General features: G+C 37.9%; 49 protein-coding genes and 1 other annotated feature (1 of these 50 running past the window's edge). Of the genes, 46 read left to right on the top strand and 3 right to left on the bottom strand.

Features of this window, described 5'->3' with window-relative positions; all coding sequences use genetic code 11:
- Positions 1–256: 256 nt before the first annotated feature.
- The 5 genes from BUB77_RS16440 (at position 257) to BUB77_RS16460 (ending at position 5,585) form a co-directional block, all read left to right on the top strand.
- Positions 257–973, top strand: coding sequence for a sugar phosphate isomerase/epimerase family protein (locus BUB77_RS16440; RefSeq protein ID WP_073277901.1), 717 nt, complete (start codon positions 257–259; stop codon positions 971–973).
- A gap of 420 nt (positions 974–1,393) precedes the next feature.
- Positions 1,394–1,774 (top strand): hypothetical protein, encoded by a 381-nt coding sequence (locus tag BUB77_RS16445; RefSeq protein ID WP_073277903.1) that lies wholly within the window; start codon positions 1,394–1,396, stop codon positions 1,772–1,774.
- A gap of 76 nt (positions 1,775–1,850) precedes the next feature.
- Positions 1,851–2,378: a cob(I)yrinic acid a,c-diamide adenosyltransferase gene (locus BUB77_RS16450; protein ID WP_073277905.1), complete on the top strand. Its 528-nt coding sequence runs from the start codon at positions 1,851–1,853 to the stop codon at positions 2,376–2,378.
- Between the two features lie 259 nt (positions 2,379–2,637).
- The gene (locus BUB77_RS16455; protein ID WP_073277907.1) at positions 2,638–3,999 is read left to right on the top strand and encodes an O-antigen ligase family protein; all 1,362 of its coding nucleotides are present in this window, start codon (positions 2,638–2,640) and stop codon (positions 3,997–3,999) included.
- A 63-nt stretch (positions 4,000–4,062) separates the two neighbouring features.
- Positions 4,063–4,299, top strand: a binding site (T-box leader).
- A gap of 68 nt (positions 4,300–4,367) precedes the next feature.
- On the top strand, positions 4,368–5,585 hold the full coding sequence (locus BUB77_RS16460) for a pyridoxal phosphate-dependent aminotransferase (protein WP_073277909.1): 1,218 nt from the start codon (positions 4,368–4,370) through the stop codon (positions 5,583–5,585).
- Positions 5,586–5,947: 362 nt separating this feature from the next.
- Here BUB77_RS16460 and BUB77_RS29970 read toward each other — a convergent pair whose 3' ends face one another.
- Positions 5,948–6,118 carry a hypothetical protein gene (locus BUB77_RS29970; RefSeq protein ID WP_170866675.1) on the bottom strand — a complete coding sequence of 57 codons (171 nt, stop codon included), beginning with the start codon at positions 6,116–6,118 and terminating at the stop codon, positions 5,948–5,950.
- A 115-nt stretch (positions 6,119–6,233) separates the two neighbouring features.
- Between BUB77_RS29970 and BUB77_RS16465 the strand changes: the two genes are divergently transcribed.
- Together BUB77_RS16465 and BUB77_RS16470 are read left to right on the top strand one after the other, a co-directional pair.
- Positions 6,234–7,160, top strand: coding sequence for an AEC family transporter (locus BUB77_RS16465; protein ID WP_073277911.1), 927 nt, complete (start codon positions 6,234–6,236; stop codon positions 7,158–7,160).
- Positions 7,161–7,303: 143 nt separating this feature from the next.
- Complete coding sequence (locus tag BUB77_RS16470) at positions 7,304–8,173, top strand: damage-control phosphatase ARMT1 family protein (RefSeq protein ID WP_073277913.1); 870 nt, start codon at positions 7,304–7,306, stop codon at positions 8,171–8,173.
- Positions 8,174–8,289: 116 nt separating this feature from the next.
- Here the strand turns inward: BUB77_RS16470 and nifJ are convergent, their stop codons facing one another.
- The gene (nifJ, locus tag BUB77_RS16475) at positions 8,290–11,826 is read right to left on the bottom strand and encodes a pyruvate:ferredoxin (flavodoxin) oxidoreductase (protein ID WP_073277915.1); all 3,537 of its coding nucleotides are present in this window, start codon (positions 11,824–11,826) and stop codon (positions 8,290–8,292) included.
- A gap of 559 nt (positions 11,827–12,385) precedes the next feature.
- Between nifJ and greA the strand changes: the two genes are divergently transcribed.
- The 33 genes from greA (at position 12,386) to BUB77_RS16635 (ending at position 49,687) form a co-directional block, all read left to right on the top strand.
- Positions 12,386–12,868: a transcription elongation factor GreA gene (gene greA / locus BUB77_RS16480; RefSeq protein ID WP_073277916.1), complete on the top strand. Its 483-nt coding sequence runs from the start codon at positions 12,386–12,388 to the stop codon at positions 12,866–12,868.
- Between the two features lie 25 nt (positions 12,869–12,893).
- Positions 12,894–14,402, top strand: coding sequence for a lysine--tRNA ligase (gene lysS / locus BUB77_RS16485; protein WP_073277918.1), 1,509 nt, complete (start codon positions 12,894–12,896; stop codon positions 14,400–14,402).
- A 269-nt stretch (positions 14,403–14,671) separates the two neighbouring features.
- Positions 14,672–14,821 carry a DUF6075 family protein gene (locus tag BUB77_RS29975; protein ID WP_170866676.1) on the top strand — a complete coding sequence of 50 codons (150 nt, stop codon included), beginning with the start codon at positions 14,672–14,674 and terminating at the stop codon, positions 14,819–14,821.
- A gap of 174 nt (positions 14,822–14,995) precedes the next feature.
- Positions 14,996–15,262 carry a ParA family protein gene (locus BUB77_RS30695; RefSeq protein WP_073277920.1) on the top strand — a complete coding sequence of 89 codons (267 nt, stop codon included), beginning with the start codon at positions 14,996–14,998 and terminating at the stop codon, positions 15,260–15,262.
- Positions 15,240–15,572, top strand: coding sequence for an AAA family ATPase (locus BUB77_RS30490; protein WP_242962533.1), 333 nt, complete (start codon positions 15,240–15,242; stop codon positions 15,570–15,572). The genes BUB77_RS30695 and BUB77_RS30490 overlap by 23 nt, the downstream gene beginning before the upstream one ends.
- A gap of 56 nt (positions 15,573–15,628) precedes the next feature.
- A complete protein-coding gene (locus tag BUB77_RS30495; protein WP_242962534.1) occupies positions 15,629–15,835 on the top strand; it encodes a hypothetical protein in 207 nt (68 codons plus the stop codon).
- Positions 15,835–18,228 carry an ABC transporter ATP-binding protein gene (locus tag BUB77_RS30500; RefSeq protein WP_242962535.1) on the top strand — a complete coding sequence of 798 codons (2,394 nt, stop codon included), beginning with the start codon at positions 15,835–15,837 and terminating at the stop codon, positions 18,226–18,228. Before BUB77_RS30495 ends, BUB77_RS30500 begins: the two co-directional genes overlap by 1 nt.
- Positions 18,229–18,518: 290 nt before the next feature.
- Positions 18,519–18,743: a hypothetical protein gene (locus BUB77_RS16510; protein ID WP_073277922.1), complete on the top strand. Its 225-nt coding sequence runs from the start codon at positions 18,519–18,521 to the stop codon at positions 18,741–18,743.
- Between the two features lie 5 nt (positions 18,744–18,748).
- Complete coding sequence (locus BUB77_RS16515; protein ID WP_073277924.1) at positions 18,749–20,659, top strand: hypothetical protein; 1,911 nt, start codon at positions 18,749–18,751, stop codon at positions 20,657–20,659.
- Positions 20,646–21,530 carry a hypothetical protein gene (locus tag BUB77_RS16520; protein WP_073277926.1) on the top strand — a complete coding sequence of 295 codons (885 nt, stop codon included), beginning with the start codon at positions 20,646–20,648 and terminating at the stop codon, positions 21,528–21,530. The genes BUB77_RS16515 and BUB77_RS16520 overlap by 14 nt, the downstream gene beginning before the upstream one ends.
- A 1-nt stretch (position 21,531) precedes the next feature.
- Positions 21,532–22,572 (top strand): DUF6339 family protein, encoded by a 1,041-nt coding sequence (locus BUB77_RS16525; protein WP_073277928.1) that lies wholly within the window; start codon positions 21,532–21,534, stop codon positions 22,570–22,572.
- Positions 22,573–23,031: 459 nt separating this feature from the next.
- Entirely contained in the window at positions 23,032–23,253 is a 222-nt protein-coding gene (locus BUB77_RS29480) for a hypothetical protein (RefSeq protein WP_139241212.1), read from the top strand.
- 12 nt (positions 23,254–23,265) lie between these two features.
- Positions 23,266–23,703 (top strand): hypothetical protein, encoded by a 438-nt coding sequence (locus BUB77_RS16535; protein WP_073277932.1) that lies wholly within the window; start codon positions 23,266–23,268, stop codon positions 23,701–23,703.
- A gap of 20 nt (positions 23,704–23,723) precedes the next feature.
- The gene (locus BUB77_RS16540) at positions 23,724–24,389 is read left to right on the top strand and encodes a PoNe immunity protein domain-containing protein (RefSeq protein ID WP_073277934.1); all 666 of its coding nucleotides are present in this window, start codon (positions 23,724–23,726) and stop codon (positions 24,387–24,389) included.
- A gap of 398 nt (positions 24,390–24,787) precedes the next feature.
- Complete coding sequence (locus BUB77_RS16545; protein WP_073277936.1) at positions 24,788–24,985, top strand: MerR family transcriptional regulator; 198 nt, start codon at positions 24,788–24,790, stop codon at positions 24,983–24,985.
- Positions 24,986–24,993: 8 nt separating this feature from the next.
- Positions 24,994–26,265, top strand: coding sequence for a helix-turn-helix transcriptional regulator (locus BUB77_RS16550; RefSeq protein ID WP_073277938.1), 1,272 nt, complete (start codon positions 24,994–24,996; stop codon positions 26,263–26,265).
- Positions 26,252–27,223 carry a WYL domain-containing protein gene (locus BUB77_RS16555; RefSeq protein WP_073277940.1) on the top strand — a complete coding sequence of 324 codons (972 nt, stop codon included), beginning with the start codon at positions 26,252–26,254 and terminating at the stop codon, positions 27,221–27,223. The genes BUB77_RS16550 and BUB77_RS16555 overlap by 14 nt, the downstream gene beginning before the upstream one ends.
- A gap of 355 nt (positions 27,224–27,578) precedes the next feature.
- A complete protein-coding gene (locus BUB77_RS16560) occupies positions 27,579–28,277 on the top strand; it encodes a vWA domain-containing protein (protein ID WP_073277942.1) in 699 nt (232 codons plus the stop codon).
- Positions 28,274–29,002 carry a protein phosphatase 2C domain-containing protein gene (locus tag BUB77_RS16565; protein ID WP_073277943.1) on the top strand — a complete coding sequence of 243 codons (729 nt, stop codon included), beginning with the start codon at positions 28,274–28,276 and terminating at the stop codon, positions 29,000–29,002. Before BUB77_RS16560 ends, BUB77_RS16565 begins: the two co-directional genes overlap by 4 nt.
- Positions 28,999–30,435 carry a protein kinase domain-containing protein gene (locus BUB77_RS16570; protein WP_170866677.1) on the top strand — a complete coding sequence of 479 codons (1,437 nt, stop codon included), beginning with the start codon at positions 28,999–29,001 and terminating at the stop codon, positions 30,433–30,435. Before BUB77_RS16565 ends, BUB77_RS16570 begins: the two co-directional genes overlap by 4 nt.
- Positions 30,436–30,446: 11 nt before the next feature.
- Positions 30,447–33,590, top strand: coding sequence for a DEAD/DEAH box helicase (locus BUB77_RS16575; RefSeq protein WP_073277947.1), 3,144 nt, complete (start codon positions 30,447–30,449; stop codon positions 33,588–33,590).
- On the top strand, positions 33,577–35,169 hold the full coding sequence (locus tag BUB77_RS16580) for a hypothetical protein (protein ID WP_073277949.1): 1,593 nt from the start codon (positions 33,577–33,579) through the stop codon (positions 35,167–35,169). The genes BUB77_RS16575 and BUB77_RS16580 overlap by 14 nt, the downstream gene beginning before the upstream one ends.
- Before the next feature lie 12 nt (positions 35,170–35,181).
- On the top strand, positions 35,182–37,635 hold the full coding sequence (locus tag BUB77_RS16585) for a hypothetical protein (protein WP_073277951.1): 2,454 nt from the start codon (positions 35,182–35,184) through the stop codon (positions 37,633–37,635).
- A 3-nt stretch (positions 37,636–37,638) separates the two neighbouring features.
- A complete protein-coding gene (locus BUB77_RS16590) occupies positions 37,639–39,798 on the top strand; it encodes a hypothetical protein (RefSeq protein WP_073277953.1) in 2,160 nt (719 codons plus the stop codon).
- Positions 39,799–39,922: 124 nt separating this feature from the next.
- The gene (locus BUB77_RS16595; protein ID WP_073277955.1) at positions 39,923–40,165 is read left to right on the top strand and encodes a hypothetical protein; all 243 of its coding nucleotides are present in this window, start codon (positions 39,923–39,925) and stop codon (positions 40,163–40,165) included.
- Positions 40,166–40,337: 172 nt separating this feature from the next.
- Positions 40,338–40,637, top strand: coding sequence for a DUF6462 family protein (locus tag BUB77_RS16600; RefSeq protein WP_073277957.1), 300 nt, complete (start codon positions 40,338–40,340; stop codon positions 40,635–40,637).
- 67 nt (positions 40,638–40,704) lie between these two features.
- Positions 40,705–40,893, top strand: coding sequence for a hypothetical protein (locus BUB77_RS16605; protein ID WP_073277959.1), 189 nt, complete (start codon positions 40,705–40,707; stop codon positions 40,891–40,893).
- A 37-nt stretch (positions 40,894–40,930) separates the two neighbouring features.
- Complete coding sequence (locus tag BUB77_RS16610) at positions 40,931–42,172, top strand: tyrosine-type recombinase/integrase (protein WP_073277961.1); 1,242 nt, start codon at positions 40,931–40,933, stop codon at positions 42,170–42,172.
- Positions 42,173–42,763: 591 nt separating this feature from the next.
- Positions 42,764–43,750 carry a MerR family transcriptional regulator gene (locus tag BUB77_RS16615; RefSeq protein WP_073277963.1) on the top strand — a complete coding sequence of 329 codons (987 nt, stop codon included), beginning with the start codon at positions 42,764–42,766 and terminating at the stop codon, positions 43,748–43,750.
- A 229-nt stretch (positions 43,751–43,979) separates the two neighbouring features.
- Positions 43,980–46,412: a glycoside hydrolase family 95 protein gene (locus tag BUB77_RS16620; RefSeq protein ID WP_073277965.1), complete on the top strand. Its 2,433-nt coding sequence runs from the start codon at positions 43,980–43,982 to the stop codon at positions 46,410–46,412.
- Positions 46,413–46,477: 65 nt separating this feature from the next.
- Complete coding sequence (locus tag BUB77_RS16625; RefSeq protein ID WP_073277967.1) at positions 46,478–47,797, top strand: ABC transporter substrate-binding protein; 1,320 nt, start codon at positions 46,478–46,480, stop codon at positions 47,795–47,797.
- Positions 47,798–47,888: 91 nt separating this feature from the next.
- The gene (locus tag BUB77_RS16630; protein WP_073277969.1) at positions 47,889–48,803 is read left to right on the top strand and encodes a carbohydrate ABC transporter permease; all 915 of its coding nucleotides are present in this window, start codon (positions 47,889–47,891) and stop codon (positions 48,801–48,803) included.
- Positions 48,804–48,829: 26 nt separating this feature from the next.
- Complete coding sequence (locus BUB77_RS16635; protein ID WP_073277971.1) at positions 48,830–49,687, top strand: carbohydrate ABC transporter permease; 858 nt, start codon at positions 48,830–48,832, stop codon at positions 49,685–49,687.
- Positions 49,688–49,711: 24 nt separating this feature from the next.
- Here the strand turns inward: BUB77_RS16635 and BUB77_RS16640 are convergent, their stop codons facing one another.
- A complete protein-coding gene (locus BUB77_RS16640; RefSeq protein ID WP_073277973.1) occupies positions 49,712–51,004 on the bottom strand; it encodes an ABC transporter substrate-binding protein in 1,293 nt (430 codons plus the stop codon).
- A gap of 230 nt (positions 51,005–51,234) precedes the next feature.
- Here BUB77_RS16640 and BUB77_RS16645 point away from each other — a divergent pair, with 230 nt between their 5' ends.
- The 6 genes from BUB77_RS16645 to BUB77_RS16670 form a co-directional block, all read left to right on the top strand.
- Positions 51,235–52,566 (top strand): glycoside hydrolase family 5 protein, encoded by a 1,332-nt coding sequence (locus tag BUB77_RS16645; RefSeq protein ID WP_073277975.1) that lies wholly within the window; start codon positions 51,235–51,237, stop codon positions 52,564–52,566.
- 252 nt (positions 52,567–52,818) lie between these two features.
- Complete coding sequence (locus BUB77_RS16650) at positions 52,819–54,327, top strand: sensor histidine kinase (protein ID WP_073277977.1); 1,509 nt, start codon at positions 52,819–52,821, stop codon at positions 54,325–54,327.
- Between the two features lie 47 nt (positions 54,328–54,374).
- A complete protein-coding gene (locus tag BUB77_RS16655) occupies positions 54,375–55,070 on the top strand; it encodes a response regulator transcription factor (RefSeq protein WP_073277979.1) in 696 nt (231 codons plus the stop codon).
- Positions 55,071–55,329: 259 nt separating this feature from the next.
- Positions 55,330–56,292 carry a S8 family serine peptidase gene (locus tag BUB77_RS16660; protein ID WP_073277981.1) on the top strand — a complete coding sequence of 321 codons (963 nt, stop codon included), beginning with the start codon at positions 55,330–55,332 and terminating at the stop codon, positions 56,290–56,292.
- Between the two features lie 393 nt (positions 56,293–56,685).
- Complete coding sequence (locus BUB77_RS16665; RefSeq protein WP_073277983.1) at positions 56,686–57,099, top strand: hypothetical protein; 414 nt, start codon at positions 56,686–56,688, stop codon at positions 57,097–57,099.
- A gap of 4 nt (positions 57,100–57,103) precedes the next feature.
- Positions 57,104–57,671, top strand: the 5' portion of a protein-coding gene (locus BUB77_RS16670) for a hypothetical protein (protein ID WP_073277985.1). It continues 431 nt past the right edge of the window; only the first 568 of its 999 coding nucleotides appear in the window; it begins with the start codon at positions 57,104–57,106; its stop codon lies off the right edge, out of view.

Raw genomic sequence — 57,671 nt, forward strand, 5'->3', positions numbered from 1 at the left:
AAATAATATTAAATATTAAAATGGCATCAGGCAGTAAAATAATATTAAATATTAAAATGGCATCAGGCAGTAAAATAATATTAAATATTAAAATGACGTCAGTCAGCAAAATAATTAAAATTAAAATAGCATCAGCAGTAAAATAATATCAGGAAGCGAAATAATAATAAATTAAAGAATATAAGCTTAAATAATAACAAGCAATAAAAATAATAACAGACAGTGAAAACAGCAGAAAGGATGGTAGAAAGCAGCGATGGAAATATCAATACAGCTTTACTCCGTTCACACGGAAACAGAAAAGGATTTTAAGACAGCGGTAGCAAGAACAGCAGATATCGGCTTCCAGGGAGTAGAATTCGCAGGCTACGGCGGATTGTCCGCGGAGGAGATGGGTGCCTTTTTAAAGGAGAAAAACCTGTATTCGGTGGGAGCTCATGTAGGCGTTGAAAGCTTTAAGAATAATTTTTTAGAGGAGCTTGCCTATCATAAAGCAATTGGCTCAAAGTATATAATCTGCCCTTATGCCAGTATGGAGACGGCAGAAGAAGTAAAAGAAATGGCAGAGGTCTTAAATAATGCAGCCAAGCTGGCAGAAGGAAGCGGCATTAAAGTAGGCTATCACAATCATGCCCATGAGTTCAGGAGGCTTGACGGAAAATATGCCCTGGACCTGTTAGCTGAACTGACCAGAGAAGACGTTATTCTGGAGCTGGATGTATTCTGGGCAGCCTATGCTAATGTGGAGCCGGTATCTTATATTGAGAAGTCCGGAAAGAAAATTGAACTGATTCATATGAAGCAGATAAATAAAGCAAAAGAAAATGTGGATATGCCAGAAGGCAGCATTGATATGAAGGCAGTTCAGGAGGCAGCAAAATTTGCTGCATATTTTGTGCTGGAGCATGAGGATTACGATAAGCCCATATGGGACAGCATACGGAATGACTATGAATTCTTAAAAGAATTATAAATAAGATAGGTTTCGTAAGTAGCGAAAGGCATGGTTGTGCTATTAAATGAATCAATTAAATATATGGGTTTTTCAAAACTCATAAACCAGGCCCTAAATGTTAATCCTGTATAAAAGGAGTTTAATTTCTCTTTTATACAGGATTATTTTATTTTATTTTTTCTACTCTTACAAATGTTTTTTATAAAATAAACATGCTTTTTTGTGCAAAACATCCAAAAAAATTCGGTATTTAAATGCAAAGTAACCACATTATGCCAGCACAAGACTTGCGCTGTAAAGTACTGCGTTAAAATAAAGCAGGATTATATCATAAATACATTGTTATATATGATAGATTATGCTAAAATTAATTCTGAAGGACTAAAAGTTACCGGATGTAAACGAAGATATAGCTTACTCTAAGGAAGGAGCAAGAATATGGTAAGAAAAATCAATAAGTACGTGGATATTTTAAGAATCGAATTAAATGACCTTATGAATGAAATCAACGAACATGTCGAAACCTCTCACAGAGAGCATAGTGACAGGGTTATAAAGAATTTTACCTACCATGGGAATCTTACTATTTACGAAAAGCAGCTTGAAGGTATCAAACAGACAATTAAATTACTGGAAGAAATGAATTTTACTGACTATAAATCTATTAATGACCTGGTGGATGACCTCACAGAGCGTATGAAGATTTATTTTACGACCAGAGGTATATTAGAAGGCGGGTATCATTTGACCCTGGGGAGAGTAGAAGGGGTAAGAGATTACGTACTGCGTACGGAAAGAAATACCAGGTACTCTGCTTAAGGGTGAAAATGAAAAAGCAATTATCGCATTGTATTCAGGCAGTTTCATTAGGAAACTCCGATGCATGGAGGATAGCATGAACAAAGGACTGACACACGTATATTGCGGCGACGGAAAAGGGAAGACTACCGCTGCAGCTGGCCTTAGCATAAGGGCAGCAGGCAGCGGAATGAAAGTAGTATTCCTTCAGTTTTTGAAGGCAACGGAATCCGGTGAGATAGAAATATTAAGAAGTTTGGATAATATCACCGTAATCCGAAATGAGAAGAATTATGGATTCTTTAACCGGATGACAGAAGAGGATAAGCTTGCCATCACAAAACTTCATAATGATAATCTTAAATCTGCATGGGAACTGGTAGAAAGAGAGCATTATGACATGCTGGTTCTTGACGAAGTGTGTGCAGCCTACAATTATAATCTGATTGACAGACAGTTGGTAGAGAAACTGATTAAGGAGAAAAGGGATAATCTGGAACTGGTATTAACAGGAAGGGACCCGGCTCCTGTATTTTTAGAATATGCGGATTATGTATCTGAAATTAAGAAAATAAAGCATCCTTATGACAGAAAAATTATTGCCAGAAAAGGGATTGAATATTGATAATGCCGCATATTACCTTAGGACACTTGAATCAAAATTAAATTTTAAAGAAAGGAATACTGGATATATTTGGATAAATTCTTAATAAATCTTCATAATTTAGCTGTAAAAATTAAGAAAATCATAATGAAGATTAAGGATATACCAAATTGATAATTAAATTTATTTATGATAAAATTCCTCTTTGTGATAGACAGAAACGGGTTTAACTTCAGACTTCTAATAGGGAGAAGTTCTTCCTTAACAGGGAAGCACTCAGTTGGAAAAGAGGCGGGTTATCATAAAAGAGAATACAGTTATCAGAAAAATAGAAAACGCACAATTTCATATAAAATCCAGTATTCAGAAAAAAGAAATTACAAAAGCAGTGGAAAATATATTAACGGATAACAATCTGGTTATGGCGGCAGCCGCATCCATATTCTTACCTTATATGGTATCTGGCATAATATTAGTATCCATTGCTATTTATATAGCCATAAATAAGCAAACAAGAGAAGTATGCCTGGTACATAAGGAATTTAAAGGAATCTTGATCTTCCAGTTGTTCTTCCAGCTGGTGTCCCTGTTTTATGGAAACTGGATGGGAGTATTGGGGGGCTTTGCTTTTACCCTTGCTGCAATATTGGGAATATTCGAGTATCATGTTATGACGGCGGAGCTATACGAAAAAAGCCTGAGTATTATGTGTGTATTCAGTTGCTTTTCAACCGTTTATGCATTGGTTGAACAAGCCATGATTTCGGGTGGTTACCTCAATTATCAGCGGGTATGCAGCTTGTTCTTTTATCCAAACTACTTTGCTACCATATCGGCAACGGTTATTTTAATCTGTGCCTACAAGCTTCTTACAGGACAGGGCAACAAGTATATATTCTGTACGGCTATCCTGATGAACCTTATAAATATCTATTTAAGCCAGAGTATGTTCGGCTGGGTGGAAGTACTGGCGGGAATCTCCGTAATGCTGTTTTTACTCCGTTATTACCGTTTGCTTGCTTCCTTTGTAGGAGTTGCTGTTATAGGAATCGCACTGATATTATTTATTAACCCGGATGTTATTCCGAGAATATCCCAGGCAAACCTTACCCTTAGTATGCGGTTTCAGATTTGGAAAAATGCAATTTTCTATATCAAAGAAGCACCTCTCTTTGGCAAAGGAACTTTAACTTATGCATACAGCACCCTCCAGACCGGTAAAATCGTGGCCCATTCCCATAGCATCTTACTGGAATCCATTTTGAACTATGGAATCCTTGGAAGCGCTGTCTTAGCCTGGGCGGTTGGAAAATACCTGTTAAGCATTATAAAAAGATGCTACTACCAGGGAGATGTAAAAATTACTTCCCTTATACTTGGCATAATGGGAGCGGCTTTCGTACATGGGGTTACGGACATTACCCTTATGTGGGTTCAGACCTTCCCACTGTTCATATTCCTGTTAGCAGGTGCAGGAACCTTTAAGAAGAATGTGGCAGAAGATAACAGCATCTATGCAAAGCTGCCTGGCTATATGGTTCAAAAGGTTGCTCCTGTAATTGTTTATTGTAAAATGTCCTGTGATAAATCCAAAAAGCTGCTGATTAAGAAGGATAATATCAAAGAGAGAATGAGCGCTTAAGGCAGTCAGTAAAAATATAGATTGACAGAAGGAAACATTCGTGTTAATATTCCTTCAATATCAATAAATGCTGTGACAAGAAGGAGTACCTGTTTTTGATATCCCAGAGAGAAGACGGTTGGTGTGAGTCTTTATAAAAGGAGCAGGGAAGCAGTCTTTGAGCTTTGAACCGAACAGGAAATATCTTTAGTAGGCTTCAACGGCTTTCCCCGTTACCGGAAAGAGATATGATAGTATCTTATGAGAGCAGAGAGTATTCTGAATTTAGGTGGTACCACGGATTGTATATCCGCCCTAAGTTAACATTTGTTAACTTAGGGCTTTTTTTATATCAATTTTTAAACAAGAAGAGAGAGGAAGAGATGACTATGAAGACTTATTGCAAATCTGCGAAACTGGATAATGTATGCTATGACATTAGAGGACCTGTACTGGAAGAGGCTGACAAAATGATTGCAAGAGGAGAGAAAATACTAAAATTGAACATTGGGAATCCGGCCCCTTTTCATTTTAATGCACCTCAGGAAATCATCAATGATATGATATACAATCTCCATGATTCGGAAGGTTATTCTGATTCCAGGGGGATATTCTCTGCCAGAAAGGCAATTATGCAGTACTGTCAGCTCAAAGGTATCAAGAATGTGGATATCAACGATATTTATACCGGAAATGGTGTCAGTGAGCTGATTGTGATGTGTATGCAGGGGCTATTAAATAATGGGGATGAAATACTGGTGCCTGCACCGGATTATCCCCTTTGGACAGCATCTATTACATTGGCAGGTGGAAATGCCGTCCACTACCAATGTGACGAACAGTCGGAATGGTATCCCGATATCAATGATATCAAGAAGAAAATAACAGATAAGACCAAGGGCATTGTAATCATAAATCCCAACAATCCAACCGGGGCTCTTTATCCGGAGAGCGTATTAAAGGAAATTGCAGAGGTAGCCAGACAGAATGAATTAATCCTGTTTGCCGATGAGATATATGACCGTCTTGTAATGGATGGTTTAAAGCACACCTCAATTGCTGCCTTAGCACCGGATATCTTTTGTATTACCTTAAATGGCCTGTCTAAATCCCACCGTGTGGCAGGCTTTCGAAGCGGCTGGATGGTTTTAAGCGGTCCCAAGGAGCAGGTAAGGGGCTATATAGAAGGCATTAATATGCTCTCTTCCATGCGTCTGTGCTCCAATGTACCGTCCCAGCAAATTATACAGACTGCCCTGGGAGGATACCAGTCGGCAGATGAGCTGCTGCTGCCGGGAGGAAGAATCTATGAGCAAAGGGAATATATCTACAACGCATTGAATGATATTCCCGGCATCAGTGCAGTCAAGCCCAAAGCAGCTTTTTATATATTCCCCAAAATTGATACCGAAAGATTTCATATAACAGATGATGAAAAGTTTGTCTTGGATTTGCTCCGGGAAAAGAAAATCCTATTGGTACATGGCAGGGGCTTCAACTGGATGGAACCTGACCATTTTCGAATTGTATACCTGCCCAATATCGATGATCTACAGCTGGCAATGAGCAAATTCCGAAACTTCCTCCAGGGATACCAGCAAAGCTGATAGGTGTACTTATTAAATTAAAATGCGTGTTCAGCCTTGCCTGCCATAAATATCTGCTGCCAGCTGTGATTCTGCAAAAATGGACAAAACACTGCCGGAATGTACACTGAGCCGTCCGAACAATGGTGTGAACCACCTGGTCCTATTGACGTCTGTAAATGAGGGAATCTACTGACATGCATACAGTATTTTACCGCCATATATAAGACTTTTGGTTATTTTATATTCGTCTCTTCGGCATATATTATATTAATTGCAAAGGCATGAGACTCAATAATGGATATACCCAGATGGCCAAGGAGGTTTTTTTGAAATTTTGTCTCAAGAGGTTCCTTATGACACTTAAGCGGCAGGAAATGTGACTAGGTAAAACAGCGCCACTGTTTGAGCTTGATAACTCCCACCGCCACAATTGTAACAGCGAGTTTGGCGCTGTTTTGCCTGCCAGTCACGTTTTCTGCCGCTTTAGTGGAATAAGGGTTCTCGCGGAACAAAATTCCAAAACAACCTCCTTGGCCATCGTCCGTTCCCATAAACCTCCATCATGCCTTTCCCCTACCATTGCATTCGTCATAGATTGACAGAAAAGACTAATTTTGTTATGATATTCAGGTGTGAAATTATCCCCATTACCCTAAGAGGTATCTTATGTCATTAGCTGTTATTGCTTTAAATCAAATATTGGTTATGTTCCTCATTATGGTTTTAGGCTTTTTGTGCTTTAAACTCAAGATCATAAACCATGAAACCAACAAGAAATTATCGGATTTCCTTCTTTTGATTGTGAATCCCCTTCTCATATTTAATTCCTATCAAAGAGATTTTAATAAAGAATTGTTTCAAGGGCTGCTGGTATCCTTTGTGCTTGCACTTGTAAGCCATATAGTTGCAATTGGTATCGCCCAGCTGTTAGTAAGAGGAAAGGCAAACAAAGACCTCCCCCTGGAAAGGTTCTCCTGTATCTATTCAAATTGCGGATTTATGGGAATACCGTTGATAAACAGTTTGTATGGAAGCGAAGGAGTATTTTACCTTACTGCCTATATGACAGTATTCAATCTGCTTATCTGGACCCATGGCGTTATCATGATGACAGGTCAGCGAAGTATAAAGGCGATGTTCAAAACCCTTATATCACCTACCTTTATTGCCATAGTAATTGGCTTTGCACTGTTTCTGCTCGATATAAGGGTACCGGAGGTGTTGTACCGTTCTATGGATTATGTGGCATCCATGAATACTCCCCTGGCAATGATAATAGCAGGTGTGACCCTGGCCCAGTCAGAGATCAAAAAGGTATTGTTTAAACGGCGGATATATCTTGTAATCCTTATGAAGCAGATATTGATTCCGGCAGTGCTGGTTCTTTTATATTACAGGCTGCCCCTGAACCCGGAGATTATTACGACGGCTGTTCTGGCGGCAGGCTGTCCTGTAGCCGCAACGGGCATGCTCTTTGCCCTGCGGTATCATAAGAATCATTTATATGCATCGGAGCTGTATTCCATCAGCACTATGGCGGCACTGGTTACCATACCTGCCGTTATGCTGTTTGCCGGGCTTTTTATAAGGTGATCTTTAAAGGCCGCCTGCGGAGACAGGATTAAGAATAATATGGTTTTTAAGGTATAAAGGGTATGGGATTTAACGAAAATAGAAAAGAGGACCCTATTAAAGCAGTATCGCAGACAAGTCTGCGATATGCACGGGGTGGAAATATGAAAATAAATTATGAGTGTTTACCGTGCTTGGTAAATCAGGTAGTTAAGGTCGCGGATATAACAAAGGTCGAAAAAAGGGAAGAATTATTCCACGAGGTATTCCGGTTCTTTAGTGTAGTTGATTTTCAGAAAACAAATCCGGAAATAATCGGTGAGACCTTTGAATTGTTAAAGAAATATACCCAAAATGACGACCCCTATCTGCAAATAAGAAATTACTATAACAAGATGTTTCTGGATATGTCAACTACATTGGAAGAGCAGATCAGCCAATCTGACAATCCTCTGGAAAGTGCAATTAAGTATGCGATTATAGCGAATATAATAGATTTTAATCCAATACATAACAGCAGAATTGAGAATGTTATGGAATATTTTAAGCAGATAGACCAACTGGAATTAAAGATTAACCAATCCGCTGAATTAATGAAAGACATCAAAGCAGGCCAAAAGCTTCTCTATCTTGGGGATAACTGCGGAGAAATCTGCCTGGACAAATTACTGCTAAAGAGAATCAAAGACTATAATCACAATATGCAGATCTATTTTGGAGTAAGAGGGAAACCTGTTGTGAACGATTCCATAGAAGCGGATGCCTATAACGTTGGCATAGACGAATATGCCAGCATAATCAGCAATGGTGATAATTCGCTGGGAACCGTACTGGAAAGAACCAGTAAGGAATTTCAGGCAATTTATTCAGAAGCGGATATTGTAATTGCAAAAGGACAGGCTAATTATGAGAGCTTAAGTGAACAAAGGGATAAGAAGCTCTACTACCTGCTCATGACGAAATGTTCTGTGATAGCAAATGATATCGGCGTTCCTGTTGGTTCTTTAATATGCCTGCAGTATCATAAGGATTGACATATTATAATTAAAAATAAGGAGGCTGTATCCTGGCGGTCATTACCGTCAGGATACAGCCTCCTTTTGCATGCTTTATTTCGGCCGTTATATTTTAAATCTGTATTAGTCTGGTATTAGTCTTCCCAGGAAGCAAGACGTACAAGCTTCTTGTACTTAGCCTTTGCACTGGCTTCTGCATTTGCAAAAAGTTCTTTTGCCCTTTCCGGATTAGAACGTGCAAGAGAGCTGTATCTAACTTCATTGGAAAGGAATTCCTGGTAATCAGCAGTAGGCTCTTTGGAGTCTAACTGGAAGGGATTCTTGCCCTGAGCTTCCAGACGGGGATCGAAACGGAATAAATGCCAGTATCCACTAGCAACTGCACGTTTCTCTTCTGTCTGAGCACCCTTCATACCACCCTTGATACCATGGTTGATACAAGGAGCATAAGCGATGATAATAGAAGGTCCGGGATAGCTTTCAGCTTCAACAAATGCCTTAACGCACTGGTTGTAATCAGCACCCTGAGCAATCTGTGCTACGTATACATAGCCATAGCTCATTGCGATTGCAGCTAAATCCTTTTTCTTAACTTCCTTACCGGCAGCTGCGAATTGAGCGATAGCACCGGTAGGTGTGGACTTGGAGGACTGACCGCCTGTATTGGAGTAAACTTCTGTATCAAATACTAAGATGTTAACATCTTCACCGCTGGCAATTACATGGTCTAAGCCGCCGAAGCCGATATCATAAGCCCATCCGTCACCACCGAAGATCCACTGGGATTTCTTGGATAAGAAATCTTTGTTTGTCAGGATGTTAGCTCTGTCTTCGTTGTCACAGCCGCAGCCTTCAAGAGCAGCGATTAATTCTGTGGAAGCAGGTCCGTTTAAGGTACTGGAATCCTTTGTTGCAAGATACTGCTCAAGAGCAGCCTTTACACCAGTATTTTCAACAACACCGGTAAGAGCTTCTGCAGAAGAGATAAGGCGTTTTCTTAATGCCTTCTGAGCAAGAGCCATACCATAACCATACTCTGCATTATCTTCAAATAAGGAGTTAGCCCAAGCAGGACCTTTGCCTTCTTTGTTTACGGTATAAGGAGTGGAAGGTGCACTGCCGCCCCAGATAGAAGAGCATCCGGTCGCATTGGAAATGTACATTCTGTCACCGAATAACTGTGTAGCAAGTTTTGCATAAGGTGTTTCACCGCAGCCTGCGCATGCTCCGGAGAATTCAAGTAAAGGTTTCTTGAACTGGCTTCCCTTAACGGTTGTTTCCTTGAACTTGGTAACAACTTCTTCTGGGAATCCGATTTCTACACCATAATCAAATAATTTCTGAGAATCTAACTGGCTCTCTAAGCTCTGCATGGTAAGTGCTTTTTCACCCTTCTTACCAGGACAAACATTTACGCAGGAACCGCAGCCCTGGCAATCCAGTGCAGATACGGAAATAGCGAATTTGAAGCCAGGCATACCTGTTAAGTCAACATTAAGAGAACCTTCAGGAGCGTTAGCAGCCTGTTCTCCTGTCATGGCTACAGGACGGATGGATGCATGAGGGCATACATAGGAACAGAAGTTACACTGGATACAGTTATCAGGATTCCAGCTGGGAACATCTACTGCAATACCACGTTTTTCAAATGCAGAGGAACCTAAGGGGAATGTACCGTCAGCCATATCTACGAATGTAGAAACAGGCAGGCTGTAACCATCCTGAGCATTGACAACGTTCTGGATTTTATTTACATAATCTACGATTTCTGTTCTGGAGCCGCTTGCAACACTTAGAATGCTTTCATCTTTGGCATCAGCCCAGGAAGCAGGAACCTTAACTTCCTTCACATCGGTAATACCGCGGTCAATAGCGTCATGATTCATCTTAACAATGGCATCACCCTTCTTGCTGTAAGAAGCGGTAGCAGCTGCTTTCATGTATTTAACAGCATCTTCTACGGGAATGATGTTAGCTAATTTAAAGAAAGCTGCCTGTAAAACGGTGTTGATACGTCCGCCAAGACCGATTTCCTTACCGATGCTGATACCGTCAATGGTATAGAATTTAATGTTATGTTCAGCAATGTAGCGCTTAACCTGTCCGGGTAAATGGGTTTCGATTTCTTCCATTGTCCATCCGCAGTTAAGTAAGAATTTTCCGCCGTCCTTTAAATCCTGAACCATGTTGTATTTTCTTACATAGGAAGGATTGTGGCAGGCAACGAAGTTAGCCTGGCTTACAAGGTAAGTGGACTTGATAGGAGCCTTACCGAAACGTAAGTGGGAGGTTGTGATACCGCCGGACTTCTTGGAATCATAATCAAAGTAAGCCTGTGCATACATGTCTGTATGGTCACCGATGATCTTGATGGAGTTCTTGTTGGCACCTACTGTACCATCTGCACCAAGTCCCCAGAATTTGCAGCTGATAGTTGCTTCAGGAGTGGTGTTGATTTTATCTGTTACGTCAAGGGAAAGCTTTGTAACATCATCTACAATACCGATAGTGAATTTCTTCTTTTCGGAATTCTTGTAAACAGAAGCAATCTGTCCGGGTGTGGTATCCTTGGAACCTAAACCGTAACGACCGGATAATACGGGAGTGTCCTTGAATTTACTGTCCTTTAAGGCAGCTACAATATCTAACCATAAAGGTTCACCAAGTGCACCGGGTTCTTTTGTTCTGTCAAGTACGCTGATTTGTTTAACGGAATCAGGAATAACGTCTAATAGGTGTTTCACGGAGAAAGGTCTGAAAAGTCTAACTTTGATTAAACCAATCTTTTCGCCTTTTGCTGTTAAGTAATCAATGGTTTCTTCAATGGTATCACATACAGAACCCATTGCAATGATTACATGTTCAGCATCGGGAGCACCATAGTAGTTGAACAGTTTATAATCTGTTCCGATTTTATTGTTTACTTTATTCATATACTCTTCTACAATACCTGGAATAGCATCATAGTAAGAATTACTTGCTTCTCTTGCCTGGAAGAAGATATCAGGATTCTGAGCAGTACCGCGCGTTACCGGATGTTCGGGGTTTAAAGCACGCTTACGGAATGCAGCTACAGCATCCATATCAGTCATTTCCTTTAAATCTTCATAATCCCACATTTCAATTTTCTGAATTTCATGGGATGTTCTGAAACCATCGAAGAAATGAAGGAAAGGAACTCGTCCCTTAAGAGTGGAAAGATGTGCAACAGCACCTAAGTCCATAACTTCCTGTACATTTCCGGAGCAAAGCATTGCAAAGCCTGTCTGGCGGCATGCATATACGTCGGAGTGGTCACCGAAGATTGACAGTGCGTGGCTTGCCAAAGCACGGGCAGAAACATCAATAACACAGGGAAGTAATTCACCTGCTATTTTGTACATATTAGGGATCATTAAAAGTAAGCCCTGTGATGCGGTATAAGTAGTAGTTAAAGCACCAGCCTGTAAGGAACCGTGAACGGTACCAGCTGCACCTGCCTCAGACTGCATTTCGGTAACCTGTACTTCATGTCCGAAAATGTTCTTTCTTCCCTGAGTTGACCATGCGTCAGTAACTTCAGCCATAACTGAAGATGGTGTAATTGGATAGATGGCTGCAACGTCGGTAAATGCATAGGAGACATGTGCCGCAGCATTATTTCCATCCATGGTTTTCATTTTTCTAGCCATGTTATATTATCCTCCTTGATGTGTCAGCAATCGAGAAAAGAAATGAACACAAAAAGAATGAGTCACCTCACCGTGCGCCTCAATTACTGAACATTGTTAATTATGTAACTAGATGTACTTGGTAGTAACCAGATTGCCTATAATATTATGTAATTATTATAAGAAAACATAGTAAAACACCTATAGTAGAGAATAACACTATTCGACAGAAGTGTAAAGAGTTAATTCGCACTTATTCAAAATTTTAATAAATCTTTTGGAACTGCCAGCTTGTCTGATAAGGGATTTTTTTCATACAGGAAGAGCAGTCCTGGACTAAAAATATGTCTAAGTTTGTAAGAAACTGTAACAAAGAAAAAAGTGCAAAAAAATATGAAAAAATGGAATAATACCTTGGAAAAAGTTAATGATAACATGCGGAATATTTTTAAGCATATCTTGATAAGATATAAAGTACTTATACGGCAAAGGGCAAAATCATTGACAATAAACCGGTGATAAGTTATAATACTTTGAATGTATCGTAAATACGATTGAAACGGAGGAAGGGTATTAAAATATGGCAGAAAAGAAGAATATTTTGACCTATGAGGGATTACGAATCTTAGAAGAAGAATTGCAGGATTTGAAAGTCATCAAACGTAAAGAAGTAGCACAGAAGATAAAAGAAGCCAGGGAGCAGGGAGATTTATCTGAAAATGCAGAATACGATGCAGCCAAAGATGAACAAAGGGAAATCGAGGCTAGAATCGAAGAAATAGATAAAATCCTTAAGAACGCAGAAGTCGTAGTAGAAGATGAAGTTGAGGTAGATGTTATTAATATAGGCTGTAGGGTTAAGATACTTGACCTTGAGTTCGAAGACGAGATGGAATATAAAATCGTAGGGTCTACGGAAGCAAATAGTCTTAAAGGAAAGATCTCCAATGAATCACCGGTCGGTAAAGCATTGATTGGTGCACGAGTTGGAGATATTGTTAATGTTGAGACTCATTCCGGTATGTTAGAGTACAAAATTCTGGAAATATTAAGATCCAATTGATTTTTTTTAGAAAGGATGAAGAAAAGTGGCTGAGGAAAAGATACAGGCGCAGGAAAAGGTACAGACAGAACAGGAGCTTAATGAGCTGTTAAAGGTAAGAAGAACCAAGCTTGCCGAGCTGAAGGAAAACGGTAAGGATCCTTTTCAGGTCATGAAGTACCAGGCTACACATCACTCAAAGGAGATTGAGGAGGGCTTTGAGGCATTGGAAGGAAAAGAAGTATCCATTGCCGGACGTATTATGTCCAAGCGCGTAATGGGCAAAGCTTCCTTCCTTCATCTTCGTGATATTAAGGGCGATGTTCAGGGTTACGTTAAGAGGGATGCCGTAGGGGATGAGGTTTATGCGGAATTCAAGAAATATGATATCGGTGATATTGTAGGCATAACCGGAGAGGTGTTCAAGACTCATACGGAGGAGATCTCCATCAAGGTTACGAGCATTGTTCTTTTATCAAAGAGCCTTCAGATACTGCCTGAAAAATACCATGGGCTGAAGGATACCGATACCAGATACCGTCAAAGGTATGTGGACCTTATTGTTAATCCGGAAGTTAAGGATACCTTTGTAAAACGTTCCCTTATTATAAGGGAAATCAGAAAATATCTTGACGGAAAGAATTTTATTGAGGTCGAGACACCTGTTCTTGTTCCCAATGCCGGCGGAGCTGCGGCAAAGCCCTTTATGACTCATCATAATGCACTGGATGAGGATATCCATTTAAGAATATCACTGGAACTTTACTTAAAGAGACTGATTGTAGGAGGTCTTGAAAGGGTATATGAAATCGGCAGGGTATTCCGTAACGAAGGCCTTTCTGTAAGACATAACCCTGAATTTACTCTGCTGGAGCTGTATCAGGCATATACGGATTATTACGGTATGATGGACTTGGCAGAAGAGCTTTTCCGCACAGTGGCACAGAATGTACTTGGTACTACTACCATTTCCTACGACGGTGTGGAAATTGACCTCAGCAAGCCCTTTGAAAGACTTACCATGCTGGAAGCCGTTAAGAAATATTCCGGTGTTGATTTCACACAGATTAAGACGGAAGAGGAAGCAAAGGCCATTGCCAAGGAGCGTCATATAGAATTCGAAGACAGACATAAGAAGGGTGATATCATCAACCTTTTCTTTGAAGAATATGTAGAAGAAAATCTGGTTCAGCCTACTTTTATTATGGACCATCCGGTAGAGATTTCCCCTCTTGCCAAGAGAAAGCCGGAGGCACCCGATTTTACCGAAAGATTTGAGCTGTTTATCACAAAGAGAGAAATGGCAAATGCCTTCTCCGAATTAAATGACCCCATTGACCAGAGAGGACGTTTTGAAGCACAGGAGGCCTTAAAGGCTGCCGGTGATGAAGAAGCCAACTCCATGGATGAAGACTTCTTAAATGCGCTGGAATACGGAATGCCGCCTACAGGAGGCATTGGTATCGGTATTGACCGCCTTGTAATGTTACTTACGGATTCAGCAGCCATCAGGGATGTACTTTTATTCCCGACGATGAAGACGTTAGACAAGTAAAAACCCAGTGTTTATGCGGGTTTGCGGGCTTGGGAATGGTACTTACTACAACGCTTACTACAACAAATTCGTATAAAGTTATGGTGTAATATACGCCCTACTGACGGATATGTTTCGGAAAACAACTAGATACAGGAAAGAAAAACAAGGACTTTTTTTCAGTAAAACACTGAGGAAGAGTCCTTTTTCTATTTGCTTTTTTGGACAGTGATATGGTCAAAAATTCAATTTAGATGTAAACAAATTATTTTGAAAGGAGCGAATGTAGTATGAATAACACAGCGTTAAGTGCCAGTGTGCAGACAATAGAGTTTGCAAGTGAGAACCACCGAGATTTCTATGAGGAGTATCTGCCACAGTGCAGACACCAGGACGTATATCATAAGTACTGTTCAAAGAGAGCAGGTGCTTTATGCTAAAGATTAGAATGCAAGGAACAAAAAGAGAGATTGTTTGGTTTTGCAAATTACTGAAAAGGTGTAAGGAACTAGAAGTGTTATAACATTCCAAGATATACAGTAATAAAGGGACGGATAAGTATTTTAGAATGTACGCAGAAATTCAAGAAAAAGAAATCGAGGAGGAAAACAAAAATGAGTAAAGTTCTTATTTGTGCAAATCAAAAAGGTGGAGTTGCAAAGTCAACCTCGGTAGTAAATATCGGAATTGGACTTGCAAGATTAGGTAAAAAGGTATTGGTCATTGACAACGACCCCCAGGGATCTCTTACTGAGGCATTGGGATATCCAGAGCCGGACAAGTTAGAAGTCACATTAGCAACGGTTATGGATTGGGTTTTAAATGAAGAAGATTTTGATCTGACAGCAGGTATTCTTCATGACAGACAGCTCTTATCTTGAAAAACTACTGGACACATTTGAATTGGACCCTAATATAGGTCTGAAGCAGATGAGCCTTGGAACGAAGAGAAAGTTAGCAGTTGTGACAGCTTTTATGCATGATCCGGATATTCTGATTCTAGATGAGCCAACATCGGGGCTTGATCCAATCATGCAGGCGATTTTTATTGAATATATTTTGGAAGAAAAGAAGAGAGGTAAAACAATTTTCCTATCTTCCCATATTTTTCATGAGGTAGATGCATCCTGTGATCGTATAGCCATTATTCGCGATGCATTATTGTCTCTGAATTTGATCCATATCAGTTAAAAAAAGAGAGTGACAAAATCTATCGTGTTACATTTAATGACCACACGCAGTGGGACGTGTTTACGAAGCTGCCATATCAATTTTCTTCTATTAACGAAGAAAAACTTCGTGCGAGAGTACAGATAAAAAACAGCGAGATTCAGAAGTTTATGACAGACCTTTCCTACTATCATGTGGCTGATCTAACGGAATTTCCATTTTCTTTGGAGGATTACTTCATGCAGTTCTATAAAGAAGATAAAGTTTTCGAGGGGGTGAAGTGATGAGCAGGACTGTATTAAAGACAAAGGGATTGACGAAAGATTATGGTAAAGGCAGAGGTATCTTTGACATTGATCTTACAGTAAATGAGGGGGAAGTATTTGGCTTTATTGGAACGAATGGTTCCGGAAAGACAACAGCCATTCGAAATATGTTGGGATTCATTAAACCGAATGCAGGAACCTCTTTTGTAAATGGAAGAAACTCATGGACGGAATCTGCTGCAATCATGCAACAGGTTAGTTATGTTCCAGGTGAAATCGCATTTCCTGCACTTACAACTGGAACGGAGTTTTTAAAATCACAGGCGGATTATCTGGGGGTAAAAGATTTTACTTATATGAATCATGTAATCGAACTTCTGCAGCTTGATCCGACAGCAAATCTGAAACGTATGTCAAAGGGAATGAAGCAGAAGACCGCGATTGTTGCAGCATTAATGGGAGAAAAAGAGATTCTCGTACTTGATGAACCAACTACGGGACTTGACCCACTTATGAGAGATGCTTTTATGGAGCTGGTTCGTGAAGAGAAGGCGAAAGGTCATACGGTGTTCATGTCCAGCCATATATTCGAGGAAATAGAAGAAGTGTGTGATCGTGTTGCAAATGGAGGAAGTGGAGCCCCGGGAGATCAGACAAAAGAACAGGGATCTGATTTGTATTTATCATCTACAAAGCCATCATGGACGGGGTATACATTTAAATATTGGACTGCCAGTATCGGTGGGAATTATAATCCTGGTGGTAAATATACTCATGATCAGGATGGTGGAACAGTTACGATGATAGCACATTGGAAGGATGAAACAGATCCAAGCTGTAGTGACTTTTCGGCTACACCAAATTACTGGAGTGCTGGAATTGGAACAGTAACATTTTCGGCGCAGGATAATGGCTCTGGACTGTCTTCGGTTATGCTTCAAAGATATTCGAATGTGACAAAATCGTGGAGTAATGTTCAGACTTGGAGCTATAGTGGCACGACTAGTAAAAGGTATGGAAGCTATACAGAAACCTCAGAGGGAGTATTTTATTATAAACTGACGATTGAGGATATGGCAGGAAATGTTACAACAAAGACATCTGATTATATCTATTTAGATCATAGCAATCCTGTTATTAGTGGAACAGAAAACACAGTTACAACATGGACGAAAGTGGCACCTATGATTCGAGTGTTTGCAACGGATTATTTATTTGCTACATCTTATAATGGCTCAGGCTTAAATAGCCTTGTTATTAAAGATGATTCAGGAATTGTGGTAACAAGTGGAGTCGCTAGTGCAACTTATACGTTAGCAGATAAATATCAGGGAATACATACTTGGTACATTATTGCTACAGATAATGTAGGGCATGTGAGTAATAAGACAATTACGACCAGTTTTGACAAAACAGGTCCATCTTGCAGTAGTTTAGATGCGACACCAAATTCTTGGAGTGTTGGTAATGGCATAGTATCATTTACTGCCAGAGATCCGTGGTCTGGACTTTCATCAGCCACGTTACAAAGATATTCCTATGTAACAGGAGCATGGAGTGATGTACAGACTTGGACATTTGGTGGAACGACTGATAGTGTTTCAAGAAGTTATACAGAAACATCGGAAGGAGTATTTTACTTTAGACTTGTATTATCAGATGTACTTGGAAATACGTCTTCAACGAATTCAGTCACAATCTATCTGGATCACAGCGATCCGGTAATTAGTGGTGTAGAGGATACAGTCACTGATTGGACAAACGTCGCACCTACGATTCGTGTAGCTGCTACTGATTATTTGAGCGGAACAAGTTATAACGGTTCAGGTCTTCGAAGTCTCATTATTAAGGATGATGTTGGGAATGTGGTTGCATCGGGAGTCACAAGTACAAGCTACACATTGGCTGCAAAGTATGAAGGAATTCATACGTGGTACATTACAGCAACAGATAATGTAGGACATACTGAAAGTAAGTCAGTTACAACTAAGTATGATTGCACCATACCAGGAATGGATGGAACAGAGATTACTCATGTCAGACCAGATGGAATCACCGTATCTGGATATTGCCAAGATAACATTATTAATCAGCATATTGATGATGAAATATCAAGAAGTCCAAACAGAGCAAATCTAAGCTCAGGAATAAAAAGCGTAATCTTGTATCGAGTGACTGGGGCGCGAAAAGAAGTTGTCTATTCAGACAGAACGAAGGCTGTTTTTGGTTCTCCTGATACACATAGTTATTTTGATATGTATTATGAGATTACAGCTGACGAAAAAACATCAAGTTATTATGAAATAATTGTCATAGACTTTGCAGGGAATAAGACAACGAAGAAATTGACAAGCCAATATAGTTTGTTGAGCTGGTTTCATACCAGTATAGATAGAAGTTCGTATGAATAAAGAGGAAAAATTAAATGGAGCTTGGACAGATTGTAACATTAACCGTAAATGAGTGTAGCGAATTTCATTTTCTTGGTGAGTCACATGAGAATATAACGACAGAACTAGCTGATATATAAGATATGATCAGTAAGCACCCTAATATCAGGGTGCTTTTTTAAAATAAAATAAAAATAATATTGAAATATATCAATTATATAATAAATGTTATTGATAAAAATTATATTGTTGACAAATATATTCTAAATAATTACAATATATACATAAAATAATATTTGGAGGTGTTTGAAGTGGCGGAATCAAAACATGATAAATTTCTAAGAATTGCAGAGGCACGTACAAATAAAATAATAGATATGGTTAGATTGTTGAGCAATTGTTCCAATAAAGCTACGTACGAATATGATGAGGTGGATATAAAAAAAATATTTTCTACTCTTGAGCAAGAGTTGAAAAGTTGCAAAAGCAAGTTTCAAGATTCAGGAGATAAAGATAATAAATTTACGTTGAGGTGAGTAGAATGGATATTACATGGAATTTTCCGAATAATGGATGCGGTCAAAGAAGAGGAGTGTCAGATGCTGGTATTGAAACATTTACTGGAACAGAAATACAATCTTTAGCAAGAGAAATATGTCAAAATTCATTAGATGCTACTGCAGAAGGTTCTTCATCTGAAGTGATTGTAGAGTTTGAACGTTATAAAATTCAATCTAGTGATATACCAGGTTATGAAACATATAGGGATAAATTACATAAAGCATATAATTATTGGTCAACAAGAGATAGTGAAAAAACAATTGAATACTCAAAAAAAGCAATAAAGGCAATAGAAAATCAAAGTTCCTATGTGCTTCGAATAAGCGATTATAATACTACTGGATTGTTAGACCCATATGGGGATAAGGATGATGGCTGGAATGCACTTACAAAAATTGATGGTGGTGCAACTAAAACTGGTGATAAAGCTGGTGCTTTTGGTATAGGGAAAAATGCACCTTTTTGTAATTCGGATTATCGCTTGGTGTTTTATAGGACTTTAAATGCTGAAAATGAGATTGCTGCTCAAGGAGTATCAAGATTTATTTCTTTCCCAGAAGATGAAAATGATCCTCTTCGCACTATGACAACTGGATTTGGTTATTATGGCAATACGGATGGCAACTTACCTGTGAAAACAATTAATGAGTTAGATAATTTGCATAACAGAACTAAAGTTGGTACTGATGTGTTTGTTTATGGCTTCAATGCTGCAACAACATGGGAAGATGATGTTGCTTGTGAGGTTTTAGAAAACTTTCTTCTGGCAATTTACAAGAATAAACTCACAGTGGTTATTAACTCTAGAATCATTAACTCTTCAAATTTACCAGCACTTATGGAACGATACAAAACAAAGGTAAGACAAGCATATTGTTATTATAAAGTATTATCTAATCTAGAAACAAAAATATTCACAAAGGATTTTCACGGACTAGGAACATTAAAACTTAGTGTACTTGTTGATTTGGATGAAAAATTAAATAAAAAAGTACTGGTTACTCGTACATCAGGAATGAAGTTGTTAACAATTGGTAATATATCTAGGTTGATTTCTTTTTCAGGTGTTTTGGAAATGCAAGGAAAAGAGTTGAATGAATATTTCAGAGAAATGGAAACTCCATCACATGATAAATGGGTTCCGGGAAGATATGCAAAAAATCCGGTACAAGCAAGAGAATACCATGATGAATTAAAACAATGGGTTAGAGATATAATTTTAAGCTTGGGAGAATATTCAAGTGACGAAGAAATTGAAGTTGAAGGGCTTAGTAGTGTTCTTCAAAAAGAGTCTTCAAAGGCGGTACAGCAAGGTGAAAATAAAAAAGAAGATTTACATAATACAATCGGAGAAATTTTAATTCAGCCAAGAACAACATCCACAAATAACCCTAAAGGTTTATTTTATGGTGCTGAAGGTGAAGGTCAATCTAAAGGCAGAGATGCACAGGGAACTGTCGGTCAAGGTGGGTTTTCTGCTACAAGAAATCTAGGAGGAAATCGTCAAAGATCAAAAATTGACGCACATCGTGGAACTGTAAATCAGGGTGGACGTGATACTGTTCATGAAAAATTTGGAGGTGACACGAATCAGCCTTTAAAGAATATTCGTATAATAAAAATTGATAAAGACAAATTTAGAGCTTCATTCGAAGTGCCTAGAGATGTTATTACGGGGCATATCGAAATAGTTACGGTTGGTGAAAACGGAAAGTCAAATAAACTGCAAGTTAAATCAGCTATTGGTGTTTCTGCCTGTGAAAATGTAAAATCTAGTTCAATTGGTATTGGTTTTTCAAAGTTACAAGGTAATGAAAAAGTATCAATTGAATTTTGTTTAGTAGATGCAAGAGATTATGCTATGGAGGTAAATGTATATGAACATAACTAAAAGATTATATACTTACCCTGTATTAAGTGAAGAAAAAGATGATTATAAGTCGTCTGTTTATGATGTGGATTTTCAATATAGAATGAATGGGGTTAATAATCTGCTACTTGAATTTAATATTACTTTAAACAACGAAGAAATTCGAAAATTGTTACTTGATGGGAAAGCAGAATATGTAATTCACATTGAATGCACTAATACAGCATTTAGAACAACACTCCATTCAATAACTGAACAAAGTAATATTGATATACCTGTGGGGAGAATTTTTGGAAAACTAGAAGTTATTGCTCTCATTGTTTTAAAAGAAAATATCAATCATTTTGAGAATTCAGATTGGAACGAGGATTATAATGGAATTTCTTTTGATTTAGCAAAAGGAAGTATACTTGGCTATAAAAATTTGCCGGCATTAGATATTGTTAAGAATTATGAGGAGTTGACAAGCGCAAGTTCGATTTTTAAGATATATAAACGATTGACTACTGAAGAAAAACCAATGGATGTCAATATTGATTCATCGCTAATTAAAATAGGACTTGGAACTCAGGAATATGAAACTTATTCTCGCTTTTGTAAAAAAGCACAGTTTCAACCTATATTAAATTCAATGCTTGTTTTCCCAGCCTTAGTGTATGTATTTGAGGAGTTAAAACAAGAAATTGGAATAGAAGCAAATCAAGGAAAGGCGTGGTATATTTCACTAGATAAGGCCTATGAAAAAAGAGGTATAAATTTTATAGATGAGATAAAAGATGATACAAAAACCTCTGTTCAGTTGGCGCAAGAAGCAATGGAGCTGCCATTAAGCAAAGCACTATCTATGTTCACTGAATTGTTCGAAAACATGGAAGAAGAGGAGGATATTTAAAATGAAACTATACTTTATGAAAAAAGAGGCATTGGGTATCCTTAAAGATAATCTTGATTTAGTGTATAATAAATATTTTACCGAAAAAGATAATAAATGGCTTTGGACAGTGTGCGGTGGTGATCCTTTTGTTGAATATAAAGATGTACCAGATTTTCAACTATCTATGCTTGGTTCAGATATGTCAATAGGTGAAGTTGAATTTAATAATTGTAAGATTTTATATGAAAACTTCTCATTTCTAAATGAGTCACAAGCAAGTGACGAAAGATTGTGGGCAGGATTGTGTCATTCTGTGTTTTATGATTATGTTAGGAAAAGATGGGATTATGATAGCAAGCAGCCTAAAACTCAGAAAGAAGCTGTTTCGAATATTAAATCACGTTTTTTCTTTTCAGGAGGAACACGTGCAGGACTTTACAGAAATACATTGGCGAAATGTTGGTGGGTTGGCAGAAATACTTTTGATGGGTCTCTTCCAAGCCATTTTGAAAAACTTGATATAATAGGAAGTAATGATATTAGTAGTAAGATATCAGATATTTTTTATAGCAATAATTTTTCGTCAAATCCTACAATTCTAAATGGAATTGTAAACGGAATCAAATATTTCAAAGACGAGGGAGTTCAAATTACTTTACGAGAGCATATTAGACCATCATTACAATTATTAAATGCTGTAGGTGGTGGTTTGATACTAGACTGCTTAAGCGAAGATGAAATTGCTGAAATAATGATAGAAAATATTTATGCTATTATCCAAGGGGATGAACAAGGTATTGTAGCTGCGACTTTAGAGGATGAAAGCGTTGATACAAGCCTAGAAAACATCAATGATATTGATGATAATGATATGTACATTGCATTGGGAAATAGGGTTATTGTTTTTATTCCACAAACAAATGAAACTAAAATAATTAATGCGGACTATCTTGCTGGAACTAATCAATTTCCACCATTAGTAAAAATGCTCTTAGGTAAATGCGTTGGATACGAGGCTGATTTTCAAGGTAAAACATATCAAATAAAAGAAATACGGTAGGTGTATAAGAAGATGTTAAGGGGTACATGTATAATCATCAATATGTTCTAGATAATTATTGAAAGTTTGTGTCAGGCATTATATGGAGCAGAGCATAGATACATGTCTATACGTCTTACATAGAGTTTGCTCGAAGAATTTAGTCTGCATAGATTGATGTATCAATTTATGTGCTTCGTCCCCCGAGGAGTCGGGCGGGGGTCGGGGGGCTTGGAATGGTACACAAAGAAAAAGTAAATATTGTAGCTTGAACAAACCTAAAAATTAGTCGGGTTTTGACAAGAAAATACAGTCCTTCAGGAACTAGAAAAAAGTTTCTGGAGGATTTTTTTGTTTTTTAGGATTCATTTAGCAATCAGCTTTTTTTCAACCCAAATACATAATGTAAGAAATGAAAAGCCACTGCAAAAGAAAAAGGCGAGGCAAATCTTACAATTTGAAAGAAAGGAGATCAGTAAGATGAGAAATATGATTCGTAAAATGGATCTGGCAATCTTGAACGCAAAATCTAAGCTTCTTGCAAAGAAAGAAGGTAGCAATCAGCTTATCGTAATGTTCATCATTATCGCAGTAGCAGCAGGTGTCGCAGGACTTTTATATCTCTTCGCAAAAGGAACGTTGCTTCCAGATTTTCAGAACAAAATCACAACTTTGATTGATAGTTGGTTCAATCACGCGTAAGGAGGAAAGACCATGAGTGCAGGCGAAAAAGTCATCGCTAAAGAAATGAGGCGACAGGAAAAAGAAAGACGAAAACGCATCGAACAGGCAAACAAGATGCTCATTCCGGTAAGTAAAAAAACGGCGATGACACTTGGCATGATTTCCTTCGACCCATCCCAGTTGTCGGAAACCAATGACGGAAAACAGATGTCTGATAATTGGATTGACAAAAGACTTGATGATGCTGTTGGTAAGGAAAAAGCAGATGAGATTAGAGATGCAGCAGAAGATAATCCGGATTCTGTGTCTCATGAAGTGTACCATATAGATCCTAATGTGGATGATAATGGTAATACTCATACTGACACGCAAGAGGTTGACTCTGAGGGAAATAAAGTTGGGGAAAAGATTATTGTAGAGTATTTCGATAAAGATGGTAATCGTATAGACCCATCGTCAGAGGCATAGGTTAAATAAAGGAGGAATTGATGGTGAGAGATATTCGTAAAAATAAAGACTATTTTATTTCTTACTTGGAATACCAATATTCACGTTTAGAAAAAAGGACTGCGAAATTGAGAGAGAGTAAAGATGATGAAGAAAAGAAACAACGAATTCTACTTTCAGTAACCGGCTATGAAATAGATTTGCTAAAGGCTGAATTCTCATATGGTGCGTTAAGAGATGACTTAAAAACTTTATTGATAAGAGCAATAGATTTGATAAAAGAGTATAAGAATCCTACTAAAGAGGATATCCTCGTGCTTTTAGCGCTTTCAATAATCTTAGATGTTGAGAAGGATGCTGAAAAAATATTACGAGCAAATGCAAAGGTAATTTCGGAGGATAGATTGCTGAATTTCTTTTCAGAGTATATTAAGACTGGAAAATATGAGTGGAATAAATCACTTGGATTAGATGATGAATATTCGGAACTTGACAAAGTGTTTAGCAGTATGGATAGAGAAGAATATCTGAAGAAATATCTTGATGGTTGGTACTATAATCATATAGGATATGCATGGTATGATTCACATCTTAAAGACTCAGATACTTACTGTGGTTATTGGAGCTTTGAAAGCTCGGCAATAGCAAAAATATTTAATCTTAAGGAAACAGAGCTTGATTTATGCGAATACTATCCAAAGTTGTAAAAAGGTCGCATTGTTATAATAATACTTAATATAGGTGTTCGTTATATGCCAAATGAAATGGCATTTTTAACGGTCACCTTTTTAATTATATTGATATAGAATAGTATTAAAGAGATTTCAGTCAGGAGGTTTCGAAGCATATTGTATTAATGTGTAGAATTTAATATATAAATAGTATGGTTGTTATGGTTAAGAGAGGGCGATTCTTAATATGTAGAATCGCCCTCTAAAATAATGTCTTTTTGTATAGGTGAAATTCTTGAAAGATCATTTGTTAGGGGGACTCTAATTGACAATATTCGTCATAAGGTATATTCTATATTAAGGAAATACTGCACGAAAAATGATGTATAATTGTAGATAAATTAGAATTACTAACTAATTCAAAGAGGGATTATATGGAAGGTTATATTACAATAAAACAAGCATCTGAAAAGTGGAATATTACACCTAGAAGAATACAAGTATTATGTTCAACTGGGAGAATAGATGGTGCAGTTAAGTTTGGTAGAGATTGGGCAATTCCAGCTTCTGCAGCAAAACCATCTGATGAGAGAGTTACTTCAGGACAATATAAAGATTGGAGAAATAAGTAGGAGGAAGTATGGCTTTACGAGATAGTGTTCTTATGATTAGGAATTATGAAAATATACGTCAGATTCTCCGGAATATTTATATCTATGGATGTTTTACACGAGACGATTTCATTGAAATGGGGATAAGTGGAAGGAAATATGATAATGAACAGAGAAGAATTAGTGCCTACTTGCCAGACAAGTTTATACAGAAAAGAAGAGTTGATAAAAAGGTACTTTTGTATTGTTCTTATAGTATGGAAGATAGTGCAGAAAATTATTTGGCAGACACATATAAAAATAAGTCGTTTACGGCTCTTGATATTATGTCGTATTTTTTTGTTCAGCAATTATTGAATGATAATATAGAGATGACAGCTGCAGAAATCCTAGAGGATATGCCCAACTATAATGAAGCAAGTATTTTTACAAAGGATAACCTAAGAGTTAAATTAGATGAACTTGTTGATAAAGGGTATATTGTAAGCCGCAAAGAAGGAAGAAAGGTTCTATATAGACTGACACAGGATCTGTGGGCTGATTTTACTGATGAGGAGTTAAAAGATATTAGTTTATATCTTGAATTTTTAAAAAATGTTTCACCGATAGAGATGCCATATTATTTTTTAGAGCAAAAACTTCATTTATATATGAAATATGAAAGAAAAATGAATTTGGACGATGGAGGAGTATTTGCATTTAAACATAATCACTTTTTTAACTCATTAGATAATGATGTTTTGTTAGAAATTTTACGGGCAATCAAGAATAGCAATGTACTTCGGATTGGAATTGATAATCAAGTAGAAATAGAGGTCCTTCCAGTTAAGGTTATTCATGATAGTACATACGGTAGACAATACTTATATTGTTATGATGCAATATCGGATCGGCAAAGAGTTGTTAGGATTGATAAAATTGATTCTGCTAGGTGTGACCGTTTCCTGAAAAGCAAAGAGCATAAACTAATAGAAGGAATGGATAAATTCGCTGATGAGTGTTGGTGTACATCAGGTGTAGAAGAAGAACTGAAAGAAATTGTAGTAGAATTTAGATTTAATGAAGATAAGGAAGCTTTTATTTTACGAAGAATCGATAAAGAGGGTCACGGAGGAAAACTTATAAAGAAGGAAGATGGAAACTATGAATACAGGCTTAAACTAAGAGATCCAAATGAAATGATTCCATGGATTAGAAGCTTTGGAGAAAGAGCAAAAGTTTTATCTAGTGGGGATAGACATACAGAAGAGATTATTGCTCAGGATTGGAAAAAGGCGGTGAGAAATTATGAATCTCTTTGATGAAACAGAAAACAAATATTATGAGTTCTTATCTCGACTGTTACAAGACAGACGAACTTATAAGAAGAGTGATATTAATAAGTTGATAGGCAAGTATGTGCCAGGGGAACGTGATTTTGATGTGACAGATACTTTGTTTGCTGAAAGTGAAGGAGAAGAGCTGTTTTTTTATCTTAAGGATAATGAGTATGTTCCTATATTAGGGAACGACTTCCCGATTAGGAACGGAAGAATAGAACAAGAAGCGGCAAAGTCGCTTTTAGAAGATGAATATATTGAACAGTTTTTATCTAAAGAAAGTATTGATAAATTAAGAATGGCAACGACTGATATCAAAGAAGGCTGGTCCTTTAAAGATATCTGCAAAAAGAATATATTTGCAAATGGTGTAACGGATAATTCTCGCAAATACAGTCAGATAATTAGTATGCTCGGGACTGCTGTAAGGGAGCAAAGAGCAATTATTTATGATAATATACGACCTAATATATTTGAGTATAAAAATGTAACGGTTTTTCCAATAAAAATAGAGTTTTCTGTAAAAAATGATCAATTTAGAATTTGTGCGTACGAACCATCTCAGTATAGATTTATAAAAATGAATTTAGAAACCATGCAGAATATTAGATTGACAGATGATGTATTTACTGAAGATTTGCATGCTGAATATAAAGAGTACCTAAAGGCTAATAAGAAAACAGTCAAATTAGATGTTGAACCTGTAAGTCATGTGATAGAGCGATGCTTTAGAATCTTTTCATACTATGATCGGAAAGCTAGATATGATAAGGAAGAAAAAAAATACAGACTCGAAGTGTCATACTTAAAGGCAGATGAGAACGAAGTAGTAAAAGATATTTTATCCCTGGGGGGATATGTAACTGTTATGGAACCTCGGCATCTGCAAAAAGAAGTTTATAGAAGAGTTTTAGCTGCAAGCAAATTATATGAAAAATAAGTTCGCATAGTTTTTTTAATTCGGAAATAATCGTAATGTTTTATTCTTGGCATATAAAGAGAGAAAGCAGTATTAAATGGAATACCGATATTCAACCGTATGTCCTACACATGGACAACATATTGAAAAACACGAGAAAAGTCATTTAATACCCTTTCTCTCGGCTTTTCTTTGTTATTTCCCACTCTTCCTACTTTGTGTACTATTCTGTAAAACAACTTAGGAGCCTATATGAAGAAAGAAGTAGAAAATTTTTAAGGAAACCAATTGGTAAAGATTAGTGATGTAAAAGAAATTGACTGTGTAGGAAGTGTTATTGAAATTAGGATTTTATACAAAAAGGAGGAGTATATTTATGGGTTTAAATGATTTTAGTATTACGAAAGAAAGAGCATTACCAATATTTATTCTTGCAGATACAAGTGGAAGTATGGAAGGTGAAAAAATTCAAGCTGTAAATAAGGCAATTCAAGAAATGATTGTTACTCTTAGAAATGTAAATGATATTCGCGGAGTGTTTAAGATAAGCATTATTACTTTTGGTGAAGATAAGGTGACAGTTCAGCAATATCCAACAGATGTAAATGATCTTGAATTTGAGGAATTAAAGGCAGTAGGAAGAACCCCTATGGGAGAAGCAATTTCAGTTGTAACGGAACTTATTGAAGATAAGGAAATAATTAAGTCAAAAGACTATCTGCCTACAGTTGTACTTATTAGTGATGGTTATCCAACAGATTATTTAGGAGGAACAAATGCAACAATAGATGATTATCTTAAATGGGAGCCGATTAAGAATATGCAGGAAAGCGAAAGAAGTAAAAAGTGTATGAGAGTTGCGATGAGTGTAGATTCATCAACAGACTTAAACATGCTTAGAGCCTTTTTGAATAATGGAAGCAAACCTATGTCAGCTGTGGATGCATCAGATATTGCAAAAGCATTCCAGTGGATAACAATGTCGTCAATTAACCGTATGTCTAGCACAAATCCTAACGATATACAGAGCTTTTTAAAATGGGATGATAAAGACGAGGATGAAGTGATTATATGATGATTTTTTATGATGAAGATAAATTAATTCAATTTGCATATAGTGAGAGGGGTAAGCATCATATAGATTTGGGTCAAGAAAATCAAGATTCGGTTTATGTAGGAAAAGTAATTAACGGTACTTATTGTGTGGTTGTCGCAGATGGTGTTAGTTCTTGCAAATGGGCAAAGAAAGGGTCGGAAGCGGCAGTTGATACTGTTAAGAATTTGGCAATGAAAATGTCTTTAGGTGAAATCGCAGTTAATGATAAGAATTCTATAAGACGTTTTGTTGTAACCGATTGGAAGAGTCATTTTGAATCAAAGTGGAACGATTATGGCACAACACTCAATTTTGTTATTATCTGTAATCAAGATTTGGTCATAGGTCAAATTGGTGATGGACTTGTTCTAATTACTGTGGATGATGAAAATATTTTAGTTTCTGATATGGATGAGTTTTATTCAGTAGAAACATATGCATTAGCAGAAGCTGTTCTAAAAAGTTCATTTAATATTATTTGTAAAAAAATTAAAGGTAATGTTGTGGCAGTTGCCATGACGGACGGAATTGGAAAAGAATTAGATTTAGATACAATAGATGAATTTAAAAATTATTTAGTAGAACTTATAAAAGGAAACACAGAAACAAGGGAAAAAGAGATTGCTTCATGGATGAAGCACCTTAGAGAAAAGAATGATGATGATAAATCTCTTGGGATACTAGTATTGGAGGGATGGAATTGAAAGATCTCGAAGGAATGATAATAACTTCAACATCAGGTCAGACGTATTTATTAACCGAGAAAGTAGACAAGCAAGGAGCACAAGGCATTGTCTATGAGGAGTCGACAGGAAAATTTATTATCAAATTATATAAGCGTGGTAATGAATATCAAAATAGAAATAGAATGAATAAGCTTGAGTGGCTGATTAAACAAAGTTATCCGGACCAATTCATCAAACCATTAGATTTGTTTACAGAGCCTTATATAGGATATGCAATGGAAAAGGTGATTAATCATATATCACTGAATAAGTTGCTTGTGCCATCAAGGGAATTAACAATGTCTGAATGGTATAATGAGGAAACTGGTGGATTAAGAAGAAGATTATTTCTGGGACATAAAATTGCTATGCAATTTGCACTTTTACATGAATCAAATAGAGCATATTGTGATATTTCGGGAAACAATATTATGGTAAATAAAGATTCCAAAGTTGCATCTATTTGTATGATTGATATAGATAACATATACATACCAGGTGGTGATTCAGGGAATATATTAGGAACATCTAGATATATGGCACCAGAGATAGTTACAAAACAAATGCAGCCAGATATATTTACAGATGATTATTCACTGGCAGTTATTTTGTTTGAACTTTTACGATGTGGACATCCCTATGTAGGGGATATGGTAGAAGATGGGACTCCTGAACAACAGGAGCAAGCTTATCGTGGAATGTATCCATATGTTGATGAAGAAGATTCACCTAATTCATCGACGCAGATGCTTCCGGTAGAGGTTGTATTCACAAATAAGCTAGCAGATCTATTTTATAGAACATTTGTAAAAGGTAAGGAAAACAGGGTGGCAAGAACAACAGCAAGGGAATTTGCGTTGGCATGCTTAGAAGCATCTAATAAGGTTATGAAATGTAATGAATGTGGACATTGGCACTATGCTAGTCCGGATAAGGAAAGGAAATATTTTTGCCCTTGGTGCGATGAAGAAAACGAGAGACCAATCTTTCTTCAATTTAAGGATCGATACTATGTTGTAGATGCAAAGGAAAGAAACCGAATTATTTTGAAAGAAGAACCGGTTGAATCCTTTGTATTGAGAGAAGAAAAGAATGCTATAACAAATAACTATATTTCGAATCTTTATATCAGAAGAGATAAGTTTTCGAAGCCAGTAGATCAGTACTTTGTAATTAACAAGGCGAAGAATGGAAAATTCTATTTGCTTAATCCTAAAAATAGTATTCTTTATTTGCAAAAAAATGGTCAGAAGGAACGAATTCCAATTACTAAAGATAACGATCAGGTAGAGATAGGCTATAAAGATAGATTGTTCTTTTCAGATATTGACATTAATATCTCAAAAGACCCAAATGCTGAGATAGACGAGAAATATAGAGGACTTGTATTTAGAAATGCAGTCTTCTTATAAGGAGGTTAACCATGCAGGCACAAGACATAATATGGGGCGGTAATAATAAGTGTGAAATAAAAATTTTGAGAGATATCGGCACTTCTGCAGGAGATGTCATTGAAATTACATATAATTATATGAGTGATTCATATGAAGCAAAAAAAGATGGAAATTCATCAGCGATTATTGTTTCGGAAGCAAGCAGAAGAACGCTTGATAATATATATCTTGATGGAAGTTCCTCAGCTACTATTGTAAGAGTTATTGATTGTGATGATTTAAAACTCATCGTTGAAATAAAAGTATTTCAAGATATCATCAATTTTAATGCAATGCAGGGAATAGAGATTGAAGTAGGAGAAGAAGTAATTGCTAAAATGAGAGTTAAGGATAAGGAAAATCCTATTGGATATCTTTCTGATGCTTTCAAGTATAACGACATGCTCTTTGTAAAGGGTTATGGACGTAAAGGTGCGAATTTTACTTTGCTATCAAAGGACAGAGTTCTTAATGTAACCCGGGTTGATAATGTGTATGTTGCAAGCAATCTTGTTAGGTATGATAGAAACAAGGCGGACTTTGAAAATTTATATATTTTAAAGGGACATATCTCATTTGTAAATGCAACTCAGGGTGCTTCAATATCAAGAGAAGTAACTGAACGTATGACGAAAATTGTGAGTGGTGGTGCCTATTTTGATATTTGGGATGCATATAATGATCTGGAACGCTTATTTGTACTTAAGCAAGCAACTGAAAATGGAGTTATGGAGTATACCAGCTATGAGTGTACTTTGACGGACTGTTTTGAGTATAGATTTCATTTAAAGAGTTCATTTGAAGAACCATTTCCTGATGAAGCACAAATAGACAGTACAGACAATGATGATATAAAAAAATTGGATCAGTTTGAAAATGCGGATCAGATAAAGAAACTGAATTCAATTCATGTTGGAACATTTGTTGAAATTGAAAACGATAATACATGTGTAATATATGATCGTACAAGCAGTGAGAGAAAGAAGATACCTAATCAAGGATACCTATATTATTCGGTAGTCGGAGATTCCGTAAGACTTATGAGACGTGAAAATGCAAGAAATTCAATCCTTGCAAGAGAATGTCCAATAAAAGATTTGGCTTTGATTGTTGATAAGGGTGTTAGTGTAGAAAAAACTAATATTCATGAACAACCTATAACTAATATGCTGACGAGAAAATTTCCAGATAAGGTGTTTAATGAGAAACAAAGGGACGCAATTGAAGCAGCAATTAATACTCCAGATATAGCCTTGATTCTAGGACCTCCAGGAACAGGTAAAACAACCGTAATTAAAGCAATAATTGCAAGATTTGAAGAATATTTTAAAAAGCATAATGATAATCAGATTCCACGAATCCTTGTATCAAGTTTTCAACATGAAGCGGTAGAAAATGTAATTGTAGGAGTAGATGGCAACGGTATTCCTTCTGAAAGAAAAGGTGGAAAACGTGACGAGGAAAACAAACAAACCCTTAATATAAGGGAATGGAGAAATAATGTCACAATAAAACTCGGAGAAAAGATAGACGAATTAACTGAGGGAATTGATTATTCGAAAGAGACTTTAAGAGATAAAGTATATGCGTGGGAGAAAAAGGGCAAAGAACCGGCTGCAGGTATAGAATTATTAAAAGATGAATTGCAAGATAATCGCCTCAAACTATCGTCAGAACTAATAGCAGATATAACGGAACTCTTGAGCAGAACTTCATATACTTCAGCGTCACAAAAAGTTTCGCAGGAATGGGAAGAAGAGAAAGATGAGGAAAACAGCGCAATTCTCAATGCACAAAGGTTGACAACAAGCAGTTATGCTGACGATGGAAAGCGACAGATAATTAATCTGAAGGTGGCAATCTTTAATGGAAATATACATTGTTCTGATGGAACTGAATTTATTGATGCAGTGTTAAATTCAAAAGGTAAGGATGAAGAGGTTTTTAATAAATATGTAAAGATTGTTGAAAAACTAAAGCAGCAATATGTAAAACAAAAAACTGTTGCTACATCAATAGACAGTCTTACTTCTATTGAACAGTGTTTAAAGAGAATGGACGAGGAACTTAATCAGGAAAGATTGCAAAGGCTTGAAAACAGGGATGAGGCAACGGCGTACATCTTGCAAAATTATCTAGAATTAATTCAGGACGAACATGAAATTCAATCTATTATAGATAAATATTCCAATATTACTGCCGCAACCTGTCAGCAAGCAATGGAAGTAGGAAGATTTGCATCCTCACATCTTTATGATTTGGTTATAGTGGATGAGGCAGCACGTGCTAATCCCTTGGATTTATTGATTCCAATGTCAATGGCAAAGAAGATTATTTTGGTTGGTGACTTCTTACAGCTTCCACATATGTTAGATCCAGAGGTAACGAAGCAGTTTGAAAATGACGAAAAGCTCGAAAGTTTAAATGTCTTAAAAAAGAGCTTGTTCCAAAGAATGTATGAGTCCTTTGATAATAAGCCGGCTAAGGTTACAAGAACCGTTCAACTTACAAAGCAGTTTCGTATGAATTCATTAATCGGTGATTTTGTAAATAGGGAGATTTATCAAAAGGAAAACTACCTGCTTGATTCGTCTGATGTAGATGATACTAAGAAACAAGCCAATTTGGGAATGTTTCATGACAAACCACTTGTATGGATAGATGCAGATAAGAATCATTTTGGACTAGAAGAGGGACGACGTAGTAAGTATAGACCACAGGAAGCAAAGCTTTTAGTAGACGAAGTTAAGAGCGTATTGAAGATAGATATGAATAAAACGGTAGGAGTAATCTCGTTTTATAAGAAACAAACAGAGTATTTGGTTAAACTAATAAAGCAAGAACTTACAGAAACACAACAGCTGCAAGTAGAGGTAGGAACTGTTGATGCTTTCCAAGGAAAAGAATTTGATGTTGTTTTTTTATCCTGTACGAGAGCAAATACTATCGATATTGAAAATCAGCGTCAAAGAACAGGTCATTTACAGGATCGAAGCAGACTATGTGTTTCTCTTACTCGTGCAAGACAATTATTGGTTGCTGTGGGGGACAGAGATACAGTGGAATGCGTACCAATAATAGGAAGCTTAATTCAAGAATGTGAGAAGGGAGGTGGATACTATGAGCAAGCTTAATGATAGAAAGGTCCTTTCTTTCAGAAGATTTGAAAGAGCTGATGCAGATACAGAAGTTACATATGACATTGCTTGGCCAGTAGAGGTAATAGAGTGCTATGCAAACAAAGTTACAGATGGAGAACTTGATGCACTGGCTGAAACAGTATTAGAGCTACTTAATGTTCCAGAAATGTCACAAAAGAAGATTGCTAGTCTTCTTTTGGTAAGTGAAGAGGTTGTAAAAAAGATTGTCTCAAATCTTGAAAGTAAAGATTATTATGCGGATAAGAAAGTTACAGAAGTAGGCAAAAATTATTTACACAACAAAGAAGTTGGTGAATTTACCAATGAAAAAGAATTTGGCAATATGTTTATTAGCATGATGGATGGAGAGGTTTTTCCATTTTTCTATCCAGGTAGATTACCATGGACTGTATGGGATGAAGAGGCACACGCATTATCGTTTGATAGTGAAAGAAATTTTACTGGAAAAAGTACAAAGCAGGATTTAGATCTGATTGATAAGGTCAATCGAGCTTATCATAAGTTTGGAAAAATAAATAGAATGTCACAGGATAAAAGGCGTGATAACGATAAGCGAGAAATTGAGTATTACGAAGAAGAACTTGTAGAGAGGAATTTTAGTGAACCTGAAACATTGGCTGAAGTTGAGAAAATAAAAGCCATTGGGAATGCCAGAGTTAAGATTCTTGATACAGAACGTAGACGCGTTTATATTAAGACTCGATTTACAGTAAAAAAGGCAGATCCAGAAAAGTTTATTGTAGAATCACCATTCCCTGTGAATTATACTCCATGGTATTCTGAAAGTTTTAAGAGGATGAGAGAAAATAATGAATTGATATATGATCCTGAACTCGAGGAACATGGGCTTGATTATTTTTGCGATGGTATAACTACAAAGTTTTATGCTGATTATCCTGAAATGCAGAGTAGTAATTTTGAGCAATATATTAGGGTTAATTTCCCTAATATGAGAGATACTTCGGCTGCACAGGCATTATTGGAGAAGTATCGAGAAGTATTTAATCTTAATATCCTTTGCGATGAGAAACATCAAGTCAAACGTCATACTGTGATTACAGAAAGTACAAAAGCAATTGAACTGATTTTAAATAATTATATTGCAAATACAGACAAGCAGAACATTGTGAAACAATATGAAACAGCAATTCGACGTCAAGAAGATATAGAGTCAATGCTTGACAATTTTGGAATAACGAATTGTATTGCAAAAAACAAAGAACTGAACGCTATCGGGGTGAAGACCGGAACAATTATACAGAACATATCAATTTTTAATTCGTTCAGGAAGTATTCGGGCAAGACAGTACTAGAGAAGTATTACTATCTAATAGCGGAGTCATACTTTAATGAAAAATCAAGGTTCAGAAAACTTTTACTAACAGAGGGAATAGATGTTATAAAGACTTTAGACTTTATCAATGATAAACGAAACAAGTATGGAGCACATAATGATGGAACAAAGCCTATGGAAATTCCAAGTCAGGATTTTATGACATTTCAGGAGTATTTCAAGAAGGCAACAGTTCTGCTAATTAACTATATGGACTAGGGAGGTTAACCAATGGCTAAAAAAGGTAACAGCAGAGGAAAAGGAAATACATCTCCAACTCAAGCAAAATCAACATCTGTATCCATAAGCGCAGATGATGTAGCATTATTAGAGAAAGCGAAATCTATTGCTAAGGATGGAGAGATTGATAGAAATGAATTAAAAAGTATGTTGGAAGACGAGCTGGTCAAGGAAATTGAAGAGAAAAGACAACAGCAAGAGACTGAATTAGAATCTCAAAAAGCCAGCTTTGAAGAACAATATAAGAAAGAACTAGATAAAAAACACAGCGGTTTAAAAAAGGAAACAGTTGATCTTGAAAAAACAAAAAATGCGCTTGAAAGTAGTATTAATAGACTTCAGTCAGAACTTGACAATGCTTCTAAGAAAATTGAGGAAGGCGAGGCTGAGAAGAAATGTATAATAGAGAAGGCTAAGGAAGAAGCACAAAAAATCGTTGATAAGGCAAAAGAGGATGCTGAGGATGCTAGTAAAGAAGTTTTAGATGATATAGTACAGAAAAAATTGGAATTGGAAGATGAAAAGGATGGTATTGAGACCCAGCAGTTAGAGCTTGAAGCACGTGAGGTACAATTGGCATCAAAAGAAAAGAGAATCGAAAAACAAGCAGCAATTTATGATGCAGCTAATCCAGATGTCGTAGAATCTCTGAACAGGCAGCTTAATGTTACAAGAGAACAGTTAGATGCTGTAAGAGATGAGTATGAGAAAGTTCAAATTGAATTGAATAAGATTAAACTCAAACAGATTAAATCAGAAGGAATTTCTCCTGAAGAATTACAAGAAGAGAATGATCGACTGTTAGAAAAAATAGAGGACCTTGAAAATAAGTGTAAGCGTTATTCGGATTACGAACTACTTGAAATGAAAAGAGCTCTTGATGCGGAGAAGGATTATCTTACAAGAATTCAGAATCAGGATGCTGAAATAGCAGAGAGTAAAGCAGAACTTGTAAGATTAAAGAATGGTCAGATGGAATATGAGCAACTTAGATCTCAATTAGATTTACTTCGTACTTTAAATGACCATTTAAGAGGAGAGCTTGATAACACAAAGAAGATGTTAGAAAGCAGTGTAGGTGAGATTTGTCCAGCACTCACGGCAATTGATATTCAGCAGACTGAAATGAGCGGAGAAGAATATAATCGTTCTGTGGAGAGAGAAGATCTTAAGGTGGATCTGAGATCTATGAATCTTCCTAAACTTATAACACATGTAAAAACATATGCAGCAGGCAGAGCAAAACCGCTATATTATTCAGATAAAGATCTTAGAGCATACATTGCAGGAATGGCATCGTCACATTTGTCAATTTTACAAGGAATGTCAGGAACAGGTAAGACAAGTCTTCCTAAGATATTCGCAGAGGCGATATTAGGTGAGATAAATGTTGTTGCTGTAGAATCTTCATGGAGAGATAGAAATGAACTTCTTGGTTACTATAATGATTTTAGCAAGAAATTTACTGCTAAGGAGTTTACTTGCGATTTATATAGAGCCGGTTGTGATAGATATAAGGACACCATCTATATAATCGTATTAGATGAAATGAATCTGTCTCGAGTTGAATATTACTTTGCAGATTTCTTATCTGTGTTGGAGGATAAAACATCTAATTGGAAGATTAAATTAGTAGATACGGATTTAAGACAACTTCCTACAGAAATTACTAAAGAGGTGAAAGATGCTTTAGCTAACGAAAAATCTAAAGAATTAGTAGAACTGAAGAGTGTAGTAGATGAATTGTATTCGGATATGAAATTAAATGAAGATGAAGAAACTAAGGTATCATCGAATGATAAACTTCGATTAATTGCTTATTTATCCGGAAAAAAATTCAAGAATGCAGCGAATACAAGATACTTAGTTGGTGGACCACAAAACCTTATTGATGGTAACACTGTCAAAATTCCAGCGAATTTATGGTTTGTAGGTACAGCAAATAGAGATGAATCGACTTTTGAGATTACTGATAAGGTATATGATAGAGCTCAGGTTCTTGAGTTTAACAAACGTGCAAAAGGAAATCAAGTTGAGGAGATAGAGAAAATTTATCTGCCATATGAAACATTAAATCGTATGTTTAAAAAGGCAGAGGCTGATTTTACATTTGATGCTGAAACGTATGCTTTATTGAATGAAATAGAGCAGATTTTACAAGCAAACTTTAAGGTATCTTATGGAAATCGTATTTTGGACCAGATGAATACTTTTGTTCCGGTATATGTAGCAGCAGGACAGGGATCAGGATTAACCGATGATCAGCTTATCAGAGAAGCAATAGATTATCAGCTTACATATAAGGTATTAAGGAAACTTGAGTATATAGAGATGAATAGAGATGCAAATAAAGATGCAGGTGATAAACTTCGTAAGAAGTTTGAACAAAATGAAATGAAACTCGCAAAAGAATTTATGGATTGGAAGCTCCGTGGGGAGGAATAATTAATGGTTGTTATATATGTAAATAACAAAAACCAGAAGCAGATAATTTCTGGTGAGACTACAACATATGTACTTCCTTTCTCAGGTAGAATTTTGCTTTCTGAATTAAAGAACCCATTTGCTTATGTTAATGGAGATGCCATAAAGGTAGAGAATGGAAGAATAGAACTCGCTATTAATGATAAATCTTTAGAAATTGAAGCTGAAGACCAACACATTAATATTTGTGTTTTGTGTACACCATGGACGCCTACATTACTTCTTGACTATAATTCGTTTGGAAGGGCTTTTGAAAACAATCTAATTGATGGCGTTATCGATGAGGAAATTCTTTTTGGCGCGATAGAAGATGAGGATGACGAAGACTTACATATTCCATTATGTACGTTTAGTCGTTCATATGAAAATATTACTAGCCGAGAATTTGATATTGATAAAGCGTTGGATTATACACAAAGAATACCATATGTTTTTTATAAGCCTAAGCAGCACTTAAAACAAGTTAACGAGTTGCGACCTGCCGCAGTGGCATCGAGAACAGGACAAGAATCCATAAGGTATCTTGCATCGCATAGTGAGCACTGGAAAGGAATAAAAGCTAACGGATTGATACCGGAACGTTTGTTGGCTAGGGTACTAGAAGACGACTATGCTATCTATGAAAATAAGGCGGCAAAGACATTAGTAGATAATTTACTGAGAATGGTTTCAAAGTTAAGATTGGAAACAATGGACTGTGAACTCCAAATTAATATGGATGACTCTCATTCTGTTAGTTCTGAGCAGAAAAGTTATTTTAGGGCAAAGGATGCATTACTTAAAGGATTAGATGATGATGACATTTATATAACACAGGAAATACTTGCAGAGCAGACAACAAAACTTAGCGATATTATAGATCTTCTCAGTGACAGCAAGGCTACCCAACTTTATCGTGGTTTACGTAGAATATCACCAGTAAGAGGAAAATTGAAGCAGACAAACATATTTATGAAAGATAAACATTATAAATATGTTTATAAGCTATGGAATTTGTTAGAAGGAGCAAATGAGGTTGGGATTGGTGAAATTGCAAAACCTTTAGAGCATGAGTATGATATCTTCTGTCGAAGTTTACTACTTTTTGCATTAAGATACTTTAATTTTAAAGCAAATAACGAAACGAATGATGTCTTAAAAGAAGGAAAGTTGCTGGAAAGTGATTATAGATTTGAAAATTGGCAAGCACATATCTATGAAGCTGATGAGTCAGATTGTGAGAATGGATTTGTTTTAGAGCTTTCAAAGTATAATGAGATCACAGTTGACTTAAGTCAATATGAGATTTCAGAGAACTTGTTAAATGGTATAATAAAAGGAGTCGCATTTAAAAATGGAATATTCTCGGCATCATATGCATTAACAGATAAAGAACAAGAGTTGCTTGTTAATGCTGCAAAAGTGGGTTGGGCAAAGAATCGGCAGAAAAATAATGCCAGTGAAATGAAACAAAAGTTATACTCTAGTTTTTATAATTTTGCTAATACATCTCATAAGATTCTGTTTGTACCATGGAAGTATTGTATGCCAGATAATGTAGAGAAAATAAAGGAGACCTTAGAAAAAGTAAAGAATTCATTTGACTCAGATGGATATGATGAATGTTATGTATTGACCATATCTAGACCAAATGAAATAAACGGTGTTGATGATGCTCAAGTAATGCAGAGAATGCTATTTTATGGAGATTCAAATGAAGATAAAGGAATGAAAAAGGGTAAGATTGGAATTGTTCCGATAAGTCTTAGTGATATTAATTCATATCGCCGTTATACAAAGATTTTTCTTAGACATATGGTTACTATAGATGATGAAAAGAAGATTTGTCCGATCTGTGGTCAAAAGCTCTATCAAAATAGTAATTCATTCGAATGCAGAAATCAGAGCTGTAGCTTTGAATTGATTGAGACGAAGTGCCCTAAATGCAAAGAGAAATATATTTTTTCAAGGTATCCCTTATCAAAATTAGCACAGACAAAAAGAGTGGAACATATAGGATTTAATATGCTTTATGAAGAAAATAGACTTGCTTTTAAGAACATAACAGATGCTGTTATTGATAAGGAGAATGACAAATTGGTTCCAATATGCCCGCATTGTGGACATAATACTCAAAAGGAATAACTTAATCACTGAATTGTGTAAAAAACCATGCGAAGTTACATTTCAACTTCGCATGGTTTTTTTAATTAATGAGAAAAGAATTTTTTGTATTATGGTTATACAAAGAACAGGAGGTAACAACGATATGGATATGGTAACTGTTAAACGTAATGGCGTGTATATAAGTTTTCCGGAATTGAAAAACAAAGAGGGTGTGATTAGAGAAGATATAATAAGAGAATCACGGATAAATGATAAATCAAAGCCAGTGGTTAAAGATATTTCAATCAAAAAGGCAATCAATTTGATTGTTAAGCCAATTTCACCCAAAAGCATAAATACTGGATATGTTAGCAGGACAACACTGATATTTTTGAAGCATACCTAGAGCAGTTTCGTATTCCGGGAGAGTATGAGGGAATGGCAAGAAAATTCATCCCTGATATGGGTAAGTTGTATTGTTAATCAAAGAATTAGTTGAACATAAACTGGTATAGGCGTACAATTAGTATGACCATATCGCATATGGACTTATCCTTTTGAAGAAAGGAGAGTACGGAATGCAAAACAAAGAGAAAAACAATACAACGGATGCTAGAAGAATTGATTTATTCATTTCCGAGGTAAGAAAGAGATTTATTACCTATAAGGAGGCAGCAGAGCTTTATAGTATAGGGCTCACATTGATTCAAGAGCATACAAAGATCTGTGGAGCAACTTATAAGTTAGGTAATAAGGTGTTAGTGAACACAGACATTTTTGAGGCATACTTGGAACAGTTTCGGATTCCCGGAGAATATGAGAGTATGGTAAAGAAAATAGTTCCTAGTCTTGTAGGTTTGTATTGTGAAAAATCTTAAAGTTATTGTTGAACATTAACTAATCGTGCGATATAATAATAGTATGATGAAACCGAGGTAGTAGTAGATGGCTCATGCAGGTGGAAGACCACAAAGTGACAATCCCAAACAGAGTGTGCTTGGTGTTCGTGTAACAGCCGAAGAGCATGAAAAAATCAAGAAATATGCTGCCCAACATCAACAGACCATATCACAGGTAGTACTTGAGGGTGTAGAACTTCTATTTAATAATGAAAAAACTCAAAAGGAAACCTAGTAGAATTTTCTTTCCTTTCCCTAGAAAGGAGAGAGCAATGGCGAAAGCTAAAGTTAAACAAAGAAAAGACTCAAAGGGCAGAGTGCTCCAGAAGGGAGAAAGCCAACGCAAATCAGATGGGATGTATATCTATACTTATGTTGATCCTTATGAAAAACGGTGCTACTGTTATTCAACAGATTTGTTCAAGTTAAGAGAGAAAGAACAAGACTTAATGAGAGCACAGATGGATGGATTGGATTATTATGTAGGTGGTAGAGCAACCATCAACATGACATTTGATCGTTATATGAGTACGAAATACAATCTCAGGCAAACGACAAGATCTAATTATATCTACATGTATAACCGATTTGTCAGAGATGAATTTGGAGAAAAGTTGCTGACGGAAGTAAAGTACACAGATGTGAAGTTGTTTTATTATCATTTATTAAATGATAAAGATATTGCAATCAACACTCTGGATAACATCCATACAGTGATTCATCCAATATTCGATATGGCAGTAAGAGATGACATTATCCGAAAGAATCCTTCGGATGGAGTAATGGCAGAGCTTAAGAAGAATAGTGGAAAGAATAAGGGAATTAGACATGCTCTAACCTTAGTGCAGCAGAAAGCATTTATTGATGCAATCAGATATTTCCCTGAATATGTTCACTGGTATCCAATCTTTGTTACACTTCTTGGTACTGGGATGCGAATTGGAGAATGTATAGGTCTTAGGTGGAAAGATGTAGATTTTAAGCATCGTTGTATTAGCGTTAACCATGCTGTTACTTATTACACAAGAGAAGGCAAGGCAGGTTTTGGTGTATCGAAACCAAAGACAGAAGCTGGTGTTAGAAGTATTCCTTTAATGGATACCGTATATAATACTTTGCAGAATGAATACGAGAGACAAAAGAGAGATGGGTTCTGTATAGCTGAAGTAGATGGAATGAATGGTTTTATCTTTTCTAACAAGAATGGAAATCTCCATAATCCACACTGCTTGAATCTGGCAATCACTCGTGTTTCAGAAACCTATAATGCCAAAGAAATTATTGATGCAAAGAAAGAACAGCGTGAGCCGGTATTGATTCCTCATTTCTCGGTTCATCAGTTAAGACATACATTTTGCTCGAGACTGTGTGAGAATGAAACAAACATTAAAGTCATTCAGGAAATCATGGGTCATGCCAATGTTGAGACAACACTCGACATCTACACAGAAGTAAACTTTAATAAGAAACAAGATTCATTGGAAGAATTGTCACATAAGATTGACTTCTTCTAATAGGAAAAAACAACTGCAAAAGGGAAAGAAAGTCCTTTGTTGTACTTCCGAAACTACTACAACAAAATGCCTCCAGGTGCAACGCAAGGTGCAACATAAAGCTATTATAGGGTATATAGTTGTGGTGAATTGTATATAGTAAGCGAGATCAAGAAATCATTGATATATAAGGGAATGGTGTGATATATAAAGGTACTAGCAAAAGTTCCCGACGATGAAGAGCATTGAGAGATAATAGGGCTTAAATAAAGGATTTGTGGGCATGATGAGGTTTACATTTCATTTATGTCTAGTTTACACCCAAATAGCGAGACAAACAAAAAATTGATTTTAAGATCAGTAGTTTATACTACTGGTCTTTTTATTTTGGCATAAAGATGCAATAATAGTAGAGGTTGATAAACCTCGCTTGTCTTAAGGGTCGTTTTTTTGCTATTAACTTGCTAAAATAAAGCAAATTTTACAAGCAGATTATATCAAAATATCTGCTGGAGAAAAATTTTTATAATCTGGAAGAATAAAGCTTGACTTGAACACGATGTCGTACTTTAGGATTATGTTAGAAAGGTTGAAAGGAGTCTGGCAAAGCATATGGAATATATGACAGTTTCTGAGGTTTCGAGAGTGTTTGAAGTCTCAACGCGAATGCTAAGATATTATGAAAAGAAGGGACTGATTCAAAGCTCTAAGAAAGAGGATTATGCGTATCGTATTTATGATGAGAACGCTGTACGACGTCTGCAGCTTATTATTGTAATGCGTAAATTGAGAGTTCCGCTTAAGCAGATTTTATTGATGATGGAACAGGAGAAAAGTGCAGCTGCATTAGAGATTCTAAAAGAGAACCTGAATGAACTGGAAGAAGAAGCTGCAGCATTAGAAGTCATTCGGAATATTCTAAAATCCTTTATCGAAGGTTTAAGTGACAGTATTCATTTAAAGAATTGTCTGGATGTTCTTGATAATCAGGAACTGCTTACCCTGTCCAGGACACTCTGCCTTTCTAAACATAAACTGAAGGAGGAACCAACAATGAAAGAATTGAATGAAGCGAGTGAGGTATTAGAGAACAAGATGGATGCAAGAATCGTATTGCTGCCACCCTATACAGTTGCGGCTTATCATTTTATAGGAGAAAGCCCGGAGGAGACTGCAGGTGATGTAATGGATCAGTTTGTTCAGGAAAGCAAGTTATATGAGAGAAAGCCAGATGCCAGAATGTTTGGGTTTAATCATCCGAATCCATCTGATAGCCGTGAACACTATGGATATGAGATCTGGATTACAATTCCGGATGATATGGAGATACCGGATAAGCTTATAAAGAAAAGCTTTGCTGGTGGCTTATATGCTGCACATACAATAGATTTCCCTAACTTCCACGAATGGAAAACTCTTGCCAAGTGGGTGGAGGAGAATGAAAAGTATGATGCTAATTACAGTGAACTTGGTGAAGAGATAATGGGTGGATATTTGGAAGAACATTTGAACTGGGTTTATTCCAGCCATTTAAGATGGCCGGAGAACGGAATTGATGGAAAATTAGATCTGTTATTACCGATAAAGCTTAAAGAATAAATGTTTCAATGGATACAATTAGAGCATTAGAAAACATAATTATTTTTAGAAAAGAGCCCTGTTTCGTACTACTTTTCTTGAAAAAAGAAAGGTTGATGTAAAATCAACCTTTCTTTTTTTATTTCTGATTAATAAGATGGTTATAGATTTTAGCTTCTGTTAACAGCTGGAAAATAGGATAATATTCAACTATTAACGGAGTATCTTAAAAGTAAGGAGTGAATGGGCTATGAATAAAACAATCCGTCCGGAACATGTAATGCACTATAAAACTCATGCCAACAGCTTTTTTGAGGCACTGCCGGTTGGTAACGGCCGTTTGGGGGGAATGGTCTTCGGCCACCCTCAGAAAGATACGATTATATTGAATGATAGTACTATGTGGTCCGGAAGTCCCCAGGACAGCGACAGACCGGATGCCCACAGGTATCTCCCGGAAATCAGAAGGTTATTGTTAGAAGGGAGGAATTATGAAGCCCAGGAATTGTTTTCACGGCATTTTACCTGTCAGGGCGATGGAACGATGTTTGCGAATGGGGCGAATGGAGCTTTTGGCTGCTATCAGGTTCTGGGGAGCCTGCGCTTTTTCTTCTTCCAGGCAATCAGCTTCTCCCATCAGTCGGGGGATGATATCAAGGACTATACACGGGAACTTAATCTGGAGGAGGCAAGGGCCAGAGTCCATTTCCGCAATTATACCGGTGACTACACCAGGGAATACCTCTGCTCCTGCCCGGACCAGGTCTTGGCGGCGCATTTTACGGCGAAAAAGCCGGGGAGCATTCATTTTGCCCTCACCCTTGACAGGGAAGAGAACTTTGAGACCAGTATATTACCGGATATGACGCTGCAAATGACCGGGCAGCTCCATGACGGCAAGGAGGGGCATGGCGTAAAATATGCCTGTCATGTAAGAATCTCGGCTGTCGGTGGTAAAGTATTTGCAAACAGCGGCCGCTTATGTGTGACAGGAGCGGATGAAGCTACGGTCTATGTTACCGCGGCAACCAATATGCAAGGTTTTCTTGGACGTAACATAAGGGATGAGATTGCAGCTTCTCTTTCTGAGATGGAAGGAGCGGAGAAAAAAGGCTGGTCCGCAATCGAAAGAGACCATTTACAGAACTTTCAGAACTTATACAAGAGAAATGAAATTGCTTTTGCAAAACCCTTTGACTATACGGACATGGACCTAAAGCAAAGGGTTCTGGGCTATTCACCGGAGAAAGAAGATTACGGACTGATTGAGCTCTATTATCATTATGCACGTTATCTGCTGATCAGCTCCTCCAGAGAGGATGGGCTCCCTTGTAATCTGCAGGGAATCTGGGCACAGGAGATACAGACGCCCTGGAATGGGGACTGGCATCTGAATGCCCAGCAGGAACTGTACTGGCTGGCAGAGACAGGCAATCTGTCCGAATGTCATGTACCTTATCTGAAGCTTACGAAGGAGTTGGTAGAACCGGGCAGAAGGACGGCAAAGGCTTATTATAATATGCGTGGCTGGCTGGCGCATACCTGCACGAATCCCTGGGGCTTTACCTCTCCCTGTGAGGATGCCTCCTGGGGGTCAACAACAGGAAGCGCTGCCTGGCAGTGCCATCATCTGTGGAATCATTACCTTTATACCTGTGATAAGCAATACCTGGAGTGGGCTTATCCAATTATGAAGGAAGCGGCACTGTTTTACCTGGACATGCTGGTAGAGGAGCCGGAGCACCATTACCTTGTGACAAGTCCGTCAAGTTCTCCCGAGAACTGGTTTTATGATGAAGAAGGAAGAATGACGGCACTCTGCATGGGCCCGGCATATGACACAGAGCTTGTGAAGAGCCTGTTCGAATATTGCATCCAGGCAGGGAAGGTTCTTGGACAGGATAAAGAGTTTATAACCTTGCTCCGGGATAAAGTAAGACAAATGGCCCCCATACAAATCACTTCGGATGGACGGATTATGGAGTGGCTGAAGGAATACAGGGAAGCTTTGGTCCATCACCGCCATCTTTCCCATTTGTGGGGGCTTTATCCCGGCTTCCTGATTTCCAGAGAGCAGACGCCGGAATTGGCACAGGCAGCAGAAAAATCACTGGAAAGCCGGGGGATTACGACAGCCGGCTGGGCGAATGCTTACCGGTTTGCAGCCTGGGCCAAATTGCGTAACCCTGATAAGGCTTATGAAGCCCTGACAATGGCATTTCGTGCGGCTACCAGCCAGAACCTGCTGAATCTGGCCTTTCACTGTGATGAAAATGCAGAGGAGCCGGAGCTTCCGGACATAGCTGATAATTTCTATCCTTTTCAGATGGATGGAAATGAAGGGCATTCGGCGGGAATTGCTTTAATGCTTGCGGACGACCAGGCAGAGCTTCTTGAGGATGGAAGCATGCGGATTGCAATTTATCTGAAACCCGCATTGCCCAAGCAGCTTTCGGAAGGGTATGTAAAAGGGCTTAAGCTTAAAGGCGGCTTTGAACTGTCCTATTCCTGGAAGAAAGACGGAACCGTGGAAGGCACCCTTAAGAACCTATGCGGCAATTCGGCTGCAGTGTTCCTGGGGGGAGAGGTGATAGCAGAAAGCAGCCGGACAGGAGAAGTCAGGATAACTTGTCCGGTCCAGCCGTTGGACACTACAGGGCACAACAGGGATGATAAAATATAAACCTATGCATGCCGCAGAAGCGATGATAAAATTTAGTCATTAAATTAATTCAAGGAGGTCAATAAATGAAAAAATTTATTTTAGCTTTTATGACGCTGGCACTTGTAGTAAGCTTCACAGCCTGCGGCAGCAAATCAGCGGGTTCTTCTTCCGGCGATGCTGCAAAGGGGGACTCATCCTCAAATACCGGAACACCGGAAGGTACGGCCAAGGACAATGCTGCAAAAGGGGATGCGGCAGCTTCCGAGGATGTGGTTACAGTTAACTTCTATGAACATACGGATAATGAAAAGGTTATGACCGCACTTGTGAATGCATACAATGCCCAGAGCTCCAAAATCAAGGTCAATCTGACCTTAATTGCCAATGACGATTACGATGATAAGATTAAGGTCATGCTTTCCGGCGGTGCCGACCTTGACGGTTTCTGGCTCCGTGGCGGCAGTACGGCAAGACAGCTTGCCGAGCAGGGTGCGTTACTTGCTCTGGATGACCTGAATGCAGCAAACAGCGTAGATGTAAGCAAATACGGCTCCATGATTGATGCTTTTGCTTATGACGGCAAGAATTATGGCCTGTTGACCACCAAATCCTGCTGGCTGCTCTGGTATAACAAGGACCTGTTTGATGCGGCAGGAGTTGATTATCCAATCAACCTTACCTGGGATCAGTACACGGATCTGGCAAAATCCTTAACAACTGACGGCAAGATGGGCTCCGTATGCCCTGACTGGATGATGAACCAGGGCTCCGTAGCGGCAGGTGAATATTTAACAGATGAGAACCTTACCTTAACAAAGCAATATGCACAGTATCTTGAGAAATGGTATGTAACGGATAAGAGCCATCCAAGTATTGAGGATATGTCAGGTTCCTTTGATATCAATGCTTCCTTTGCGGAAGGAAATACCTATATGATGATTAACGGCGACTGGGAATTCTTACTTTTACCGGATGTTGCCAAAGATTTCACCTGGTGTGCGGCACCCCTTCCAAGATTTGAGCAGACTCCGGAAGGCTCAACCGTCGGCAGCTCCTCCAGCTTCAGTATTGCGGCAAAGAGCAAGCATCCTGCGGAAGTATATGATTTCATTAAGTTCTGCTGCTATAGCGATGAAGGCGCAAAGATTTATGCGCAGTACTCCTGTGTACCGGCATATCCTTCTGATTCTGCCTTAGAGGTTTATAAGAAGAACGTAACTGCCGAGGGTACAGATTATGTATTTTCCTCCAAAGTAGCATCCGAGCAGGGTATCGATTCTAATTATAATGAGATTAATGATGCTTTTAAAGAGGAATTAAAGAATGCTCTGATAGGGAACAACACCTTGGATAAAGCCTTTGATACCTTCAAACAAAGACGTGATGAAATTGCCAAAAAATAAGGAATAGCATAGAAGAGGGGCTGTTGCATGTCACCGCTGTATTGTTCTGCAACAGCCCTTGTCTTTTTATAGTAGACAGGAGGATGCATGAATGGCAGAGCGAGAGCTTAAGAAAAGAAAAAGCACCAAGCTGAACAGAAAGGAATGGGTTGCAGGTTATTTGTTTTTGCTGCCCAATCTGATAGGCTTTTTAATTTTTACAGCCATTCCGGTTGTAATGGGCCTGGTAATCAGTCTGACCGATTACAGCGGCTTTGGAAAATTGAATTTTATCGGAATCCAAAATTATATAAAAATGTTCCATGACAGCAATTTTACGATTGCATTGAAAAATAACTTCTTTTATACCATAACCACAGTACCGTTAACCATACTTTTTTCCCTGTTGCTTGCTTTAATGCTCAACAGAAAATTATATGGAGGAGGCTTCTTTAAGACAATCTATTTTTTTCCGAACCTGACCTCCATGGTTGCGGTAGGCTGTGTGTGGCTGCAGCTTTTTCAGGTGAAGAACGGACCGGTGAACCAGCTGCTTATGTCCTTTGGAGTAGAAAACCCGCCGAAATGGTTCTGGGGAACTTCGACTGCGATGATTTCTATCGTAATCGTAGTTGTCTGGAAGCAGGCAGGCTATTATATGATTATGTTCCTGGGAGGTTTAAAAAGCATCCCTTCCCATTTGTATGAGTCAGCCAAGATTGACGGGGCCACTGCTTTTAAGACCTTCCGCTATATCACCTGGCCGATGCTTTCACCGACCACTTTCATGGTTACTATTTTAACCTTTATCGCATCCTTTCAGGTATTCGATATTATCAATGTTACGACCGAAGGCGGCCCCGGCAGGGAGACCAGCGTTCTGGTCATGAGAGTATATCAGGAAGCCTTCCGTTACGGTAAAATGGGATATGCCTCTTCCATCGGTTATTTCCTGTTCCTAATCGTATTCCTATTGACGATTATTCAGTGGAGAGCCCAGAAAAAATGGGTGAATGACGATATCTAAACGAAGAAAGACAGGTGAGACGATTCATGAGTGTTAAATCAATTAATAGAAATAAAAACAGAAAAAAAGTAAAGCCGGGTACCATTGCAATTTATATTCTTTGCATAGTGGTCGGGATATCTATGGTAATCCCGTTTTTCTGGATGGTAAGCGCCTCCTTTAAGGAGAAGGCTGAGATATTTACGACTCCGATCCAGTGGATACCGAAGGTTTTCCGTTCCGTGAATTATGATACCGTATTACATAAGATCCCATTCCCGATTTACTTTTTCAATACGGCTAAAATCAGCATTATTATTACTAGCCTGCAGCTTATTACCTGTTCCATGGCAGGATATGCTTTTTCTAAACTGGAGTTCCCGGGAAGGGATAAGATTTTTCTTGGTTACCTTGGAACAATGATGGTTCCGTGGCATGCTATCATGATACCGCAATTCATTGTTATCCAGAAAATGGGATTATACAATACCCATTGGTCACTGATTTTAACCGGAGCCTTCAGTGCCTTCGGAGTATTCATCATGCGTCAGAATATGTTAAGCATTCCCAACAGCCTGAATGAGGCAGCGAAGATCGATGGCTGCGGACCCTTTCGGATATATACAAAGATTATCCTTCCCTTAAGTAAAACTGGTCTGGCCACTTTGACCGCACTTACTTTTACATCCGTCTGGAATGATTACATGGGTCCTATGATTTATCTTGATACAGATACGATGAAGACCATCCAGCTGGGATTGGCTACCTTCAAACGTGAATTCGATACAAATTATGGTGCAATTATGGCAGGTACGGTTATCTCCCTGATTCCGGTGGTTATCGTTTATGCCCTTGCCCAGAAATACATTGTGGAAGGCGTTGCCTATACCGGTATGAAGGGTTAGCCTGCTTCCCTTACTATCGATAGGTTAATTTTCATAGATTTGGTTCCGCTTTTCTTTTAATTGAGCCATGGCCTGGTCTATGGTTATTTTACCAAGGAGATAATCCTTGGCAATTGGTTTAAAGGCAGCATATAGTTCCTGGTAATTAGGGACAGCCAATTCCTCCTGTACTTTTTTGGCTTCATAGAAGTAGGAAGCGGATTTTTTCCCGACCTTATTCAGATAGAGCTGTTTGATTTCATCATTGCAATAGGCATGGATGATACCGTTTTCCGCATAGATGCGGGCGCCCTCTTCTCCGCAGAGGAATTGCAGGAATTGAAAACTTTCTTTCGGATACTGTGTATTTTTTGCTATACTGGCAAACTGATATTGCCCCCAGGTAACAGGATCCGGTTTCTGGTCATTGAAGACCGGCATAGGCGCAATATCCCAGTCGACACAGTCGGTATGCTCCTTTTCATATTCAAACAGCATATTAATAATCCATTCTCCCTGAGGCATCATTGCAATCTTATTGTTCTCAAAGAGTGAAAGATAATCGACGATGTCGTTGGTAATAGCCATCTGCTTATAGCTGATATGAGATTTATCCACATTGTAGAAATTATTCAGCATTTCCAAAGATTTCTTTGTGTAGGTCAGGTCATCATCAATTAAGTAAGAGGACCTCTGAATCGCACCAAAGTTTAAGAACCAAGCAGGCCAGAAACCGCCGTATACTTTATTCTTATCCGTTCCGTGGGTCATGGTGAGGGCAAGATTTCGGTATTCATCCCAGGTCATCTGCCCGGGATATGGAACATCATACTGTTCAAAGAGATCCTTGTTGTATAACAGGAACCAGCAGGTGCTTCTGGTAGGAAGGCCATAATATTCCCCGCCAATGGAGACATTGTTGTACATATTTCCATATGCGGTAACATCCAGCTTATTGTTTTTGATGTCAGAGGTAATATCAAGAAGCTTCTCCTTCATCTGAACCAGAAGAGAGATACCTCTGACGCCAAGCAAATCAATCTTCGTATCCCCATCCAGAAGTAACTTGATGACATCGTCATAAAAATCACTGTCCAGAGGGTGGAGATTGATGGTAACATTCTTGTGATAGGCTGTATAAGCATTGGCAACCGGCCTGATATAAGAGGTCTCATCATCCCAGATATAAAAGTCAAGGACAACTTCTTCCTGGGAAGAGCTGGTGTCTATGGAGGAGACGGTATCAGATTCGTTTAATACCTGGTTTACTTTTATCAGAACCAGGATTGATATACCTGCAATTATTACAAATGGTAATATCCGCCGAATTTTATGCATTTTTAATTCCTCCTGACCCAAATTTACGATTATCCTATGCTTGCTTGACAATAGTATAATTATTATTACAAAAAGCGTCAATAAAAACAAGGGGGATTTTGCTGTCTGGGTGTTGGGAATGCGTATGGAAGCTGTTATGAAAGCATAGGACGGAAAATGAAATCTGTGATTTTATCAGCAACAAAGTAAAAATAGCAGAGCTTTATAAATTATTTGAAAGGACGTTAAGAATGGATTTTGTTAAGGTAGAAGGAAAATCATTTTATTGCGGAAAGAAAGAGATTCTATTTTCCGGTCTTGGAATTGGAAGCTGGTTGAATATTGAGCACTTTATGGCAGGGATACCGACGACGGACAGCCAGATTAGAAGGACCTTTGGGAGTGTCTTCACAGAAGAGACAGGCAGAGAATTTTTTACACGGTTCACGGAGTGCTTTGTGACCGATGAGGATTTTATATTTTTAAAGAAAATCGGAGTGAACCTGCTCCGTGTTCCCTTCCATTATCATCTGTTTATTGATGACCAAAATCCGGAGGTATTGAAGGAAGAGGGCTTCCGAATATTTGACCGTTTGATGATGTTCTCCAGAAAATATCAGATTTATATCCTGCCGGACCTCCACTCCGTTCCGGGAGGGCAGAATCCGGACTGGCATAGTGACAATCAGACAGGATATCCTCAGTTCTGGTACTTTAAGGTGTTCCGTGACCAGATGGCCGCCCTGTGGCAGGCTATTGCAGCCAGATATAAGGAGGAGCCCTATCTGCTGGGCTATGACCTGCTGAATGAACCGTTTCTGATTCCCAAGGAAGACCGGATATCCCAGTTTTATGATGAGGTAACACAAGCGATTCGCCAGGTGGACCAGAATCACATTATTTTTCTGGAGGGTGATTTCTTTGCCATGGATTTCTCCTGCATCCATAGCATTGCAGATGAACAGACAGCACTGACCTTCCATTATTATCCTACGGTTTGGAATGCGGAATTGCTTGATAAGGATTATGACCGGAATCGGAGAAAGGCGGAATTCGAAAAGGTATTTTTAAACCTGATTAAAATCAGGGAGCAGTTTGACCGCCCGATTCTGTGCGGCGAGGCAGGTTATGATATCGATAAGGAAGACCTTCCCTTTACCATAGGCCTGATTGAGGATACCCTGGAAATCTTCCGTAAGTATAAGGTTTCCTGGACCCTGTGGTCCTATAAGGATGCGCAGCTGATTGGGATTGTATATCCGAAGTCTGAGTCGCCGTGGATGAAGCTGGTATCTGAAATCGGAGGATACTGGAACCATTATCTGGATACCGATATTGCACAGAGGGTAATGGAGGATTTGTGCGGGAAGCATTTTCCGGAAGCATCGGAGGAGGACAGATATCATCTCCGTTTTGCCGCACGGGCTATTGTATACCATCTGCAGGAAAAATACTGGCTGAAGGCGGATCTTGAGAAGCTGACCAGGGCGGAAGTACTGGCACTGCCTGAATCCTTTCTCTTTCAGAACTGCTGTTACTATGAAGAGTATGTAAAAACCCTTCAGAAATACAGCTATGAATAAAATTTTTCCGGTGTGGCCTTGCTCTGGAAACTGAGAACATGGTGCTGTATATCGAAGGTGAAAATATTGAAAGAATCACTCTTCCACTGGCAGAGCTTTTCTTATCTTAAAATGTAAAAATACTCTTATACTTCCTTTGTTCCGGTCCGAATGATTGTTTTTTTATGAGGAATCCATTATAATTATGATAGTCCCCTGAGCCGATAAAGCCGTTATTTTTTTACCTAGCAGGGAAAATGGGAGGAAAAGGCAATGTTTTGTTTTATCCTTGTAGTAATCGTCATTTTTATTTATCTGCTGCTGCAAAAAGATAATCAAATACCTTCAAAGTATCTTGCCGCGACTTTGATTGCCTACGTATTTGCCATTTTTTCCATGATACTTTATTTGGCAAAGGATTCTTATTACTATAACATTGTTTATAATTATTTTTCATTGCCGAAGGCCGTATGGAAATATCTGATGTTTGTTGATATTTCGCGTAAAGTTATCATCCGGTTAATGAATATTTCCTCACTGGCAGTTATTTTCTTAGGATACCATTTCTCCATATCCTATCAAAAGAAGGTTATGAGCCATAAATGGGTTGGCTTTCGAATCCTGCTTTCCGTTATGGTGGTGCTGCAATTGGTTGCCTATGACCCTGACCTGCAGTATTACATTTATATTTATACATATCCTTCCCTTTTCACCCTGGAACAGATTGAATTCATAAAAAATAGTTTTCATGCCCTTACCGTTGCCTTTAATCTTGGAGTCATCATATTAAGCATAATACAGCTTTTCCTTTCCTACCGGAAGGTGCATTTTCTTAATTTTGTAAGAATTTATCTGGTGGGGGAGGGCGTCTGCTATATGCTGATCATGATGTCCTATATGGTTATTTTCTGGTTCTCGCCGACCTGGCTGATTAAGGTCTCCAAGATTGCGGATTATATTGTCTATCTGTCAGTTACGCTGAGCCGGAATCAAATTATATATACCGCTTACCCTTATTATCTGATAATCACATCTTTGCTGTGCGCTTTTTGCATCTATGAGCTGGCTAAAATCAAAACCCAGATGAAGAGCAAAGAGTTTTCAATTACGAAGCAGATCGATGCGGCGGATACCACTACAAAAATATTTTGTCATTATATGAAAAATGAGATACTTTCAATCCAGTCTAAGCTGGAGATGCTGGAACCGCCCCAGAGGAATAACGAGGGCATCGATGAAGTGATAGAGCACTGTAATTATTTATACGAAAGATTAGATACCATCCATCGGGGTACAAAGACATCCAAAATCAACCTGGTGGAGACGGATATGCATCAGTTTATGTTTAATTGTCTTAAGCATATTGAGAGTAATATATGCAACTGTGAGTTAGTTGTAAATTTGGATGAGGATGTTACCAGTGCAATGATAGACCCTATATATTTTGAACAGGCCTTAAAAAATATTCTCGAAAATGCACAGGACGCAATGGATACTATTCCCATAGAACAGCGGAAAATAACGATTCGTCTTCAAAGCATAAGTAACATGATCGTTCTGTCCATTGAAGATACCGGCGTCGGTATCTCAAAGGAGAATTTGACCAATATATTCACGCCTCTCTACTCCTCGAAGCCGATTACAAAGCATTGGGGAATAGGACTTGCTCTGACGCACAGGATAATCATGGCCCATGAAGGGAAAATTGAAGTAGAAAGTCATGAAAAAATAGGGACAAAATTTAAGATTTCTTTACCTGACATGGGAAAATATGTATTGTAAGTAACTGTAGAACAGCTATACCCCTGGCAAGGAAGGGAGCTTGCATTATGAATAAGAATATTCATGTATTGATTGCAGAAGATATGGAGCCCATCAGAAAAAGATATGTTAAGATGCTGTCAGAGACAGACGATATTGAAGTGATAGCGGATGTCTCCAACAGTGAGGAAGCAATAGAGCAGACCATTCTTAAGCAGCCGGATATCATCTTAATGGATATTGAAATGGAGAAAAAGGATGCTGGTCTCAGGGCCTCAAAAGAATTACTTCTGCAATTTCCTGATTTGAAGATAATCATACTTACAGTATATGAAGAGGACGAGCTGATTTATACGGCATTTCAATTCGGCGTATGTGATTATATTCTGAAAAATGCAAAACAAGAGGAAGTAGTTACCAGTATCCGCAACGTATATGAGGGCAGGACCCCTTTGCGGCCGGAGCTGGCAACAAAGATTTTAGGTGAATTCAAGCGGGTGAAAGCTTACGAAAGCAGCTTTCTGTATGCGGTAAATATTGTAACCTCTTTAACCGAAACGGAGCTGGAAATATTGAAGCTTCTTATGAAGCATACATCAAGAAAGGATATCTGCAGGATACGATATGTTGAAATGTCAACAGTAAAAACGCAGATTCGAAATATTTTGCGGAAATTCAATAAAAAATCCATTGAAGAGGTTATCGGAATGATTGACTCAATGAATTTATATGATTTTATCTGCAGGCAAAGTAAGGATTTATAATTTATACTATGATATGTACGAAAGTCCTGACAGGATGAATCTGAAAATATAAAACCAGTAAAATCAAGGGCCTGAGACTTTTTAATATTTTCCATTTTTAGGAGGGTGTACCACAACCGGGGCTCTGGCCGCTGACCCACTTGCAGTAAAAACAAGTACATCATCAAAGCCAAAGCCGGATACATCACCGGCAAGTAAAAATAAAAAAGAGACAGGCATTTTTCTTAAACCCTATGATGATATAAGAGCCTTTGATGAAGTGAAAATATTTAAAAAAAATGAATATGACGCCAAGGATATTATTACCTTTACCTTTAACAAAGGCACTGTTCTAAAGGGCAGCGAAAAACGGCAGGCTGAAGTTATGAAAAATGGAAAAAATCCCGGGCTTGGTATCAGAGAACTGCACAAAAAAGGTATAACAGGGAAAGGCATAAATGTTGCGATTATTGACCAGAATCTTTTACTTCATCATCCGGAGTTTGATGGTAAAATAGCCAAATATTATGATACAGGCTGTGAGCAGGATCCAAATAGCGGCTCCATGCATGCTCCGGCTGTTACCAGTATTTTGGTCGGTAATAAAATCGGTGTAGCACCGGACGCAAAGGTTTATTTCGCTGCTGCGCCATCATGGAAAGGAGATAGTGAGTATTATGCAAAAGGACTTTATTGGATTATAGAGGAAAATAAAAAATTACCGGAGGGTGAAAAAATTCGTGTTGTATCAGTTTCAGCTGCTCCTTCCGGAAAGGGTTCTCCCTTTACGAAAAATCTGAAAATGTGGGATGAAGCGGTTCTTGCAGCGCAGGGCGATGGAATTCTGGTATTGGATTGCCGGAATACTGAAACAACAGGTATTATTGCTCCTGCATTTTATAATCCTGAGAAACCCGATAATATATCAATGTGTAAGGGCGGATTCCCTACATCGAAATATGTAGTTCCATCTACACAAATAGGCGTGCCAACTTCCTATAGAACAGTTGCCGAAGAATATAGGGAGGGTTCACCTTCCTATCAATATACCGGACAGGGCGGCTTAAGCTGGGGAATACCTTATGCCACAGGAGTGCTGGCTTTGGGGTGGCAGGTCAATCCGGCTCTAGACAAGGACCAGATGGTTCAAATTCTCTTTAAGACCTGCTCCACAGCTAATGACGGAAGCAATATAATAAATCCGGCTGCATTCATTGATGCCGTTAAAAAAACTAAGAAATAGTAATGTATATAATTCTATGATATCTCCGGGCTGGCAGCTTAATGACCTGAACAGGTTTTTAAGCGTTTCTTAACCAGCCCGTCTTTTTTGTTATCGTTTCCCTATTTGAAACGGGTAAAAGCAGATTCTTTTTTAATAAAGACCCCCAAAGTGGAATAAATTACAGGTAAAACCAGAAAACTTGTAAAATAAGGCTCGAAAACGTCAAAGCTATATGGTATAATAATTATGACTATTCGGTTGTCCTGTGTGCAGATTTCCTGGGAAGAGTATGGTAATGAAAATTGGAAATGCCATACATTTAAAAGAAATGGAAGCGGTCCGGTGCCGGCAGGGCAACAAGAATTTACCTTAAGGAAAGAGAATATAAGGTAAGTGAAAGCGAGGAATAAAATGCTAGACAATAAAAAGATAAAAATAATGACAAAGCTGGCTGCTTTTGAGCAGGGAGAAGGCAAGGAGGATATTAAAATCAGCAAATACTATAAAACAGATTATATAAGATACCAGGTAATTAAAACTGCTGTAAGCATTACCTTTGGATATTTACTGGTTCTTATACTGTTCGGAATGTATCATGCGGAATATCTCATCAGTAAGATTGTCACCCTGAACTTCCTTCGGATAGGCCAGTATTTGCTTGGATTTTATATTATTATAATGGCAGCCTACATTACCGGAGCCTTTATCGGCTATTCAGTAAAATACGATCATTCCAAAAAGAACCTGTCGAGGTACTATAAACTCCTCAAAAAACTGAACAGGCATTATCAGGAAAACAGTGCGGATGAAAAGGGGGAGGCATAAAAAAATGATGACATTGTTAGTCCTAAGGACAAGGCTTCAAAGTCTGTACCAGAAGCATGAAATTTACCTTAAACCCATATTTAAGTTTATTATAGCCATCATTGTATTTGAGACAATTAATGCCAATATCGGATATGACGGACACTTAAAGCAGATGCCGATCATTCTTGCGCTTTCACTTTTATGTGCCTTTACTCCTTCTGCGATACTTGTGCTGTTTGCTGCTTTGGTATCCTTTTTGCATATTTACTCGGTATCAGTCATATTATCAGCCATTATACTAATACTATTTATTGTAATGTATGCCCTTTTCTTACGATTTACACCAAAGCTTGGGTTTGTGGTCCTTGCAGTCCCCATTCTTTTTTATCTGAAAATACCCTATGCAGTTCCGCTGCTTTTAGGAGTGTTTTCAACACCGGTCGCCATTGTACCGACCTGCCTTGGGGTTATGATTTATTATCTTCTGCATATCATAAAAGAAGCTGCGGCTATCCAGGTAAATGTAAGCCTGGAGGATACCATGACGATATACACTTATGTAGTGAACGGGATAAAGGATAACAGCCAGC

It is taken from the genome of Anaerocolumna jejuensis DSM 15929 (genome assembly GCF_900142215.1).
Taxonomy (GTDB): domain Bacteria; phylum Bacillota; class Clostridia; order Lachnospirales; family Lachnospiraceae; genus Anaerocolumna; species Anaerocolumna jejuensis.

Coding starts and splice junctions, on each gene's coding strand:
- BUB77_RS16440 (WP_073277901.1), top strand. CDS start 257: ATGGAAATATCAATACAGCTTTACTCCGTTCACACGGAAACAGAAAAG.
- BUB77_RS16445 (WP_073277903.1), top strand. CDS start 1,394: ATGGTAAGAAAAATCAATAAGTACGTGGATATTTTAAGAATCGAATTA.
- BUB77_RS16450 (WP_073277905.1), top strand. CDS start 1,851: ATGAACAAAGGACTGACACACGTATATTGCGGCGACGGAAAAGGGAAG.
- BUB77_RS16460 (WP_073277909.1), top strand. CDS start 4,368: ATGAAGACTTATTGCAAATCTGCGAAACTGGATAATGTATGCTATGAC.
- BUB77_RS29970 (WP_170866675.1), bottom strand. CDS start 6,118: ATGGGAACGGACGATGGCCAAGGAGGTTGTTTTGGAATTTTGTTCCGC.
- BUB77_RS16465 (WP_073277911.1), top strand. CDS start 6,234: ATGTCATTAGCTGTTATTGCTTTAAATCAAATATTGGTTATGTTCCTC.
- BUB77_RS16470 (WP_073277913.1), top strand. CDS start 7,304: ATGAAAATAAATTATGAGTGTTTACCGTGCTTGGTAAATCAGGTAGTT.
- nifJ (WP_073277915.1), bottom strand. CDS start 11,826: ATGGCTAGAAAAATGAAAACCATGGATGGAAATAATGCTGCGGCACAT.
- greA (WP_073277916.1), top strand. CDS start 12,386: ATGGCAGAAAAGAAGAATATTTTGACCTATGAGGGATTACGAATCTTA.
- BUB77_RS29975 (WP_170866676.1), top strand. CDS start 14,672: ATGAATAACACAGCGTTAAGTGCCAGTGTGCAGACAATAGAGTTTGCA.
- BUB77_RS30695 (WP_073277920.1), top strand. CDS start 14,996: ATGAGTAAAGTTCTTATTTGTGCAAATCAAAAAGGTGGAGTTGCAAAG.
- BUB77_RS30490 (WP_242962533.1), top strand. CDS start 15,240: ATGACAGACAGCTCTTATCTTGAAAAACTACTGGACACATTTGAATTG.
- BUB77_RS30500 (WP_242962535.1), top strand. CDS start 15,835: ATGAGCAGGACTGTATTAAAGACAAAGGGATTGACGAAAGATTATGGT.
- BUB77_RS16515 (WP_073277924.1), top strand. CDS start 18,749: ATGGATATTACATGGAATTTTCCGAATAATGGATGCGGTCAAAGAAGA.
- BUB77_RS16520 (WP_073277926.1), top strand. CDS start 20,646: ATGAACATAACTAAAAGATTATATACTTACCCTGTATTAAGTGAAGAA.
- BUB77_RS16525 (WP_073277928.1), top strand. CDS start 21,532: ATGAAACTATACTTTATGAAAAAAGAGGCATTGGGTATCCTTAAAGAT.
- BUB77_RS29480 (WP_139241212.1), top strand. CDS start 23,032: ATGAGAAATATGATTCGTAAAATGGATCTGGCAATCTTGAACGCAAAA.
- BUB77_RS16535 (WP_073277932.1), top strand. CDS start 23,266: ATGAGTGCAGGCGAAAAAGTCATCGCTAAAGAAATGAGGCGACAGGAA.
- BUB77_RS16540 (WP_073277934.1), top strand. CDS start 23,724: ATGGTGAGAGATATTCGTAAAAATAAAGACTATTTTATTTCTTACTTG.
- BUB77_RS16545 (WP_073277936.1), top strand. CDS start 24,788: ATGGAAGGTTATATTACAATAAAACAAGCATCTGAAAAGTGGAATATT.
- BUB77_RS16550 (WP_073277938.1), top strand. CDS start 24,994: ATGGCTTTACGAGATAGTGTTCTTATGATTAGGAATTATGAAAATATA.
- BUB77_RS16555 (WP_073277940.1), top strand. CDS start 26,252: ATGAATCTCTTTGATGAAACAGAAAACAAATATTATGAGTTCTTATCT.
- BUB77_RS16560 (WP_073277942.1), top strand. CDS start 27,579: ATGGGTTTAAATGATTTTAGTATTACGAAAGAAAGAGCATTACCAATA.
- BUB77_RS16565 (WP_073277943.1), top strand. CDS start 28,274: ATGATGATTTTTTATGATGAAGATAAATTAATTCAATTTGCATATAGT.
- BUB77_RS16575 (WP_073277947.1), top strand. CDS start 30,447: ATGCAGGCACAAGACATAATATGGGGCGGTAATAATAAGTGTGAAATA.
- BUB77_RS16580 (WP_073277949.1), top strand. CDS start 33,577: ATGAGCAAGCTTAATGATAGAAAGGTCCTTTCTTTCAGAAGATTTGAA.
- BUB77_RS16585 (WP_073277951.1), top strand. CDS start 35,182: ATGGCTAAAAAAGGTAACAGCAGAGGAAAAGGAAATACATCTCCAACT.
- BUB77_RS16590 (WP_073277953.1), top strand. CDS start 37,639: ATGGTTGTTATATATGTAAATAACAAAAACCAGAAGCAGATAATTTCT.
- BUB77_RS16595 (WP_073277955.1), top strand. CDS start 39,923: ATGGATATGGTAACTGTTAAACGTAATGGCGTGTATATAAGTTTTCCG.
- BUB77_RS16600 (WP_073277957.1), top strand. CDS start 40,338: ATGCAAAACAAAGAGAAAAACAATACAACGGATGCTAGAAGAATTGAT.
- BUB77_RS16605 (WP_073277959.1), top strand. CDS start 40,705: ATGGCTCATGCAGGTGGAAGACCACAAAGTGACAATCCCAAACAGAGT.
- BUB77_RS16610 (WP_073277961.1), top strand. CDS start 40,931: ATGGCGAAAGCTAAAGTTAAACAAAGAAAAGACTCAAAGGGCAGAGTG.
- BUB77_RS16615 (WP_073277963.1), top strand. CDS start 42,764: ATGGAATATATGACAGTTTCTGAGGTTTCGAGAGTGTTTGAAGTCTCA.
- BUB77_RS16620 (WP_073277965.1), top strand. CDS start 43,980: ATGAATAAAACAATCCGTCCGGAACATGTAATGCACTATAAAACTCAT.
- BUB77_RS16625 (WP_073277967.1), top strand. CDS start 46,478: ATGAAAAAATTTATTTTAGCTTTTATGACGCTGGCACTTGTAGTAAGC.
- BUB77_RS16630 (WP_073277969.1), top strand. CDS start 47,889: ATGGCAGAGCGAGAGCTTAAGAAAAGAAAAAGCACCAAGCTGAACAGA.
- BUB77_RS16635 (WP_073277971.1), top strand. CDS start 48,830: ATGAGTGTTAAATCAATTAATAGAAATAAAAACAGAAAAAAAGTAAAG.
- BUB77_RS16640 (WP_073277973.1), bottom strand. CDS start 51,004: ATGCATAAAATTCGGCGGATATTACCATTTGTAATAATTGCAGGTATA.
- BUB77_RS16645 (WP_073277975.1), top strand. CDS start 51,235: ATGGATTTTGTTAAGGTAGAAGGAAAATCATTTTATTGCGGAAAGAAA.
- BUB77_RS16650 (WP_073277977.1), top strand. CDS start 52,819: ATGTTTTGTTTTATCCTTGTAGTAATCGTCATTTTTATTTATCTGCTG.
- BUB77_RS16655 (WP_073277979.1), top strand. CDS start 54,375: ATGAATAAGAATATTCATGTATTGATTGCAGAAGATATGGAGCCCATC.
- BUB77_RS16665 (WP_073277983.1), top strand. CDS start 56,686: ATGCTAGACAATAAAAAGATAAAAATAATGACAAAGCTGGCTGCTTTT.